Below are 57006 nucleotides of genomic sequence, written 5' to 3' on the forward strand. Positions count from 1 at the left end.
AGCCCGGTCATGGCGATGTTGTCGGGATCCAGTTGCGGATGACGCTTGGCGATCTCATCCAGAAGCACGCGGACCCGGGCCAGTTCGACGCCGACGACGGTGGTGCCGACCATCTGCGCCATCGATTCGGCGTCATTGCGGGGTTCGATCTGGTAGAGATTGCGCGGTGCCAGCACGGCGTACCCGGCCTCGACCAGCCGCTGCCCGACCGCGTGGTACGCGCCCGGCTTGCCCAGCCCGAAGACCCGTTCGGGGGTCGATCCGAGGCCGTGCTGGAAGACGACCAGTTTGGTGGCGCCCTCGGGGACGACGAGGATGCCGTCGGCCTTGAGGTGCTCGTGGACGTCGATCTCCAGCCAAGTGCCGTTCGGCACCTCGGTGGCCACGTCACGGGCCGGGCCGAGCGCCTGGAAGGTGGGCGGGTTGATGAGGCGGCGCCACTCCTCGCGGTTGTCGGCGACTGAGTCGGCGTACGCCTGTGGGCTGCTGGTGTCCCAGTCCCAGGCGTCGCGGACCCGGTCGGCGTGGCCGTCGACCATGATCGAGGCGAAGTAGGTGTGGAGGTCCTTGGCGTAGGCAAGGTTGCGTTCGTCGACGGGGTCGCTCATGGCGCTCATTCCTTCGTTGGCTGCGTCGTTGGGGCTGGATTCAACTTAGCGGTTCTGGTGAGGACTGTCGGGGCGGTAGCGGTAGACCCGGGTCAGGTCGGCGAAGTAGAAGCTCCCATCACCGATCGGGTCGGGAGTGGCGTACGCCCCCTCGGTCAGCACGTTCACCCGGCCGGTGGCGATGGTGATGGTGAAGATCTGCCCGGCGGCGTTCCCGAGCAGGGTGGCGTCGTCGAGCAGGTGCAGTTTCGGGACTCCCCAGGCGCCCGCAGGGCGCGGTTCGCCGAAGAGATCGAGGACCTTGCTGGTCGTCAGCGCGTACGCCTCCGGGGCGTCGGCTTGGCTGGCGGTCACCTCGTGGATCGAGGAGTCGCTGACCAGTGCCCAGACGCGCCCGTCGGGCAGCTCGACGAGTTGGTTGATGCTCTGGGCACCGACGACGGGGGTGATGACGGCGTGGGCGGTGCCGGCCTGAAGGTCGACGACGCACAGCTTGGCGTCCGTGTCGACCGGCTCCGCGCCGAGTTGCACGCTGGAGGTGCCACAGATCAGCGCCGGGCGCGAACCGATGAAGGTGTGAAGGATCGCGGACACCGCATGCTCCGGGACCGGCGTGAGACTGTGGACGACCTCGCCGGCGGCTGGGTTGATCACGCTCACCGCGCCGTTCAGCTTGCCCTTGACGGCCACAGTGCCGATGGCCACGTCGGCACCCGCGCCGGCCACGACCGCGACCCGTTCCTGCCCGAGGTCGGCCAGCCCAGCCACGTGGCGCGGGTTGGTCCCCCACTGCCAGTCGGTCGTCTCGTCCAGCTGCCACAGCCCCGCGTCGAGGTAGGTGCCGAAGTAGAGGTGCTGGCCGGTCCGGTCGTGCAGGGTGCCGACGAACTCGGCCTGCTCGAGGCCGGCGAGCTGGGTGATCGCCAAGCTGTCGGGATCGATCCGGGCCGCCCGCCCCGGCGTCAGGAAGCCCGACACGTAGAGCTGACGGTCGGGCGAAAACCCCATGGCCGCGACCTTGAGGGCACCGCCCCGGGCCTGCGAGTCGAAGCTGCGGAACTCTTCGGTGACCGGATTCCAGTGGCACATCGCACCGGTCAGACCGATGCCGACCAGTGTCGTCCCCGGCCACTGCGGGTCGCCGAGGTCGGCCTGGCCCAGCGCCCGGGCCACCTCCGAGGTGAACGGGCCGGTGGTGGTCCGCTGGGTACGTTCGCCGCTCGCCAGGTCATAGGAGTAGAGGTTGGCGTCGCGGCCCACCAGGTACGCCCGGCCGTCGATCTCGGCCGACGGCGCCAGCGCGCCGACATCGGTCAGGGTTTCGCGCCACTGCCCGGTGGCCGGGTCATAGACGCCATAGGCGTACGCCGGGGAGAAGAACGCAAACACCAGTCCGCCCCGGGCGTACATCTCGTTGACGTACGCCTGCTGCCCCGCGTACGCCGGCGGCAGCGCGATCTCCCGCTTCTCGCGGGTGGCGAGGTCGATCTCGAAGAACCTGGCGTTGGTGCCGGTGCCGACGTAGAGCTTGCCGTCCACCACCGCCATGCTGCGGGCGTACTCCTCCCCTGGTGCGATCGGGCCGAGGTCCTCGAAGCCGCGCTCGGGGTGATAGCTGGCGGCGTGCCCGTTCGGGAAGGTGCCGGTGTAGAGGGTGCCGTCAGGGCCGAAGGCGGCGATCCGGTTGAGGTTGGACTCGCCCGGGACCGGATTGCCGAGCTTCTCGAATCCGCCGGTCGCCGTGTCGTAGCGGAACAGGGCCGCACCCGGGGTGGTGCCGACCACGTACGCCGCGGACTGGTCCGGCGCGACGCCGGTGTAGATGGCGGTGGTCATGCCCGTCAGTTCGTGACTGGAGATCAGAGCGCCGTCACGGGCGTCGACGACGCTGAGGATGGCCGGCTCACCGAAGGTCGGGACGTAGAGGACGGGCGTGCCGTCGGGCAGCAGGCCGGATGAGGTGCCGCGGATGTTGCGCTCGACGATCGGGGCGCCGACGGCGTCGATGGCGGCGCTGGCCACTGCGCGGCGCTGACTCGCGGACACGGTTCCTCCAGCATCGTCGTCGGGTTGCACCGAGTATCACCACCCCAGCAACCCAATGCAACGATCTAATGCGAATAACCATTATTAGGTCACGATCGGGCTACAAACCTGCTGCAATGGCGCTTTTGGGTATTGACCAGGCGGTCATGCGCATGATCTATTGACGCCAATCGCGGCGCAGCAGCCGCGGCCGACATCAGCGTTGATCAAGAAACGGAGTGGGTGGTGGAGATGAGGCGTCGACCGACCCAGGCGGACGTGGCGAAGCTGGCTGGCGTCAGTCAGGCCACGGTCTCGCTGGTGCTCAACGGGCCCTCCAATGCCCGGGCCCGGGTCGGCGAGGAGAGCCGCAGGCGGGTGCTCGATGCGATGCGGGAGACCGGCTATGCCGCCAACCCGATGGCGCAGGGCCTGGCCCGGGGCCGCAATCGGATCGTCGGCGTCTTCACCTACGAGTCGGTCTTTCCCAGCGACGGCTCGAACTTCTACCACCCCTTCCTGGTCGGCATGGAAGCCGCGGCCTTCGACGTCGGCGTGGACCTGTTGCTCTTCACCAGCGCCCCGGTCACCGAGGGACGGCGGCGGCTCACCGATGCCGGCTGGAATCGGCTCGAGGTCGCCGACGGTTGCGTTCTGATCGGCCGCCACGGCAACGATCGGGAGCTGCACGAACTGCGGGAACGCAACTATCCGGTGGTCTATCTGGGTCGCCGCGACGGCGACGAAGACGGCACCGCCCCCTATGTCGGCGCCGACTACGCCACCGCCACCGAAGAGATCACTCGGCAACTGATGGAGCTGGGCCACCGGCGGATCGCCTTCCTGGGCGACCTCAGCACCGCTCCGTCGGCCCGGGACCGGGTCGCCGGCTATCGGCGGGCGCTCGAGTCCGAGGGGCGACACCCGATCCTGCTCGCCGGTGACGCGTTCAGCCCAGACGAGGCCGCCGAGGTGATCGCCGACCACCGCGCCACCGCTGTCCTGGTCGGCACCGACGTCGACCCGGTGCTGCTCCGCGATGCCGCCGACCAACGGCAGCTGGGACTGTCCTACGCGCTGCTCGGCGAACCCGAGGGCCGGCCCTGGCCCGAGGGTTTCTCCGGCTTCCGGATCCCTCGCGGCGAGATGGGAGCCCGAGCGCTGCGCCTGCTCGCAGCAACCATCGACGGCGACGACACCGTCGATCCCGCCCAACTGCTGCCCTGCCAGATCGATCAGGGCCACACCCTCACCGCCCCACATCTGCCATCCACGTCCACGTCCCCTGCCAGGAGTCCCCATGCCTGACCTTCACGCCCCCATCCTCGTCGTCGGCGGTGGCCTCGGTGGCGTCGCCGCCGCGCTCGCCGCCCTCGAAGCGGGCCAGCGCGTCATCCTCACCGAAGAGTTCGCGTGGCTCGGTGGCCAGTCGACCTCCCAGGCCGTCCCCTTCGACGAGCATCCCTGGGTTGAGGACTTCGGCGTCACGGCCCGCTATCGCCGGCTGCGCGACGGGGTACGCCAGTACTACCGCGACCACTATCCGCTCACCGACCGGGCTCGGGCCTGGACCGAACTCAACCCGGGCGCCGGCTGGGTCTCCAAGCTGTGCCACGAGCCCCGCGTCGCGCTCGCCGTCATCGAGGACATGCTGGCCCCGTGGCGTACGAACGGCGCCCTGGTGGTGCTGCAACCGGCCCGGCCCGTCAGCGCTACCACCGACGGAGACCGCGTCACCTCGGTCACCTTCGACCTGCTGGATGACGGCAGCCAGGTCACCGTGACCGCCGACTACGTCATCGAGGCCACCGAGACCGGCGAACTACTGGCGCTGACCGGCACCGAGTACGCCATCGGCTCCGAGGCGAGCTCGGAGTTCGACGAACCGAGTGCGCCAGACGTGGCCCGGCCCGACAACCACCAAGCCGTCAGCATCTGCTTCGCAGTGGACCATGTCGACGGCGACCACACCATCGACAAGCCCGCCATGTATGACCTCTGGGCCAGCCACCAGCCCGAGTTCTGGGGTGCGCCGCTGCTGTCGTGGACGGGGCCCGAGCCGCGTACGCTCAACGTCTCCACCCGTCACTTCGAGCCCAATCCGGGCGACGATGCGCTGGCGGTCCGCGCCGACCAGTCCGTCACCCCCGGCGATGGCAACCTGTGGACCTTCCGCCGGATTCTGGCCCGTGACCTCTTCACTCCGGGTTCGTTCGACTCCGACATCACGCTGGTCAACTGGCCCCAGATCGACTACTTCACCCATCCGATCATCGACGCCGCCGATGGCGAGAAGCGGCTGGAGGAAGCCCGCCAGCTGTCGCTGTCCTTCCTCTACTGGATGCAGACCGAGGCGCCCCGCCCCGACGGCGGCACCGGCTGGCCCGGGCTGCGGATCCGGCCCGATGTCGTCGGCACCGACGACGGGTTGGCGATGGCGCCCTACTGGCGCGAGGCCCGCCGCATCAAGGCCGTCACCACCGTCTCCGAGAAGGACGTCTGGATGCGGCACCCCGATGATCGGGCCCGCAGCTTCGCCGACTCGATCGGCGTGGGCATGTATCGCATTGACCTCCACCCCTCCACGGGAGGCGACAACTACATCGACGTCCCCGCCAGCCCGTTCCAGCTGCCGTTGGGCTTCCTGATCCCGCGCCGGGTCACGAATCTCCTGGCGACCGCCAAGACGGTCGGCACGACGCACATCACCAACGGCTGCTACCGCCTCCATCCGGTCGAGTGGAACACCGGCGAAGCGGCAGGAGCCCTGGCAGCCCACTGTCTGGCGTACGGCCTGACACCTCACCAGGTCCACGAGAGCACGGCGCTCACGGAGGACTTCCAACAAACCCTGATCCAGCAAGGGGTCGAAGTCGCGTGGCCCGACCACGTCCGCGGCTACTGATCAAAGGAGCACAGCCATGTCCACCCACACCTTTTCCCGCATCCCCCGTCGTTCCTTCCTCACCCTGGCCGGCGGCGCCGCCGGCGGCCTGGCCCTGACCGCCTGCGGTGGCGGCTCGGCCAGCGAGATCCCCGCTCCCAGCAGCGATCCCGACACGCTGTCCGGTTCGGTGACCGTCTGGTTCCCGCCGATCGGCGGCGACATCGAACGGCCCTACTGGGATGAGCAGATCAACAAGTTCAACGGCATCTATCCCAACGTGGAGGTCGCCGTCGAGATCATCCCGTGGGACTCCCGCGGCGAGCGGATGAGCACCGCCATCAAAGGCAAGACCACCCCCGACATCACGTACGCCCTGCCCGCCGACATCTACAACTGGGGCGCGGGCGGCATCCTGGTGCCGCTCGACGAGGTCGTCGCCGACAAGGACAAGTACCTGCCCAACGGCCTGGAGACCATGTCCTACGACGGCACCCTCTACGGCGCCCCGACGGTGATGGGCATGACCACCACCCTGCACGTCAAGCCGGTCTGGGATGCCGTCGGCGTCAGCCCCGAGGACTATCCGACCACCTTCGATGAGGTCAAGGAGATCGCCCCGAAGCTCAAGGAGCAGGGTTACTACATCACCCAGTACGAGGCTGCGCCGACGATGACCCTCAACGGGTCCTTCTATCCCCTGCTGTGGAGCGCCGGTGGCACCGTCCTCAATGAGGACGGCACCGCGGCAGCCCTCAACGGCCCCGAGGGCCTGCGCGCGCTCGAGTTCGCGAAGTGGCTGGTGGACGGCGACCACACCCCCAAGGACGCCCTCACCCAGCAGCTGCCGGTGGAGACCAGCCCGATCGCACAGAAGAAGGTCGCGATGCTGTTCTCCCGGTCGACCGCCTCGCTGCTGCTCAACGGCCTCACCCTGGAGGAGCTCGTCGTCGCCGAACCGCTGGCCGACAAGAGGGCCGCCGGCTACGGCAACGTCGGCGCCTGGGTGATCTTCAAGGAATCCCAGAACAAGGATGCCGCCGCGGCTTGGATCAACTTCCAGAACCAGCCCGACAACCTGCGCGAATTCCTGCCGCCGCGCAACCAGCAGTCCCCGCGTACGGACGTCACCGACCTGTACGAGGAGGGCACCCCCGAGGCGGCGCTGGAGCCGATGATGGATCTGGGTGTCACCGAGCCGAAGTCGCCCAAGGCCACCGAGATCATGGGCATCATCAAGCCTGAGGTCCAGGCTGCGCTGCTGGGTCAGAAGGAACCCCAGGCCGCACTGGATGCCGCCGCCGCACAGATCGACGCGGCGCTGGCCAAGCCCTGATCATGGCTGCGACCCCCACCATCGTCACCGAGTCTGCGGGAGCCCCGATCCGGCGCTCCCGCAGGCCCGGGGCGCGCAAGGCGGCACTGCTCGGGATGGCGTTCGTGCTCCCGTTCGTCGTGGTGTTCCTGCTGTTCCGCGCCGGGCCGGCCGCCGGCGGCATCGTGTTGTCGTTCCTGAGCCAGAACTTGGCCGGTGACTTCACCTGGATCGGCACCGCCAACTACGACGCCCTCTTCGCCGACCCGATCTTCTGGAATGCGCTGCGCGTCACGCTGATCTATTCGGTGATCGCGGTGCCGCTGGTGGTGGTCGTGTCGGTGGCGATGGCGACGATGGCGGCAAGATCGGTACGCGGGATCAAGGTCTATCGGGCAGCATTCTTCCTGCCGGTCATCACGTCGCTGGTCACCACCGGTGTGATCTGGACCTGGATCTATTCCACCGATGGACCGCTGAACTGGTTCCTGGGGCTCTTCGGCGCCCCCGCGATCCCGTGGATCTCCAGCAGCGCGTTGGTGCTGCCGTCGCTGGCGGTGGTCGCGGTGTGGAGCCGGTTCGGCTACGACATGTTGATCCTGATGGCCGGCATCCTCGACATCCCCAAGGACTACTACGAGGCCGCCGAGCTGGACGGCGCTGGGCCGTGGCGCCGCTTCGTCAACATCACCCTGCCGGGCCTGAAGCGACCACTGTTCTTCGTACTGGTGTTGGAGATCGTCGCCTCCTTCCAGGTCTTCGACCTGATCTACGTGATGACCGGCGGCGGCCCCGTCAACGCCAGCTATTCGCTGGTCTTCATGATCTACGACCAGGGCTTCAAGTACGGCCACTTCGGGTACGCCTCCGCCGCCGGCGTGGTGCTGTTTGCCATCACCGTGGTCATCACGATCATCCAGCGACTCTTCTTCCGGGAGGACGACTGATGTCCGGGCACAAGCTTCGCGGCGGACTGGCCGCGCACCTGCCGCTGACAACCGTTGCGGTGGTCACCTGCTTCCCGTTCTTCGTGATGCTGGTGCTCTCGATCCAACCTGGCCAGGCCTTCACGCTGCCGCAGTCGCTGCTGCCGGCATCGGTGGATCTGTCGGAGTACGCCCGCCTGCTCGGCCGCGGCGAGATGATCCAGTGGCTGATCAACACCACCATCTATTCGGTGCTCGGCGTCGTGATGGTGCTCGCGCTGGCGTCCCTGGCGGCGTACAGCTTTGCCAAGGTCGACTTCCCCGGCCGCGGGCTGCTGTTCTGGGTGATCATCGCGATGATGATGATCCCCTATCACCTGACCCTGATCCCGAAGTTCCTGCTGGTCAGTGAGATGGGCGGGCTGGACACCCACTGGGGTCTGGTGTTGCCGACGGTGGCCAACGTCCAGGCGCTGTTCCTGATGCGGCAGTTCATCGCCGGCATCCCCAACGAACTGATCGAAGCTGCACGCGTTGATGGCGCCGGCGAGCTGCGGATCTTCTGGTCGATCATCCTGCCGCAGCTCAAGCCAATCCTGGCCACGTTGGCGGTGTTCGTCTTCCTGTGGCACTGGAACGACTTCCTGTGGCCGCTGGTGGCGATGCAGTCCGGCGACATGTACACCCTGACCGTCGGCCTGGCCTCCCTGAATGCCGAGGAGACCTCCCTGGCGACGATCATGGCCGGCTCGGTGATCACGCTGCTGCCGATCCTGGTGATCTTCCTGTTCGCCCAGAAGTACTTCGTGCGGGGCGTCACGATGAGCGGCATCAAGTAGCCACGGGGCACCTTCAGCCGGGGCGCTGGCCGTCCTTCCACTGGCCGGTGGCACGATGAGAGGCACCCTCAGCGTCGGGGCCACGGTCAGCGGCCACCGACCGAACCGGAAGGACTGTCATGGCCACAGAGAAGAACTGGGCAAAGAACGTCACCTACAGCGCCTCCGAGATCGTCCAGCCGGCCAGCCTTGATGAGCTCGCCGAAGTCATCAGCTCCACCCCGAAGCTGCGGATGCTCGGCAGCCGCCACACCTTCAGCCGGCTCGGCGACACCGACGGCATCCTGGTGTCGCTGGAGAAGCTCGCCGACCCCAATGTCGAGTTGGTGCAGACCGGCGGGCACCAGGCTGTACGCGTGGCGGCCGGTACCCGCTACGGCGACTTCGTCGAGCAGCTCGACGGCCAGGGGTTTGCGCTGGCCAACCTCGCCTCCCTGCCGCACATCTCGGTCGGCGGCGCCGTCCAGACCGGCACCCACGGTTCGGGTGACAAGATCGCCAACCTCTCCAGCCAGGTGGTCGCGGTCGAGCTCATCACCGGCGCCGGCGAGCAGCTGCGGCTGACCCGCGAGGACCCCGAGTTTGCCGGAGCGATCGTCTCGTTGGGCGCCTTGGGGGCGGTCACCCATCTGGAGTTGGCGATCGAGCCGAGCTACCAGATGACCCAGACGGTCTATGACGGCGTCCGGTGGGCCGACGTGCTGGAGCGCTTCGACGAGTTCACCTCCTCCGGCGACAGTGTCAGCATCCTGTCGACCTGGGTCGAGGAGGACGAGAACGTCCAGCAGGTCTTCATCAAGCACCGCTCCGAGACCAGCCCCGACCTGAGCGGCTTCGGCGGCAAGGCTGCCACCGAGCAGCGACACACGGTGCTCGGTGACGACCCGGCCCCGGTCACCACCCAGGGCGAGCCCGGCCCCTGGCATGCTCGGCTGCCGCACTTCCGGCTCGACCACACCCCCAGCTCCGGTGAGGAGATCCAGACCGAATATCTGGTGCCGCGCGAGGAGGCCCCGGCGGCACTGGCGGCGTACCGGAAGCTCGGTGAGCAGATCGCGCCCAACATCTTCGTCGCCGAGGTGCGCACGATGGCCGGCGACGACCTGTGGCTGTCACCCGCCGAGGGCCGCGACACCGTCGGCATCCACTGCACCTGGAAGCCCGACGAGGCCAAGGTCCGCGAGCTGTTGCCGAAGATCGAGGCCGCGCTGCCCGACACGGCCCGGCCGCACTGGGGCAAGGTCTTCGAGCTCTCCCCCGACCAGGTCAAGGCGCGCTATTCGCGCTGGGACGACTTCGCCGAACTGGCCGCCAAGCACGACCCGCAGCGCCGCTTCGTCAACGCCTACCTGGAGGCGTACGGGCTCTGACCCCGGACTGGTGATCCGCCATCGCACCGACGCCGCCCAGCCCACGCTGGGCGGCGTCGCTGCTGTTGTCGTCGGCTAGTCTCGGTGGCGTCCCCGCCGATCTGACAGGAGCCGCCATGCCCATCTCCCCTGCCGCCGACGGGCTCGCCCCCGAACCTCGTGACTGGGCCACCATCCCCGGCCCCGTCGAGGACCTGCGGCTGGTGGTCTGCGACATGGACGGCACCCTGCTCGACGACGCCGGGCAGCCGCCGGCGGAGTTGCCGCAGTTGGTGGAGCGGATGCAGCGAGCCGGCGTGGTGTTCGTGCCGGCCAGCGGTCGTCAATACGCCACCTTGGAGCACATGTTCGGCGGCGTGGCAGACTCCTTCATCGCCGAGAACGGGTCGATCGTGGTCCACCACGGCGAGGTGATCGCCACGCGTACGCTGCCCCGCGACGTCGTCACCGCGGCCGTGCGCAAGATCCGCGAGGTCGGCGCCCACACCGACCTGGGCGTGGTCGCCTGCGGGGTGAAGACCGGCTGGACCGAACGCAACGACGCGCCCTTCCTGGCCGGCGCGCGGATGTTCTATCGCAAGCTCGAGGTGGTCGAGGACCTCACGGCCGTCGATGACGAGATCATGAAGTTTGCGATGTACGACTTCGGCGACGCCAGGGCCACTGTGGCGCACTTCGAGGAGTTTGATCGCGGCGGCCAGCAGGTGGTGGTCTCGGGGCCGAACTGGATCGACCTGATGAATCGCGGCGTGGACAAGGGAGTCGGGCTCGCGGCGCTGCAGGCCGACCTGGGCATCACGCCGGCACAGACCGCCGTGTTCGGTGACTATCTCAACGACTTGGCGCTGTATCCGTTGGCGGAGTGGAGCTTTGCGATGGCCAACGGCCATCCCGACGTAGCGGCGGTCGCCAACTTCATCGCGCCGGCCAACACCGACAACGGGGTGGCCCGGGTGTTGGACCGGATCCTGCCCTGAGGCCGGACCCGGCCCAGTTCAGGGGCGAGGTCAGTGGCCGGCGAGGGTCACTGGCTGGCGAGCGCCTCGTCGATGCTGACGTCGCCGTTGTCGAAGCGGATCGTCTTGCCGATGGTGGCCGGCTGCCGCAGCGACTGAGCAATGACGGCCGCCACATCGGCTCGGGTGACCGTGCCGCTGGCCGTGCCGTCGTGGACGTGGATGGCGCCGGTGGGCTCGTCCAGGGTGAGGCCGCTGGGTCCCAGCACCGTCCACTGCAGGCCGCTGGCGCGAAGGTGGTCGTCGGCGGCAGCCTTGGCCTTGGAGTAGGCGTAGAAGCCTTCAGACTCGGGGATGTCATCCACCCCGGAGCCGGCGTAGGACAGCATGACATAGCGCTGTACGCCGGCCGCCTGCGCCGCGTCGATGCTGCGGATGGCGGCGTCCCGGTCGACCGCCCACGTACGCTCGGGCTTGCCACCGCCGGCACCGGCGGACCACACCACGGCGTCGTGGCCGGAAATGAGTTCGGTGAGCTCGTCGGTGCCGAGGTTTTCAATGTCGGCCACGATCGGTTCCGCGCCGGTGGCACGAATGTCGGGCACGTGATCCGGGTTGCGGACCACCGAGTGAACGTCGTCGCCGTTGGCGACGAGCAACGGAGCGAGCAGGAGGGCCACCTTGCCGTGGCCGCCGATGATGATCACCTTGGACATGCCCCCACCGTAGTCCGGCGCCCCAGCCGCGCCGCGCGGGCCCCGACATATCTAGTCGCCAGCTGTGACTCTTCACCGGATCGTCACCCGGTGGTCATCAGTCGCCGGTGGGCGACGCTTAGGGTGTTCCTCACCCACCCGCCTCATCACGAATCGTGTCCATCACAAACAAGGGGAACGCCATGGATCCGCACCAGCCCACCCAGCCGCCGGCCCGATCCACCCCGCAGCACGCCGGGCCGTCGACCCCGCCCCGACCCACGCCGACCCCGTCGCGCCGCGCCGTCCTCGGCGGCGGCGCGGCCACCCTGCTGGCCGCCATCGGGCTCTCGGCCACCGACCTGACCGGCCCCGAGGCGTACGCCAATCCGGCCGGCCCCGGAGCCGCCGAGCAGCCGGTGCGGTTCGCCTTCTTCACCGACCCGCACGCGGATCCCGAGAACGCGGCTCAGCAAGCCCGGCTGCGGGCCACACTGCAGGCCATCGCCGCCGATGATCCGGCGGCGGTGCTGCACGCCGGCGACGTCACTGAATACGGCACCGACGCCGAATACCTCAGCTATCTCGAACTGGTCCCGGCCGACCTGCGGGACCGGATCCACCACGTGCCCGGCAATCACGAGATCCGCTGGGACGTCACCGCGTACGAGAACTACACCGAGCACGTCGACGAGCTCAACGTGGAGGTGACCGCCGGCGGCGTGCAGTTCCTGCTGCTGGATCCGACCGTCGTGCAGCAGGAGGTCGGCTTCTACAGCGAGGCGGATCTGGCTTGGCTGCGGGAGCGGCTGGCGGCCAAGCCGGCGCACCGCCCCACCGTCGTCGTCACCCACTATCCGATGGCGCAGGGGCATTACTACGTCGTCAACCCAGAGGACCTGTTGGCCGAGCTCGAGGGCCACAACGTTCGCGCCGTGCTGGCCGGGCACACCCACCGGCAGCTGCTGGAGCACTTCAACGGCATGGCGCACCTGGAGGGTGCGGCCGTGAAGAACCAGGCCCAGTACTACCGCCTCACCCTCGGCGCCGGCAGGAACGCCGTGCTGACCATCGAGCACGTCGCCATCCCCGACCCCGAGCGCCCCGACCAGCAGACCGTCACCCCGGTCACCGAGGTCGACTTCGGCGGCCAGTCGGGCCGCAACCCGCTTGACCCGCGTACGTTGCGCGCCCGGGTGCACCGCGGCCGCCTCGACCTCACCGTCGGCACCCGGCAGCTGCCGGCCACCGCGACCGCCCGGGCCGGGATCTATCAGCAGGCCCTGTACGCCGGGCGCGCCGACGAGACCTGGACGGCGCTGGAGCGTCGCGGCCAGCGCTTCTTCGGCGAGCTGGACGTGTCCGGGCTGGTGCCGGGCGAGCACCGCGCCAACGTCGAGGTCGTCGACGGGGACCAGCGCTGGCGCGAGGTCGTTGCGTTCACGGTGCCGGGCGATGCCGCCGCATCGGTGTGGGATCGGGACTTCGGCGGCATCCTCACCGGCGCCACCGCCCAGCTCGGCTCCTTGGTCTTCGCCGCGTCCTCGGCGGGCCGGTTGTCCGCCGTCGATCCCAGCCGTGGCCGGGTCGTGTGGGAGGTGAGCACCGGGCCGGTTTTCACCAACCTCGCCGTCGGCGCTGATCTGGTGGTCGCCGGCTCGGCCGACGGCACCGTGACGGCCGCGCGGCCCACCGACGGGTCCGTCGCCTGGCGCACCGACCTGGGTCATCCGGTGATGTCGGACCCGCTGGTGACAACGATCGCCGGGCGCGATGCCGTGGTCGTCATGGCCGGCGACGTGTTGGTCCGGCTCGACGCCACCTCCGGCGAGGTCGTCTGGGAGTCAACGATGCCCGGGGTGAGCGCCGGCCGCGCTGCCGCCGACGACGAACGGATCTATCTCGGCCTGGGCGACGGCAAGGCATGGGCGGTCGACGCCGCGACCGGTGAACTGCAGTGGGAGCGCGAGCTGGCCAACCGGGACGGCTCCTACCGGCGGCTGATCTACGGGCCGTGGACCCACCAGACCACCCTCATCACGGACAGCCTCGTCTTCGTGTCCACCGTGGCCGGTGGCCGCGCGCTGGACCGGGCGACCGGCGAGATCGTGTGGCAGATCGACAAGTCCTTCCTCTACACCCCGGCGCGGATCCTCGACGACGGCGACCTGCTGCTGGTCGACGAGTGGGGCGAGGCGCGCCGGGTGGACGCCGCCACCGGTGAGACCCGGTGGCTGACCGACCGGATGGTCTCGCGCTCGCTGGATGCCGGTCCTGCGGTGGCCGGCTCGACGGCGTACGTGGTGGGGACGATGGGCGATCTGGCGGTGCTGGACCTGACCGACGGCAGCTACGAGCGGGTACGTCAGCTGTCGGTCAGCCCGGTGGTCTCCAGCCCGTCCCTGGTCAACGGCGTCCTCGTGGTCGGTCACCTGGACGGGACGCTGCGCGGCTACCGGGTCTGACCGGGCCGTTGCCGAAGGCCCATGCGGCGGGGGTGAGCAGTCTCACAGCCCGCACCCATGCCGCCACGGGCCTTTTCGGCGTTGAATGGAGTCAGTCCCAGCTTCTCGGTGATCTCGAGCAAGGAGCAGACATGACCCACGACGTGACCCGGCTGACCGAGGTGGGCACCGCCCTGTTGGAGCGCGCCAGTCAGGCCAGCAGCCGCCGCGCCACCACGGCTTTCCGGGCCGCCGACGGCGGCCAGCTGACCCAGGTGGTGGTGGCGCTGCTGGCCGGGGCGGAACTCGCCGACCACGACAATCCCGGCGAGGCGTTCCTGCAGGTGGTCACCGGACGTACCGAACTGGTCGCCGACCAGGACCGCTGGGAGGTCGCCGCCGGCGAGCAGGTCGCGGTCCCGCAGCGCCGGCACCGGCTCACGGCGCTGGAGGATTCGGTGGCGCTGCTGACACTGATCAAGCTGCCCCGCTGACCGCTTGAACCAGTCCCCTCCGGCCGGCTCGGGTGATCCGGTATGCCATCTCCCCGCTCTTGATCTGATACCCCCTGGGGGTATAGAGTCGAGGGCGAGGAGGCAGCCCGACCATGAGCCAGCAGCAGCAGACCCCGCAGGCACCCCGATCCCTGGACACCGAATTGGTCCAGCTCGAGGTCGGCGGGATGACCTGTGCATCGTGCGCGAACCGGATCGAGAAGAAGCTCAACAAGCTCGACGGGGTCAGCGCCAACGTCAACTTCGCCACCGAAAAGGCAAGCGTCACCGCGCCGGTCGGTTTCGACCCGGCGCTGCTGGTGGAGACGATCGAGAAGACCGGCTACACCGCCAAGCTGCCCGAGCCCGCCGCCAAGGACGAACGTTCCGATGATCCGGAGCTGCGCAGCCTGCGCAACCGACTGATCGCCTCGGCGGTGCTGTCGGTGCCGGTGATCGCGATGGCGATGATCCCGCCGCTGCAGTTCGACTACTGGGGTTGGGTGTCGTTGGTGCTGGCGACCCCGGTGGTGCTGTGGGGCGGCTGGCCCTTCCACAAAGCCGCCTGGACCAACCTCAAGCACGGCGCCGCGACGATGGACACGCTGGTCTCGATCGGCACCCTGGCGGCGTACGTGTGGTCGAGCGTGGCGCTGGTCTTCGGTACGGCCGGGATGCCCGGCATGACGCACGAATTCAGCTTCACGATCGAGCGCACCGACGGCCTGTCCAACATCTATCTCGAGGTCGCGGCCGGCGTCATCACCTTCATCCTGTTGGGCCGCTACTTCGAGAAGCGCGCCAAGCGTGATGCGGGGGCGGCGCTGCGGGCACTGCTGGAGATGGGCGCCAAGGAGGTCGCGGTGCTGCGCGACGGCGTCGAGCAGCGGATCCCCACGGACCAGTTGCAGGTGGGCGACGAGTTCGTCGTACGCCCGGGCGAGACGATCGCCACCGACGGCGAGGTGGTGTCGGGGTCCTCGGCGGTGGATGCGTCGATGCTGACCGGCGAGTCGGTGCCGGTCGAGGTCGGCGTCGGCGATTCCGTGACCGGCGCGACCGTCAATGCGGGCGGCCGGCTGGTGGTGCGGGCGACCCGGGTCGGGTCGGACACGCAGCTGGCGCGGATGGCCAAGATGGTCGAGGACGCCCAGTCGGGCAAGGCTGAGGTGCAGCGGCTCGCGGACCGGATCTCGGGCATCTTCGTGCCGATCGTGCTGGTGGTTGCGGCGGTCACGCTGGCGGTGTGGTTGCTGTCGGGGCAGCCGGTCGCGGCCGGTTTCACCGCGGCGGTGGCGGTGTTGATCATCGCCTGCCCTTGTGCGCTGGGATTGGCGACGCCGACGGCGCTGCTGGTCGGCACCGGTCGCGGTGCGCAGCTGGGCGTCCTGATCAAGGGCCCGGAGGTGCTGGAGTCGACCCGCAAGGTCGACACGATCGTGCTCGACAAGACCGGCACCGTCACCACCGGCCAGATGACGCTGCTCGACGCGATCCCCGCCGAGGGCGTCGACGCCGATGAGCTCGTACGCCTGGCCGGCGCCCTGGAGGAAGCGTCCGAGCACCCGATCGCGCAGGCGATCGCCGCCGGCGCGACGTCGCGCGTCGGTGACCTGCCCGAGGTGAGCGACTTCGCCAACCAGGAGGGCCGCGGCGTCACCGGCGTGGTCGAGGGACAGCCGATCGTGGCGGGTCGGGAGACCCTGCTGGCGGAGTACCAGATGACCCTGGACCCGGAGTTGGCTGCCGCGAAGCGGGCCGCCGAGGGCCAGGGGCGTACGGCGGTGGCGGTTGGCTGGGACGGCCGGGCCCGCGGCGTACTGGTCGTGTCGGACCAGGTGAAGCCGACTTCAGCGCAGGCGATCGCCCAGCTGAAGGAACTGGGCCTGACGCCGGTGCTGTTGACCGGCGACAACGCCACGGTGGCCCGCCAGGTGGCGGCCGAGGTGGGCATCGACGAGGTGATCGCCGAGGTGTTGCCGGCCGACAAGGTCGCCGCAGTGGCCGAACTGCAGGAGCAGGGCCGGGTCGTGGCGATGGTCGGCGACGGCGTGAACGATGCGCCGGCGCTGGCGCAGGCCGACCTGGGGTTGGCGATGGGCACCGGCACCGATGTGGCGATCGAGGCGGCCGACATCACCCTGGTGCGCGGGGACCTGCGGGCCGCGGTCGATGCCGTACGCCTGTCGCGCCGGACGCTGAAGACCATCAAGGTCAACCTGTTCTGGGCGTTCGCCTACAACACCGCGGCGATCCCGGTGGCGGCGCTGGGGATGTTGAATCCGATGCTGGCGGGTGCGGCGATGGCGTTGTCGAGCGTGTTCGTGGTGACGAACAGTCTGCGGCTGCGTGGCTTCAAGAGCGCCTCGCCGGACGTCGCCTGACGATTGCTGACATGCGGCCCGTCCCTGAGAGGATGGGCCGCATGTCGCTGTTTTCCACACCCAATCGGCTCTATCGCGTGCTGGCGCTGGCGGAGGTGGTGACCTGGACGCTGCTGATGGCCGGGATGGTGCTGAAGTATGTGCTGCAGGCCACCGATGCGCTGGTGCGGATCGGCGGCGGGCTGCACGGCTTCACGTTCCTGTCCTACTGCGTGACGACCGTGCTCGTAGCGGTGGATCAGCGCTGGAAACTGTCGCACCTAGCGATGGGACTCGGGTCGGCGATCGTGCCCTACCTGACCGTCCCGTTCGAACGCTGGGCGCTCAAGAAGGGTCTGCTGGGCCACGAGTGGCGGCTGCGCAGCGATGAGCCGGCCGGCTTCTTCGAGAGGGTGGCGGCGTACGCCCTGCGCCACCCGATCGCGGCAGGCCTGGTCGCGATCGTGGTCGTTGCGGTCGTGTTTTCGGTGCTGCTGATGCTCGGCCCGCCGACCGAATGGTTCAGCTGAGGCAGGGGGCCGCGACGGCGTGAAGCACCGCCGCCGGCGTGGTAGTGTTGCTACTCGCTTGGGGCTATGGCGCAGTTGGTAGCGCGTCTCGTTCGCAATGAGAAGGTCAGGGGTTCGAATCCCCTTAGCTCCACGTAAAGTTGAACGTTCGAACCTTGCCCCGCATCATCGCGGGGCAAGGTTCTTTCGTTGTGTGGCCTGGGGTTGGTGGCCAGGATCGTCTGGATCGCTTCAGTCGGTTGGAGGGTGGCGTCGTCCTCGTCATCGATGGTGATGCGGTCGAACAGTGCCCGGTTGAGCATCCTCCGCTCTGAGGGTTCGGCCTTTGCGTAGACGTCGCCGATGTCGGTGAGGAGCCCGAGGATCGCGTCGAGCCCGACCTTGGCCTTGTCGTAGGTCGTCTCCAACGTGTCGAGCCGGCTGGTGATCGCTTGCAGGCTCGCGCGGATGCGGTCCTGTTCGGTCTTGAGCAGGTCGAGGGGGATCGCGTCGGCGTAGTGGGCTTGGAGGAGCTTGACCTGTTCGGCTTCGAGCTTGGCCTTCTGCCCGGCGAGGAGCTTCTTCTCATCGCTGGTGGATTCGGCGAGGGTGTCGAACACCTGCCTGAGCACGCCCTGGACCTGCGCGGCCTCGCCGGGACTGAGGGAGATGTCCTGGTAGCCGGCCTCGATGGACTGCTCGACGCGGTGGGTGAGGACGGCGGTGCGCTGGCAGTTGTTGCGCTTGAACCGACGGCCGGTGCAGGTGAAGTAGTCGTAGGCGACGCCCTGGTGGTTGCGGGGCCGCTCGAACATGAGCCGTTTCCCGCAGGCGCAGTAGATCGAGCCTTTGAGGTAGTGGTCGTACTTCTGGGGCTTGTCGCCGACGACGTGGTTCTGTCGCAGGATCGTCTGCACCTGCTCGAACGTCTCCGGCGTCACGAGCGGATCGTGCGTGCCGGGGTAGGTGACGTCGCGGAAGGTGACGATGCCCTGGTAGTAGGGGTTGGTGAGGATCTTGTGCAGCGCGGTCGTGGTGACCGGCTTCGCCGGGAACGACGGCGTCGGCCTCGTGGTGAGGCCGCGGGTCTCCAGCTCCCTGGCGAGCCTCGACAGCGACCAGTCCCCGGTGGCGTAAGCGGTGAACGTGAACCGGATCAGCTCGGCCCGGTCGGGATCGAGCCGCACCTCGCGGACTTCGTGCCCGCCCGCGTCGACGGTGCGGATGTTGAGGTAGCCGATGGGCGCCTTGTGCGGGGTGCCGCCGATCGTGGCTTTCTGCACGAGCCCCTTGGTGACCTCCTGGGCGAGGTTCAGGCTGTAGAACTCGGCGATGGAGGCCATGATGCCGTGCATCAGCATCCCGGATGGGGTCTCGTCGATGTTCTCCATGACGGACACGAGCGTGACCCCGGCCTGGCGGAGGGTGGCGTGGATGATCGCGTCATCGAGCCGGTTCCTCGCGATGCGGTCGACTTTGTTGATGATGCAGTACCTGACGGGGTGCTCGGCGAGGTAGTCCAGCATCTCCTGGAGCGCTTTGCGGCGGGCGGTCTTGCCGGACTCGCCGGGCTCGATGAACTCCGCGACGATGACGGCGTTCAGTTGGTCGGCCTTGCGCTGCGCGGCGTCGCGCTGCGCGGGGATGGAGAGGCCTTCTTCGAGACCGTTGCGGGTGGCCTGGTCCTTGGTGGAGACCCGCAGGTAGGAGATCGCGGGCACCTTCCCATCAGGAAGGGCCGTCGCCTCGTGGGAGGGTTTCGGGCCGGTGGCGAGTGTGCGCAGGGCGCTTAGGTCGAGGCCGGCGGGGAGGTCGATGAGCGTCATGGTCGTGACTGCCTTTCGGGCTCTCACCCAGCCCCCAGCGATGGGGTTGGGTGCGGGCGCCGACTGGCGGTCACGACACAGATGGGGAGGCCTGCCGAACCGCGACGGGCTCGGGCAACAGATGGGTTAGCCGGTAGCGCCCTGGGGTGGACGTACAACAGGGATTCTACCGTTCGCTGGCCAGCAGCGCCCGGAACTGGTCTCCGGCCTGACCGACCGTGCTGCCGGTGCCGGCCTCGCGCAGGGCGACGCGGATGAGGACTTCGGCGATCTTCTCGGTGTCGATCTGCTCCCGCCTCGTGAACGTGACCCGCAACCGCCGGTCCGATGATGGGCGTTGGGTCTTGCGCTGATAGTTCCGCACCATCGCCACTCACCCGCCTTCGGAATCTCTACCCATGTCGGTGTCGAGGTCGGCGTCGTCGAGGCGGGCGAAGAAGGCGTCTTCGGCGGCTTTGCGGCGGGCGACCTGTTCGATCACGAAGGCCACGAAGTCCTCGCGCCGGTTTGTGATGGGGATGTCTTCGACCGGTGGGGCCGGGGGCTCGCCGGGCCAGGCGGTCTGCCGGTCGGGGCGGTCGCGATCCAGGCGGGTGCCGGAGGCGGCGACCCAGTCGCGCAGCCGTTGCCGGGCGGCGGCGAAGTCGCGGTGCCACCCGATCGCGGCCGAGGCGTCCTGTTCCGGATCGTACGCGGCGAGCCAGTGCAGGTGCAGCGCGGAAAGCTCCCACTTCAGCGCCGGATGCCGGTGCCACAACGGCGGGATCACCGATGCGGGCAGCGCGTACTCTCTCCTGACCCACTCGACCCAACGGTTGAGGGCGAGCCATTCCTGCTCCAGGTCGTGCGCGAGCAGCAGGTTCCAGTTCACCGGCCGCGGCGGCCCCGGCACATCATCGTCGGGGCCGACCGGACCGAAGTCCTCGTCCTCCCATTCCTCGGGATCGGGACGGTCGGGCGGGGTGGTGGTGTCCATCGCGTCCGCCTCCGTTCACATGGCCCGTGCGGGCTGCTCGTGGGCGGGCTGTTCCTGCTCGGGCGGCTCGAACCCGCCTTGCCGCTGCGGCTGCTGCCGGTTCGGGGACTCCATCTGCGACAGCCGGCGCGGGATGCCGATCTCGATGTTCATCCGGGCGGCGTCGGGACCGAACCGGTTGGCGATGAACTCCTTGCTCTCCACCCCGGTGTTCGGGTTCGTGCTGGTTTCGAGGCGGCCGTGCGCGATGAACCAGTCCTGCTTGGTCAGCGTCTCCTTCCCGCTGACCGCGGCGCCGCGGAACGCGACGACATCGTGGAAGGTGGTCGGCAGCTTGGTGCGCGACCCGTCGGGCGCGAACTGGTAGTGCTCCTGCCCAGCCTTGAAGTACAGACGCGGCTTGCCGTCGTGCCAGGTCAGCTGCGGCTCGGAGGCGACGAACCCGTAGAAGGCCTGACCGATCTCCGGGTCGACGTCTGGTTTCTGCTCGCTCATCGTGTGCTCCTGCTCTGCTAATGCCGCCCGCTCGTCGTGGGGCTGCTCGTGGCAGGCAGGTGCACCCGACCACCCCAGCACGCCGGCGTCGTCTACTGGCGGTGGGCGTCGTGCAGGAGCTGTTCGACCTCTGCCCGATCCGCCTGGATCTGCTTGCCGTCGGGGCGGGCGGGCCACGCTCGCAGGTCGGTGATGATCGGCGGCGCCGACCGCAGCAGAGTCACCGCGGTGCCGAACGGCAGGCGCCGGATGTGATCGGGCGGGAGGATCGCGACCCGCCGCACGCTGCGTTGGTTGGAGCGGGAGCCGTGGTCGCCGACGGTGGTGGTGTCGGTGAGCTCGTCGCGTTCCCCGATGAGGGTGGAGAGGTCTTGGAGGTCGCGGCTGTTGGAGGCGCCGCCGAGGATGATTTTCACGATGGACGCATCCCAGATCGCGCCGGCCTGGTGCTCGTTCCACTTGTCACGCGCCTGCGCGAGGGACTGGAGCACGGCGAGGGTGGTGATGCCGGTGCCGCCGCCTTCGGCCATCAAGGTCGGAAGGCTGGGAAGAGGTGCCAGGTTCCCGATCTCATCCAGACACAACAGCAGCGGCGGATCGAGTCTCGCGCCGGTGGAGCGGGCGGCCATGCGGCGGGCAGTCTCCACGAGGTCTTCGACCAGCGCGGTGACGAGTGCGGCGCTGTTCCCGGCGCCGGCGCCGGTGGCGAGGAGGAACAGGGTGCCGCGCTCCCTGATGAACGCCTCGGGGTCGAAGGCTTCACCCTCTGCGGGTGTGACCGCATCGAGCACTCGCGGATCGGCCAGCGCCGCGAGAGAGAGGCTGACGCCCTGCCAGATCGAATCCCTTGTGCGCGGGTCGGCGTCGATCATCGACGCGAGCGAGTCCGCCCACCCGGTTGCCGCGTCGGGGTGGTTGGTGAGGATCGCGACCGCATCTGCCGCCGAGGTGGGGTCGAGGGTCCACCGGAACAGCTCAGACGGTGAGCGGCCGTCGAGGGCGGCGGCGTGCAGTAGCGCTTGCAGCGCGGCGCGGGTCTTGCCTTCCCAGAAGTCACCCCCTTCGACCCCGCCCGCGGACAGGCCCGTGGCGGAGGCGAGGCCCGCGGCGCGGATCATCGCTGTTTGTGGCGACTCGCAGCCTCGGATCGGTGACCACCGCATCCCCGCCGGCAGGCCCTCGGCGAGATGCTGCGGGTCGAACACCGCCACCGGGCCGATGCGCTTGCGGGCGCGCAGGCAGGCGGTGACGTTATCCGGCCTGGTGCTGGTGGTGACGACGGCGCCGGGTGCGTCGAGGATCGCGGGGATGATCAGGTGCAGGCCTTTGCCGGAGCGGGGCGGGCCGATCAGCAGGATCGAGTCCTCCACTGACGCCCACACCTCGTGGCGGTGCGCGGTGCCGAGCCGATACCCGACATCACCCGGTCGCGGGCTCTCCAGGCTGGGGCGAAGGGTGCCGGCCCGCCGCATGAGCGCCTTCGCCGACGCCGACTTGGCGACCTCGTGACCGGTGGCTGTGCCGTCCTGCCGGCGCGGATCCTGCGCGGCCTGCCGCATCGTGCGGCGGATCATGCCCCAGGCCCAGAAGCCCGCCGCGGCCAGGGCGGTGAGCATGAGGGCGGCGGTGATCCAATAGACGACCGGGTTCAGGCCATCGGCGCCGAGCTGCCCGCCCGGGTCCGCCGGGTCGAAGAACACCGCCACCCCGCCCGTCGCCCCCGCCGTCGGCTGAGGGCTGCCGGTGAGGAACGCGGCGACGCTGCCCGCGGCGCGGAGCACGAAGGCGACCCCGAGCAGCCCGCCGATCGCGATGACATGCGGCACGGAGGGCGGTGGCGAAGCGGGCGGTGCCGTCGGCGATCGTCAGGAACATCTCGATCTGCTCCTCGGTGAGCTCGCCGGCGAGCACGGCCGGGTCGTAATGCGTCCACCAGTCGACGAGTTCGCCCCAGATCACGACGAACGAGCGGGCCGTCCACACCGTCAGCCCCGCCGGTGCCAGAGCGGCAGGGCTCTTCGTGCGGCGGGGGCGGTTCTTGGCGCGGGCGACCGCCTCCTGCGCGAGCCGGTCCAGTTCCGCGTCCCGGCTCCGGGCGGGATCGTCGATCAGGGAGCGGACCTCCTCGAAGATCGGATGCACCGGCGCGCCCGCCTCGATCCGCGCCAACGCATTCGCTACCGACGTACGGGTGTCGTCGGGGAGGTCGTCGCGGTCGGCGGCCTGCTGGATCGCCTCGATCTTGTCCAATGTCCGGTACGACGCGGCACCGGGGATCATCGTCGCCGCCTGCTGCCGCGCCTCACCCGCCGGTGTCGGTGACCACCCTCGGCAGGCTGGTGGTCGCTGCTGAACCGGGACGCTTCCTGCCGACGCGCCGCGTCCTCAGCGAGGAGGGTCTTGAGTTCGCGGTAGAGGGACGCTGCTTCCAGTGGGTTGAGGTCTTTGTGCAGGAGGTTGTCGTCCTGCTCGGCCAGCAGATGTCCGAGCCGGTCCGAGATCCCTTGCCGCACCCACACGTTCACGGTGCGCCAGCCGAGCTGCTGGATCGCGGCGAGCCGGCGCCTGCCGCACACGAGCACCCCGTCCGGGGTGATCGTCGGGGGCTGGAGCAGGCCGTCGCGGGCGATGGACGCGGCCAGGGCGTCGATGTCGCCCAGGTCGGTGCGATGCCGGTTCCCGATCCTGATCGAGGACACGGCCCGTTCCAGCTCGATACTCATCGCCGGCCCCCATTCCGGGGTGCCGCGAGTGACACGGTGAGCACGAGGTCGTCGTCGTGCAGCAGCACCGGCAGCGTCTCGCCGATCAACAACCTGAGCAGGATGCCCCGCCCTGCCGAGGTCGCGGAGATCCCGGGTGCGGGGTTGCCGAGCAGTGCCCGCAGCAGCGCCGTCCATGAGGAGCCGGGAAGGTCGAGCAGGGCGCGGGAGTGCTTGTCGCGGCGCAGCACCTCGGACGCCGACTGCCGCGACCCGGTACGGGCGAGGGCATGGCAGACATGCTCGACCGCGGCGCGGGCCGTCTGCGCCGGCCACCCGAGGACGGTGACGAACGCGATCGCGTCCTCCACCGCACCAGACGCCGACGTGACCACCCCCGCCGGCTCCACCACCTCCCGCTCGCCCTCGTGCTTCTCGTCGTCGGGGCGGGGGTCGGTGATGTGGAACGCGGGATGGTAGTCACCCAGCGGGTTGTCCCGGTCGGAGAGGCGCTCGGCGTCGTGGAAGACCGAGTAGTGCGGGCGGCGCGCCTGATGCGTCGAGCACAGCAGGCCTTGGGCGCGCTCCTCGGCGATGCAGGTGATCCGCACCGCGTGGGTGACCACGCCCCACGGGTCATCGGCCTCGCGCGCGGAACGGGTGCGCATCACATCGAACGCGGCACCCGCCGCCTCCCACGGATCAAGACCGTGCTTACGCGCCAGAGCGGCGTACTTGTCGGCCGCGTACTGCATCAGCTTCGCGGCGGTCGGATCGGTGCGCCACGCTCCCGGCCCTTCCTCGTGCAGCCGGGTCAGCAGGGCGCGCAGTCCCTCGCCGGTCGTGTAGTCCTCGCCGCCCGGGCCGGCGGCGGTCGTTGTGTGCGGGATCATCTCGGCACCTCCTGCCAGGCAGGTGCACGCCGGCTCCCACGAACTGCGGGGCGGTCAGGGAAAGAACGTCGGATCGTAGACATGACGGCTCACCCCTGGGTCACTTCCTGCCCAGACCCGGCGCCTCGGGCGCGGGCTCCTCGCGGCCGAACGCCGAGACCGGCGGCAGCCGCCTCGCGCCCGCGGCGATCTGCCGACCGACATACTTGGCGCTGACCGCGATGCCGTGCCGGGTCCCACGAGCGAGCTTGGCGTCCAGGTCGATGCCACGCCGCGACAGAGAGCCGCTGCCACGGGAGAGCAGGTCGGAGGCGCGCACCCAGTCCACCCCGCGCGTCGGCCTCTCCACGTCCACGCCCTCCGTGGGGTGCTTCTCGCGGTCGACGTCGGCGGCCTGGATCGCCTCGGGCGCCATCCCCGCCGACGGATCAGGCCGCTCCGGCCCTGCCGCCTCGGATGGTGGCGGCTGCTCGGGCGGCTGCTGGTCGTGCGGGTGCTGTTCGGTGTTCATGACGGTTCCTCCTCGGAATGTTCAGGTGGGGTGCCGGCCTCCTGCGGGCCGGACGACTCAGACACCTCGGCCTCGGGCCGTCGGGGAAACCAGCGGCCCACAGTCGAGGGGTGCACATCGAGTTCGCGGGCGATCTGCTTGTTCGACCAGCCCGCCTCCCGCAGCCGCGCCGCCCGCTCCCGCCGATCAGCACCAACCCCCGTCGGAGCCGACTCGTGGGACTCGGGCGTCGTGGGCGCGGTCGGGCCTACTTCGTCCTCGTGCTGCGGTGAGGGATCGTCGGGCTCCGTCGCCGAGCGCGGGGCCGGGGTATCGGGCGCGGTGCCTGCCGGCAGAGCCGGCAGAGGCTCCTCGGTCTGCGGCGGTGTAGTCGTGGTGCGGGTGGAGCGGATGAGCACGACGGTCAGATGGGTGGACGCGAGCAGCACCAGTGGCGGGACGGCGGCGACGGTCGCGGCGAGCAGGCCCGGCGCGGACGCCTCGGCGGTGACCAGGGCGTGAGCGGCGTTCGCGATCACCGAGACAAGTGCGCCGCCGATGAGCAGCGCCCACGGATACCAGGCCGCCCGGTGCCCATCGAGAGCGACCACGGCAACGGTCGCGACCACGATCAGCCCATCGACCAGCAGCGGCCAGATCCACGCCTGCCCGCCCCCGATCCCGGAACGCACGGCGAGGTCGGCCAGCGCCGTGAACGACAGCCAGAACGCGCCTGCCCCGATGAGCACGGTTCCCGACCATCACAGCCCCCTCGCCGGCGCAAGCCGCTGCTCCTGAGATGCGCCGACGGTGGCGCGCGCAGGCCCGCCGAGGGGCGCTCTGTTCCCACGGACTGAGGGCGGATCGCCGTGGATGCGTTTGTAGCCGGAGGTGACGGTGCGGGTGATCTCCCGCTGCCCGAAGTCGGGCTGCTCGACCGTGAGCATCGCGTCCAGCGCATCCCGGTAGGGCACGCCTTCCTCGGCGAGGACGCAGCTCGCCCAGAACAGCTTCCGGTTCCGGTCGGTGCGCTCTCCGCCCAGCCAGTTCGCGAGCTTCTGCGGATCGGTCCGCCCCTGCCCGCGCACCCGAGGCAGGAATCGGCGCGGCGGTCTGGGCGGTTCGAGAAAACGCCGCAGCCGTCCCGCCTCCAGCGGGTGTGCAGGCTCGGTGCCGAGCCCGGTGATCCGGTAGGGCACCATCTCGCCGTCGATCACCCGCAGCGAGGGTGGGGCGACGATGTAGCCGCCGTCGCCGCGGAAGTCGATCCCCGCATCCCCGGCCTGCCACGACCGCTGCTCCATCTCGTCGGCGGCTGGGTAGTAGAGGTGCAGGCCACCCGTGGGCGAGCGCACCAGAAACTCCCACCCGCTCACGAGCCCGGCGCGGTCTGCGCGGTTCAGGGCGTCGTAGCCGTTCGTGCCGTGCACGTCCACATCCACCACCGACAGGCCCGAGACTCGGCCGGTGGGTATCCCGATGTTCGCGTGTGGCGAACTACGCCACCACGCCTCCACCTGGCGCAGGTTCGTCGTCGCATCCCGGAAGCCCCGGCCGTGGCGGATCAGCGGCACCTTGTCGCGCGGCGCGACCGGGAACACCGGCACCCCAGCGACCGCAAGCTCACGGGCCGCGTGCGGGAGTGGCTGCTCGGTGGCGTTGAGGAAGATCGCCGACAGGTCACGGGCAGCCATCACAGCCCCCGCTCTGGTGTCGCGAGCTCAGGCTGAGGCTCCTCGGGCTCGCGTGTTCGTGACGCGGTGCGGGGGCGCTCGCGCTGCGCCTGCTGCTGGGGTGCGTCTCGGGTGAGGCCGGGCGGGATGCCATTGCTCACCTGCTCCGTGTCGAGCCGGTCGAGCACATCGAGAGCGGTCTTCCGTATCCGCTCCCCGGCGGCCTGCACCACCTCGACCGGGTTCTTCCCATCCACGGCCGCCGCCCAGCCCGCGACGTACGGGATCGTATACTCGCTGGTGTCCATCCCGTGAGCGGCGCCGATCATCAGCGCGACGCTATCGGCCTCGACCTCCCCGATCCCGCGATGCTGCCGGGCCTCCTGCTGATCAGGGCCGTGCATCAGGACATGGGCGAGCTCGTGGGCGAGGGTCTTCACCTGCGCGGCGTCGTCCATGTTCGTGCGCACCGCGACCCAGTTCTCGGTGAAGTTCGTGCGCCCGTTCGCGCCGCCGATCATGCCCTCGTGCGGCACCCACAGCAGCTCGAACCCCTCCGCTCGCACCTGATCGGCCAGGCCGTCACGGAGCCCTGCCGGGGCTTCGCCTTTGAGCAGCTGAGGCTCGGGTCGTGCGGGGATCGGTTCACCGCTGGTCTGGGAGACATCCCAGACGTACGCCGGTCGCACTCCGACCATCCGGGTGCGCACTGTTTCTCCCGGCTTCGGCTTCTCACCTCGGTTCAGCCGCCGCCACGACATTGCGTCGGCGAGGTTCGCGGAGGCGAATCTGCCCGTCACTGGTGCGAGAATCTGATACCCAGCCTGGCCTTTCTCGACCTGTCGGCCGAGTTGCTGCCACTGCTTGTATCCGGCGACCAGGGTGGGGAAAGGTTCAGGCACTCGGCCCTGTTCGAACGCCTCCATATGAGCCGTCCAGATCAGCAGCACATTGTTGAAGCTCCGTGACCTGAACTTCGCGGCGAACCGGAGCGCATCGGCCCAGTCATCCCCGGTGACGAGCCGCTCGACCGCACCGGTGAGCTTGTCGTGGAACTCGTCGAGCTTCGCCTCCCGCGCCTGGCGGGCCTCCTCTTGCCTCGTCGCCATCGTCGGCCTCCTCCCGAGCGGCCAGCCGCACGAGGGGCTGCTGGCCTTGCACCAGCGAGGTGAGCCAGGAGCTTCCGGCGAGTCAGACGGTCAGCGAACAGCGAAGTCGGTAGGTTGGCCGTCAGGAACGCGGAGGCACCTGACGTAGGACATACCGGCTTACCCACGGGCCGCGCCGGGGAGAAGGAGAAGCCGCCCTGACCGGGATTTTCCCGGTCGAACTGTCCCGTTCGCGAAACCGGGAACCTCGGAAGTCAGGGCACGTCGGCGACGACCGGCCGCATGTCTCGGTACCGGTTCGGGGTGACCCCGGTATGCGCGGTGAACGCCTCGATCGCGCGTGATCGGCTGCGCCAGCCGACCCGCTGCCCAGCCGCCGCGACGGTGATGTTCGTCTCCCGTAGGAGTCGCGCCATCTCCTGCACTCGCAGCATCGTCAGATAGGCGGTCGGGGTCTTACCGAACGCAGCGGTGAACACGCGGGCGAGCTGCTTCGGGGAGAGTTGCGCCAGCTCAGCCAGCTCTGTCAATGTCCACGGGGAGGCGACATCACGATGGAGCGCATCGCGCACGAGCATCGCTTCGCGGCGTAACGGTCCCAGCGCTCGCTCATGGGAAGAGACCGGGCGGGAGCGAGCGCGCTGGAATCTGGTCAGCCGCATCGGGGAGACGCGGACATGCGGGGCGATGACGTCCACGACGGCGAACCAGAGCGACTGTAACCGGGGGAAGCGTTCATGGAAATGCCCCTCGGCACTGAGTGCGACCATCTCATCGAGCCACGGCAGCATCAGGCCCGCCCGATCCCGGCCCAGATGCAGCACTTGGGCTGGTTCGGAGTAGACCTTCTTGGCGAAGCCCTGCGCGTCCAGTCGATCGTGCAGGATCGTGGAGTATTGCCAGAAGAACTGATCCAGAGCGAGATCGGTGTCGATGTAGATCGTCGTGACAGTCAGCTGCCCCTCCGGTTCGGTCCCGCAGAGCACGTTGGGTCCGAGGAGGATCGCGTCGCCGAAGCTGACCGGCTGCTCACCGAACTCGGAGAACACGATCGCCGTGCCATCGCGCACGACGACGAGTTGCACGCAGTCATATGAGGCAGGCCCGATGGGGCGATGAACGGTGCGGGTGCGGGCAGACAAGGGCGGGGAGAGTCGTGCGGTCACTCATTGCTGCTGTCTGACTCAGGGATCGACCGCAGCTGGATGCGGATCGTTCGAGAGGCGCCTCACGGCGACTCTTGCTGACTGCCGGCGGATCGGATGGTGAGTGCCCAACGGACAGCCTGGCAGCATCGGCGCACGGTGAGCTCGGCCTCGAAGGATCGGGCTATGGCTGAGGTCATGCGGGTGAGGAGTCGCATCGGTTTCCTTCCTTCAGGTGGACTTGATCAGTCGGGCGATGGCTTGGGATGCCTCATCGATCTTGTGATCGGCTGCGGTCTCACCGTTCCGGATGGCGCCGGTGACGCAGTGCCTGAGATGGTCATCGAGGAGACCGATCGCGACGTTCTCTAGCGCGGAGGTGATCGCACTTACTTGGGTGAGGATGTCGATGCAGTAGGCGTCCTCATCGATCATGCGGTGGATGCCGCGGGCTTGTCCCTCGATGCGCCTGAGGCGAGCGAGGTAGCGGGCCTTGTCGCTGATGTAGCCGCGGTCGGCCGCGCTCTCGGAAGCGTGACCGGAGGGAAGGGACAGGGTGCTCATCATCGGTCTCCTGATGGACGATAGGGACAGTCCGGATCACTCGGAGCGGTTGAGTAGCCGCCGCGCGCTGGCCGCGGGATCGAGGTTCAGGCGCCGGAGCAACTGCGCGTTGAGTGCGACGACGACGGTCGAAGCCGACATCAGGATCGCGCCGATGCTCATCGGCAGCACGAACCCGATGGGCGCGAGAATGCCCGCCGCGAGCGGCACGGAGATCAGGTTGTACCCTGCGGCCCACCACAGGTTTTGCTTCATCTTTCGGTAGCTGGCGCGGGAGAGTTCGAACACCGAGAGCACTGAGCGCGGATCGGAGGAGGCGAGGATGACGCCTGCGGAACCGATGGCGACGTCGGTGCCTGCGCCGATGGCGATGCCGACGTCGGCCTGGGCCAATGCGGGGGCATCGTTCACGCCGTCGCCGACCATCGCGACCTTGCGGCCCTCGTCTTGGAGTTCCTTGACTTTCGCGGCCTTGTCCTCGGGGCGCACGCCCGCGAAGACCCGATCAATGCCGAGATCCTTGGCTACGGTGTCGGCGACGGCCTGCGCGTCGCCGGTGATCATTACGACCTGAGCACCGGCGGAGTGTAGGGCGTCGACGGCGTCGCGGGACTCGGGACGGATCTCATCGGCGAGCCGCAGCGCGCCGATCACGTCGCCGTCGGCGAGGACGTGGAGGATGATCGCGCCCTCCTCCCGCCACTGGTCGGCCACCGGCAGCTCATCTCGGTTCTGCTGGTCGAGCAGGTAGGGGCCCCCGACCTCAATGACGGCGCCATCGACGGTGGCCTTGACTCCCACGGCCGGGGACGAGGAGAAGTCCGAGGCTTTCGGCACCTGGATTTTTTTGGATCTGGCGGCTCCGGTGATGGCGCGGGCCAGCGGGTGTTCGCTGTCGGCTTCGGCCGCCGCAGCCAGGGCGAGCACGTCGTCTTCGTCACGTCCTTCGATGGGATCGATCGCGGTGACGGTGGGTTCTCCCTTGGTGAGGGTGCCGGTTTTATCGAACAGCACGGCGTCGACGGTGCGCATGGACTCGAGTGCGAGCCGGTCCTTGATGAGTACCCCGCCTCGGGCGGCGCGCTCGGTCGCGATCGAGACGACCAGCGGGATCGCGAGGCCCAGGGCGTGTGGGCAGGCGATGACCAGTACGGTGATGGTGCGCACCACCGCGGCGTCGGGCATTCCCAGCAGCGTCCATGCGAGCGCGGTGATCACTGCGGCTCCCAGGGCGAACCAGAACAGCCAGGCCGCCGCGGTGTCGGCGATGCGCTGGGCGCGGGAGGAGGAGGCCTGGGCGTCGGTGACGAGCTTCTGGATTCCGGCCAGGGCAGTGTCATCACCAGTGGCGGTGACCTCGACGCGCAGACCGGAGTCGGTCGCCACGGTGCCGGCGACGACGTTCTCACCGGCCTCGCGGCGCACCGTCTTGGACTCGCCGGTGACCATCGACTCGTCCATGCTGGCGCTGCCGTCGACGATCTTGCCGTCGGCCGGTACGGACGCTCCGGGTCGCACGATGACTACATCGCCGACCCGCAGTTCCGCCGGTGCGACCTTCACAACCTCGTCGCCATCGACCCGCTCCGCCTCGTCGGGCAGGAGTGCTGCGAGGGAATCCAGGGCGGAGGTGGTCTGAGCCAACGAGCGCATCTCGATCCAGTGACCCAGCAGCATGATGACCACCAGCAGCGCCAGTTCCCACCAGAAGTTCAGCTCATGGTGCAGGATGTGCAGGCTCGCGCCCCAGGAAGCGAGGAACGCGACCGTGATCGCCAGGGCGATCAGGAGCATCATGCCGGGCTTGCGGGAGCGGATCTCGCTCAGTCCGCCGGTGAGGAAGGGCCAGCCGCCCCAGAAGTAGATGGCGGTGCCGAGGATCGGCGAGACCCACCAAACCCACTCCGCGTCGGGCAGGTGGTAGCCGAGGAGGTGGGCGAACATGTCGTTGAACCCAACGACCGGGACCGCGAGAACCAGCATGATCCAGAAGAGCCGGCGGAACTGGCCGACGTGATCACCGTGCCCCTCGTGCCCAGAGTGGCCTCCGTGCCCGCCGTGGTCCGTATGCCCGGCATGGTCGTGACCAGTATGAGTCTCGTGGCCGCCATGCTCGGTATGGGTGCCGTGCCCCTGGTGAGCGTTGTGCTCGTGGTGCTGTGCGTGGCTGTGGTGGCCGGCGTGTTCATCGACCTCGGCGCCGTGGTGGGCGTGCTTCTCGCTCATGTTCGGTCCATTCCTTTTCGCTCCAGCCCGGATGCTCCTGCGGGGTCAGGAGGCGGGCTGTATCTCGCTTTCGACGACCCATTTGTGGTTCGTCATCTCCATGCCGTCGGCTTCGTAGTCGACGACGTAGACGGTTTCGTCGGTCGAGGACGCGATCGTCGCCGTCGCGCCGTCCATGCCGTCCATGTGATCGGCGGTGACGGTGACCTCGGTGCCATCGGCCAGGCGCTCGTCGCCGGGGTTCTCGAGTTCTTCCTGGACGACCCACTTGTGGTCGGTCACCGGTTCACCGCCGCCGACCGGGGTGTAGTCGATCGCGTAGGTGTAGGTGTCGTAGGCGCCGACGATGGTGGCGGCGGCACCGTTCATGCCGTCCATGTGGTCGGCGGTCAGCGTGACCTTGGTGCCCACGGGGTACTCGGGGTCGGCGGCTTCGGTCATGCCCTCGGGCACCGGGCCGCCGTCGGCGGGATGCTCCATCCCGTCGTGGCCGCCATGGCCGCCGTGGGCGTCCTCGCTCTGAGACGCCGAGGGCTCCGCGGGTTCGTCTGCCGCGGAGCAGCCCGCCAGTGCGAGGCTGCCGCCGAGGAGGCCTGCGGCGATGAGGGTGGTCATGCGCGTGTTCAACGGAGAACTCCTTGCTCATGGGATGCGGGTGGTTCCGTGCCTTCCACCGGGTGCGGGAGGCACGGAACCCGGGTTGTTCTGGTGGTCTCTCAGGCGGCGTTGGCGTACCGGTCGGGGTCGGCGTCGAACAGCGGGCCGCAGGCGGCGCAGCAGAACCAGTACCGCTGGCCGTTGTGGTCGCGGTAGAGACCGGCGGCCTCGGCGTCGGCCTTCACGACCGGGGTGCCGGCCATGACCGGGCACTCGGCCATCTCCGCCTCCGGGGTCTTGGCGACCGCCTCAGCGCTCGGTGCGTGCCCGCCGCAGCAGCCCCCTCCCGAGGTGGCGGAGGTGTCGGTGAGGTTGAGGTTCTCGTGTGCAGTCATCGGATAGGTCCTTTCGTGGTTGGGTGATGACAATTGATGGTTCAGGCGGCGACCGGCTCGCGAGCCGCCGCCGCTCCGGCCGGTGCCGGAGTGGAGGCGTCGTCCGCGCGGGCCTTGAAGGTGCGCAGCCGGAGGCTGTTGGAGACGACGAACACGGACGAGAGCGCCATCGCGGCACCGGCGAGCATCGGGTTCAAGAGCCCGAACGCGGCCAGCGGGATCGCGGCGGTGTTGTAGGCGAAGGCCCAGAACAGGTTCGTCTTGATCGTGCGCAGGGTGCGCCGGGCGAGACGGATCGCGTCGGCTGCTGCGCGCAGGTCACCGCGGACCAGGGTGATGTCGGCGGCCTCGATCGCGACGTCGGTGCCGGTGCCCATCGCCAGTCCCAGGTCGGCCTGGGCGAGGGCGGGGGCGTCGTTGACGCCGTCGCCCACCATCGCCACGACCTTGCCCTCGGCTTGGAGGCGGGTGACGACGTCGACCTTGTCCTTGGGCAGGACTTCGGCGATCACCTGCTCGATGCCGACCTCGGCGGCGACCTGCTCGGCGACGGTCTGGTTGTCGCCGGTGAGTAGCACCGGGGTCAGTCCGAGTTCCTTGAACTGGGCGATCGCCTGCGCGCTGGTCGGTTTGATCTGGTCGGAGACCACGAGCACGCCCCTGGCCTGGCCGTCCCAGCCGACCGCGATCGCGGTCTTGCCCTCGGCTTCTGCGGCGCGCTTGGCTGCCGCGAGGTCGGCGTCGAGGTGCTGGGACCATTCGGCCAGCAGGGTCTCGCGGCCGGCGAGCACGGCGTGCCCGTCGATGACGCCCTGGACGCCCTTGCCTTCGATGTTCTCGAACGATTCCGGGGTCGGCAGGTCGCCGACCTCGGCGGTCGCGCCGGCGGCGATGGCCTGGGCGATCGGGTGCTCGGAGGCGTCTTCCAGGCCACCAGCCAGCCGCAGCAGCTCAGCCCGGTCCTGCCCATCGGCGACGATGACGTCGGTGAGGGTCATCTTCCCGGTGGTGACGGTGCCGGTCTTGTCCAGCACGATGGTGTCGACCTTGCGGGTGGATTCGAGGGTTTCGGGGCCCTTGATGAGCACACCCATCTGCGCACCGCGTCCGGTGCCGACCAGCAGCGCGGTCGGCGTGGCCAGCCCCAACGCGCACGGGCAGGCGATGATGAGCACCGCGACTGCGGCGGTGAACCCGGCGCTGAGGGGGAACCCGGCGCCGATCCACGCGCCCAGGGTGGCGACGGCGATCGCGATCGCGATGGGCACGAACACCCCGGAGACCCGGTCGGCGAGCCGCTGGATCTCGGCCTTGCCGGACTGGGCGTCCTCGACGAGCTTGGCCATCTGCGCCAGCTGGGTGTCCGACCCGACCCGGGTGGCCTTGACGACCAGGCGACCGCCGGCGTTGACCGTCGCTCCGGTCACCGGGTCGCCGGTGCCGACCTCGACGGGCACGGACTCGCCGGTGAGCATGGAGGCATCGATCGCCGAGCTGCCGGAGGTGATGAGGCCGTCGGTGGCGATCTTCTCGCCCGGCCGGACCACGAACTCGTCCCCGACCGCCAGCTCATCGATCGGTATGCGCTTCTCCTTGCCGTCGCGCAGGACCGAGACTTCCTTGGCGCCGAGCTCCAGCAGGGCACGCAGCGCGGCTCCGGCGCGGCGCTTGGACCGCTTCTCGAAGTAGCGGCCGAGCAGGATGAAGGTGATCACCCCGGCGGCGACCTCGAGGTAGATGTTGCTGAGCCCATCGGATCGGGAGATCGTCAGCTCGAACGGGTGCACCATGCCGGGCTGTCCCGCGGTGCCGAAGAACAGCGCGACGATCGACCACAGCAACGCCGCGGTGGTGCCCACCGAGATCAGCGTGTCCATCGTCGCCGTCCCGTGCTTGAGGTTCATCCATGCGGCCCGGTGGAAGGGCCAGCCCGCCCACACCACCACCGGCGCGGCGAGCACGAGTGAGGCAAAACCCCAGTAGTCGAACTGCAGGGCGGGGATCATCGCCATCGCGATCACCGGTACCGCCAGGACGGCCGAGCCGATGAGGCGCTGCCGCAGGCTGCGCAGCTCGGCATCCTCACGCGACTCGCCCTCGCCGTTACTACCGGACTCGGGAGCTGTTCCCTTCGGGGTGGGCAGATCGGCGCTGTAGCCGGTCTTCTCCACCTCGGCGATGAGCAGCTGCGGGTCATAGTCCGCAGGGGCGGTGACGCTGGCCTTCTCGGTCGCATAGTTCACGGACGCGGTGACACCGTCGAGCTTGTTGAGCTTCTTCTCGATCCGGTTCGCGCAGGAGGCGCAGGTCATCCCGCCGATCTGCAGCTCGACACTGTTCGTGCTGATGATCGGATCACTCGCCGTGGTCATGGTCTCCTCCTTCCTCATGCCCGCCGCCGTGCTCGCCCTCGGCCCCACCGGTGGTATCGATCACCAGCGGCGCGGTGTGCACCTGCCCGTCGACCTGGAAGTCGAGGTAGAGCAGGTACCGGCCGGGCGTGGGGGCGGTGGCCTCGAAAACGATCTGAGGCCCGGACGTCTCACCGGCCTTCGGTGCATCCCCGTGGGGATGGACGTGCAGATACGCCAGATCGCCGTCGCGCAGCGCGACCAAGTGCCCGAACGCCCCCAGGTACGGCTCCAGCGCGGTGACCGGCTCCCCGTCACGGGACACGGTCAGGGTCAGCGTCGAGGCCGACCCGGCGACCAGATCGCCCTCGACCGTGACGTCGAACCCCTCGACCGTGGTCTCGGTGACTGGTTCGGCCGCGGCGGGGTCGTAGTCGCCGGGCACCTGCACCGCAGTTGACAGGGTGATGCCCTCGCCGTGCTCGGCGGGTACGAAGTCGGCGAACACCCGGTAGGTGCCGGCCGCCTCCCACTGCCACGGGATCGACCAGGCGCCATCGGCGCCTCGTTCGGGGTGGACGTGACGGAAATGCGTGCCGTCGGCGCGGACGACGATCAGGTGCAGCTCTTTCTCGTGCTCCAGCTCGTAGTCGGTGACCGGCTTGCCGTCCGGGCCGGTGACCGTCAGCGACAGCTCACCGTCTGTGCCGAGGGCGTCCGGGGCGGTGACGGCGGTGAGCTGGTAGCCGTCCTGCGCGATGCCCAGGCCGAGCGACCCGGCCCCGGCGTCGTGGCCCTCGTGCCCGGTGCCGTCCATGTCTTCTCCTCCTTCTTCGTGTCCTTGGTGGGTGGTGCTCTCGGTGTCTTCTGCCCAGGCCTGCACCGTGCTCTCCGGGACGACCGCGTTCGCCGTGAACGCGGCCACGGCGAACACGGCCACCAGCACCAGCCCGTACAGGCCCAGCCGTGCAGGTGCTTTCATGTCAGCTCCTGACGGCGGTGTAGCCGGCCTCGTCGACCGCCGCGATCACCGCGGCGTCATCGACCGGCTGCTCGCTGGTCACGGCCAGCCGCCCGGTCTGAGCGCTGACCTCGATGCCGGTCACCCCGGCGATCTCGGACACCTCGGCGCGGATCGCGCTCTCGCAGTGCCCGCAGCTCATCCCGGTCACCTGGTACTCGGTCGTGGTTGCCATCTCTAACTCCTTCACTCGTGTACGACTTGCATTCAGGCTAATACCCCCCAGGGGTATAAGTCAAGGTGCGGCCTGCTCCTCGGCGGCCTGCTGTGCTTCACCAGTCGGGCGGACGTGGCGCAGCCTCGTGGCGGCGATGATCGCCGCGAGACCGGCGATGACCGCCGAGACGATGGCCGCAGTATTGAGCCCGCCGGTGAACGCGGTCTGCGCGGCGGCCACCACCTGCTCTCCGAGCGCACCGTGCAGCTGGGCCGCTACGGCCATGGCGCCGTCGACGCTGTCCGATGCCGCCGCGGCGGCATCGGCGGGCAGGCCGCCGGGCAGCAGATCGCCGATCTGGCTGCGGTAGGCGGCGATCCCGACGCTGCCGATCACCGCGACACCGAGCGAGATGCCCAGGTCGTTAGCGGTGGTGGCGAGGCCGGAGGCCCCGCCGGCCTTCTCCGGCGGCACGGAGCCGACGACGAGGTCGGTGGTCAGCGCCATCGAGGGGGCCACGCCGGGGTAGGTGATGACGAAGCTCGCGATCACCAGCGCCAGACCCGCGCCGGCGTCGAGCTGGGTGAACAGGATGTAGCCGACGACCTGGGTGAGCAGGCCGACCGCGATCACGTTGCCGGGCCGGAACCTGCGCGCGAGCACCGGGGAGAGCGTCGAGACGACGATCAGCACCGCCGCGGCCGGCAGGATCGACAGGCCCGCCTGCAACGGCGAGAGCTCCTGGACCTGCTGGAGGTACTGGGTGAACAGCGAGTACACCCCGCCGAGCGCTGCGGCCGAGAGCAGGAACACTGCCAGTGCCCCGGACACGGTGCGGTTGGCGAACAGTCGAACATCCAGCAGCGGCTGCTTGGCGCGCAGCTGCCGGATCACGAACCACAGGCCGATCAGCGCGCCCGCGACCAGCAGCCCGATCGAGGGGCCGGCCGGCTCCTGGGCGGCGAAGCGCTTGATGCCGTAGATGATCGCCAGCAGACCCGCGACCAGCAGCAGTGCGCTGAACAGGTCGATCCGCGCCGACGGGTCACGATGCTCGGGCACGAGGATGGGGGCGGCGATCGCGACGAGCGCCATGATCGGCACCGCGACCAGGAACGTCGCCTGCCAGCCGAAGGCCTCCAGCAGCAAGCCGGACAGCAGCGGGCCCAGCGCCACACCAGCGGAGATGCCGCCGGCCCACACGCCGATCGCGACACCGCGCTGCTTCGCATCGGCGAAAAGCACGAAGATCAGCCCGATCGTCGCCGGCACCATCATCGCCGCAGCCAGCCCGAGGACGGCCCGCCAGACGATCATCAGTTCCGGGATCGTCGTCAGCGCCGCGGCGATCGAGACAGCGGCGAACAGGATCGCGCCGATCACCATGAGCAGGCGCTTGCCGATCCGATCGCCGAGCACGCCCATCGCGACGAGGAACCCGGCCATCACGAAGCCGTAGATGTCGAGAATCCACAGCAGCTGCGTGCTCGACGGATTCAGGTCCGCGGCCAGATTCGGGGCGGCGAGAAACAGGATCGTGAGCATCATGAACAGCAGCGTCGAGGGGATCACCAGAACGGCAAGCCCCCACCACTGCTTGGCGCCGGCACGCGGCGCGGCGGTGTCGCTCATCGCGCACCCCCAGGGATGTGTGTCGTGGACATGGTAGTCATCTCCTCTCTGTCGGCCCCGCCTCGCCCTCCGAGCCGGAACTCGATCATCGGTGTACGAGTTGTAACAGCTACACTATCTCATACATTCCAGTACGACTTGTGAGGTGGATCATGACGGTGAAGAAGACGACGCCCCGCGGCACGACGACCGGTGCGTCAGGCGGCGGTGGCCGGGCGGCCAATCAGCGGGCGGATGCGCAGCGCAACCGGGCAAGGATTCTGGCCGCGACGGCGACGGCGATCCGCAAGAACCCCGACGCTTCGGTCGGCGACATCGCCGCCGAGGCCGGGATGGGCAGAGTAACCGTCTACGGGCACTTCCCGACCCGCGCGGAGCTGATCGAGGCCGCCCTCGTTGACAGCCTCGAACGCGGCGAAGACGTGCTCAGCGGGGTGCCCCTGGATGGTGATCCGGGCGAGGCGTTCCGGCGACTGGTGGCCTCCAGCTGGGTGCTGGTCGACCAGTCGCGGGCGCTGCTGGCGGCCGCGCTGAAAGAACTGCCTGCGGCACGCATCCGCGAGCTGCACGAGAAGGCCGAGGGGCGGATGCGGGCTCTGCTGCTGCGCGGCCAGCGCGAGGGTGTCTTCCGGGTCGATCTGCCGGTGTCCTGGCTGCTGACTACTACGCACGTGGTGATGAACGGTGCCGCCGAAGAAGTGCGTGCCGGGCGCCTCGACGCCGACGACGCGCCGTGGTTCATCGAGGCGATCCTGCTGCCCGCCTTCGCCGCCACCACCAGCACCACCACCATTGGGGAAGGAGCCTGATGAGGATGCCCAGCATCGCGATCATCGGGGCCGGCGCCGCTGGCACCGCAGCCGCAAGAACCCTGCACGCTTCCGGTGTCGACGTCGACCTCTACGCCCGGAACGGTGAGGTGCCGTTCAACCGGACGTTGGTCAACAAGGGCATCGCGATCGGGCTGCTCGAACCGGCCCAGGCGGCCCTGCCCGACACCGGGGCCGCCCTCCGGTCGGAGACGGTGCGCGGCCTCGACCCCAGGGCTCGGCGCTTGCGGCTGGACTCCGGCGATACACACGCCTACGACGCGCTCCTCATCGCCACCGGCAGCCGGCCCCGCACTCTCGACGAGGAGGTGATCGGCCGCGACCAGGCCATCAGCGGCGGCAGACTGACCACCCTGCACTCGGCCGCCGACGCCGTCCGCGTCCGCGATCTACTCGCGACCACTCAGCCTGCCCGGGTGCTCATGCTCGGTGGCGGCCTCGTCGCCTCCGAGACCGCCTCGCTGCTCACCGACGCCGGCCACGACGTCGCCCTCATCACCCGCGCCGCGATCCCAGGAGCGAACGCCATCGGCGAACACGTCGCCCGGCGGCTACGCGACCTGCACCGCCCCCAGCACGCCGCCTACCTGGAACGCACCGTGCACTCGATCCGCACCCACGCCGACCGCATCAGCATCACCCTCAACGACGGCAGCCAGGTCGAAGGCGACCTCGCGATCGTCGCGCACGGCACTCTGCCCGCCGCCCCCGCACCATGGACCGGGCCCGACGGCATCCCCGTAGATTCCCGCCTGCGCTCCATGCACGCCCCGCGGCAACGGATCTACGCCGCCGGCGGCGTCGCCGTGCATCACTATCCCGGCCACGGCTCCTACCGGATCGATCACTGGGACGACTCCGCCGCCCAGGGTATCCACGCCGCGAACACGCTGCTGCACGACCTCGGTATCGCCGGCGACCCCGGCCAGTACCTGCCGAGCTCGACGTTCTCCGCACGCATCCACGGCCACACCCTCACCGGTGTTGGACACCCCGCCCTGGGCACACGCACCCGCGTCGTCTCCGAGGAACCACTGATCACAGCCCACTACCTCGACGAGGTGCTGGTCGCGCTCACCGGAGTGAATGCCGCCGGCCCTATGCGTGAGCTGATGCCCGGCCTGCACCACCCTGAAACCGCGGCTGATCCGGTGACGCGACAGCACGTATGAGCCCCTCGCGTCAAACGGAGTTCAGACGGTGCGCACGCAGGCGCACTGGCACGCCGCGAGGGTGCCTTCGGCGGCTTCGGTCTCCTCGCGCACCGCCCGATCACTGATCACCGGCTCTGCGGCGGCGACACCGGTCGGGGCGGCCTCGCTGTCCTTCTGCTCGCGCGGCCAGAGCAGGTGCGCCGCGATCGCCCCCGCGATTGCCAGGGCGGCGAGGACGGACCAGGCGAGCGTGAACCCGGACGCGGTGCCGATCCAGCCCGCGATCGGGTAGGTGACGAGCCAGGCGAGGTGCGAGAGGGAGAACTGTGCGGCGAATCCCGCGGGGAGGTCCTGCTTCGCCACCGAGCCGCGGATGACGCGCCCGGTCGGGGTGACGATCATCGCCATGCCGCCGCCGATGATCACCCAGATCGGTGCGGTGACCATCCAGGATGCGACTTGGGTGGCGGTCATCGCGACGGCGGCGAGCACTCCGGCCAAAAGCACCAGGGCGCCGGTCATCATCACAATCCGCTCGGCGATCCGGTCGAGCACGCGTGGCAGGAACAGCGCGACCAGCAGCGTGCCGCCGCCCGAGGCGGCCAGCATCCACGCGACGTCGGCCTGCGAGCCGCCCAGGTGGTCGCGGACGTAGTTGACCGTGTTGACGACGACGATCGATCCCGCTGCCGCGACGACCAGGTTCAAGGCCACCACACCGCGCAGCCGGGGCGTGGCGAAGAAGACCCTGACTCCCGATGTGACCCGCGCCCAGGCGCCGACGTGCCCGCTCGGGGTGGCATTGGGAATGTGGGTCGAGAGCACCAGCACGGCGGAGAGCGCGAACCCGATCGAGGTGCCGATGAACAGCCAGTTGAACGCCATGAACGTCAACGCGACGGCCGCCAGGACCGGGCTGAGCAGGCTCTCCATCGTGTACGCGACCTGCGACGCGGACAGTGCTCGGGTGTAGTCGGACTCCTTGGTGACGATATCGGGGATCACGGCCTGGAATGTCGGCGTGAAGGCCGCCGACGCCGCTTGCAGGACGCCGATGAGCACGTAGATGTGCCAGACCTCCGTGACGAACGGGAGCACCAGCACCACCCCGGCGCGCACCACATCGAGCAGTGTCAGGAACATCCGCCTCGGAAGCCGGTCAGCATACGCCGCTGCCAGCGGCGCGATCAGAACGTACATGACCATTTTGATCGTCAGAGCGGTGGCAAGCACCGACCCTGCGCTCGGGCCGGCCAGGTCGTAGGCGAGGAGGCCCAGCGCCACTGTCGCCAGCCCAGTGCCGAACAGCGCGATGATCTGCGCACCGAACAGGTGGCGGAAGTCGCGGATCGCGAACAGGCGCATCAATCTTCTCCTCAAACCCTCTCAAGAACACGTAACCCCTCCAACCTTATACCCCCCTGGGGTATTTCCGACGGTGCTCCACGAGGAACGGAGTGCGCCCACGGTGTGCGCCGTACGGGGCGATCCGGCGCAGCGCTCAGGCGGCCGTCGGCGGGATCAGTAAACTGGGGTGCATGGCGTCCACCGCAGCAACGCGTACCCGGAGAGGTCATCTCGGCCTTCTCCGAGGCGTGTTGCTCGGCGGCCTGTTGGTCGCCGCGGTCATCACCGGTCTGCTCGCCATGCACACGCTGAACCTGCACGGCACACCCGCCGCCCACGCGGCCACCGCCGCGGTCTCCGTCACCGATTCTGGTGAGGCGCGCCAGGGCGCGGCGCATCACGACACAGCGAGCGCTCACGCGACCAGCGGCACAACGCACGATCCCGGCGGTTCCTGCACCGACTGCGGGAGCGATGGACACCTGGGCATGGCGATGGCGTGCGTGCTCGCACTGCTGCTCGCCCTGCTCGTCCTCGTGCTGCCGCGGATTCTGCCGGGATGGCCGCGCACCGCACCTCGATCTCTCCCGATCGCCCGCTTCTTCGACAGGGGGCTGTCGAGGGCTCCTTCATTACAGGTTCTCTGCATCAGTCGCACGTGACAGAGCGGTGAACCCGGCGCAGCAGCGCCGACGGTTCCCCCTGCACTCACGCGGTGCCCCTGAGGTCCCGCGCCACTGACACGACTGCTGACACTGGAGAACACTCATGAAGTTTCGTACCGCGGCGACCGCCGCACTCGCACTGACCGCTGCACTCGCCCTGGCCGGCTGCTCCGCCGGAGACGACGATGCGATGTCGGGCATGGATCACGGCTCGTCCGAGCACACGCCGGACGCCACCGGCGGGGACGTCAATGACGCGGACAAGATGTTCGCCTCGATGATGGTCGTCCACCACGAGCAGGCCATCGAGATGAGCGACATCGTCCTCGCCAAGGACGGCGTCGACCCGCGGGTCGTCGAATTGGCCGAGACGATCAAGACCGCCCAGGGGCCCGAGATCAAACAGCTTCAGGGCTGGCTGGAGGACTGGGGCGTCGACCCCGACGATCACCAGATGGGTGGGATGGACCACGGCGACGGGATGATGAGCGAGGACGACCTGGCCGCACTCGAAGCCGCCGACGGCGCCGAGGCGTCACGCCTGTTCCTGGAACAGATGATCCTCCACCACGAGGGAGCGGTCGAAATGGCCCAGACACAGGTCGATGACGGTAGCAACCCCGATGCCGTCGAGCTCGCGCAGACCATCATCGACGCGCAGACCACTGAGATCCAGGAGATGCAGGACCTCCTGGCCACCCTCTGATCGACTACTCGGGTCGGTGCCGGGGCGAGAGCGCCCGGCACCGACCCACTCAAACCCTTGAAGGATCACGCCATGAATCACCCCACCATGCGGCGGCGCCGAAATCTGATCGTCACTGCCACCGCAACGCTTGCCGCGGCCCTCGTTCTCACTGGATGCGCCACAACGTCGCCCGAACCCGAATCCATCTCCATCGGCAGTCAAGCCGTCGACACTGAATTCCTGACAGACCACAACCTGGACGGACTCGACGCCACGCAGGTCATCGGGCGGCTCGACACTATGCCCGTAGCCGACCGTCCCGCCGATCTGATCGCATCCGTGCAACCCGACGCCCTCGTCCTCACCGACGATCAAGACCGCGAGACACGACTGCCGATGCCCGATGATGAGGTGTACATCTCGGTCGCCCCCTATCGGGAGCAAACGCACGATTGCTACTTCCACAGCCTGACCACCTGCCTCGGCGAACTCGCCAACACCGAGGTCCAGGTCACGCTCACCAGCAAGGGCGGCGACGTGCTCGTCGACGAGGTACAGCAGACCTACGACAATGGGTTCGTCGGCGTCTGGGTGCCCCGCGGCATCGAGGCAACCCTCACGATCGAGCACGAAGGTCAGACGGGAACCGCGATCATCTCCACGATGAACGAAGACGACCCGACTTGCATCACTACCCTGCAACTCACCTGACCTCGGGCATCAGCTGCTCGTGCCCCGGGAAATCGTTCTGTTCTAGATCGGCACAACTCCGAGGACGTGGCGTGTGGCCGATCACCAGCGCTGCGGCTGTCACGCAAGGTGAGGAATTCCGCGCTCATCATGGCTCGGTCGCCGCCCGTAGTGCGTCAAGCTCGACGACTGCTTGGAGGGGCAGGACGCCATTGCCGAGGGCAGTGTTCTGTTGGTTCGCGGTCAGGCCGTGTTCGGGGTCGGTGACCCACCCCGTCGGGAGGCCCATGAGCCATTCCACGAACTCGGGCGCCGGGCGTGGTCCTTTCTCCTCGTTCAGGATCGCGGGGTCAGGGGCGGTTCGTTCGGTGATGTGCTCCCATCGGGCGATGGCGTGGGCGTATCGCCCCCAGCGGTGAAGATGTCCTCGATCAGGGCGAACAGGGGCTCCGACTCGTTCCAGCTGGCGGGCGAGCCATGCGGCCCGTGCAGGGCCAGGTCGATCACTTGATGGCTTAGGGCGATCGTGCCCCGCCGTGCCCGTACCTGGTCCAGGGTCTCGCCGCCGCGCGAGGAGTCCGAGGCCAAAGGCGTCCGGAACAGCGCTTTCGCGGTAGGCGGTGATGAAGACCCGGAACCGGTGATGCGGTGCGCCGGCCAGTGACGCCGGTAAGCCGATCCATCGTGCACTTCTCCGGAGGTCGGCCAGATCCCCGAGTACGGCTCCGTGCGCCCGAAGAGGTCGCGTTGGCTCGTCTCCCAGCAGCCACGGGTCGGGTTCCAGGTTGCGAACGGCGGTTGCATGCTCGTTGGTTGCATCGTCGGGGTTGCGTGCATCGGGGGTTGCGCCTTCCAGAGCGCGGATTGCGGGTGCGGAGAGTAGGCCGCGGACGTTCTCGATGACGACGAGCTCGGGTTGCAGTGCGTCGATCGCGGCCGCCATGTGCGACCAGAGCCCGGAGCGGGTGCCGGGTGCGAGGCCGGCGCCCTTGCCGACGGTCGAGACGTCTTGGCAGGGGGAACCCACCGATCAGTATGTCGACCGGTGGCACCGCCGCCCAGTCGACGGATGTGATGTCGCCGAGGTTCGGGATGCCTGGCCAGTGGTGGGCGAAGACGCGGATGGAGGGGGTGTTGATCTCGGAGAACCAGATCGTCTCCCCGCCGGTGGCGTACTCGACGGCAAGGTCCAGGCCGCCGTAGCCGGAGAACAGCGACCCGACCCGGACAGGGCGGCCGCGATGGGAATGGTCGTCGCGCATGAGAGCTCCGCAGGCTTTGTGAACCCCGGACCTCGACGCGACCGAGCGTGCGCCGACTCTCCGGGCTGAACACCTGCCAGGTGCACCGGCCGCCCGATGCATCCCGAGCACCGCAGCCTCAGAAGCGTCCCCGACCCGGACCCTCAACCACCGTCATCGCCCGCTCGTCCCCGCCGCTGCCGCCTGATCAGCAGCGCCTCCTCCCGCCGCTTCATGAGCCGCCACACGTCTTTCATGCGAGGCCCCCGTTGTCAACCTAAGTTGCGACGGGAGGTTGAGACGCTTCGCCGTTGTGAGATGCCGTCGGCTCACCTGGCCGGTATGACGGTCTCGATGCGAGTGATGTCGGCCGGCGACGGCTACGAGTACCTGCTGCGCACCGTCGCCGCCGGTGACGGCGACCGCTCCCTCTCAACGCCGTTGACGAGGTATTACACGGAGGAGGGAACTCCTCCCGGTTTCTGGATGGGGTCGGGCCTGCCGTACCTCGGCACAGGTGAACTGGCCGAGGGCGGGCAAGTGTCTGAAGCGCAGCTCCAGCTGCTGGTCGGGATGGGCCGCGACCCGATCACGGGTGAGCCGCTGGGTGAGGCGTATCGGCAGTACGCGAGCGTGCAGGAGCGCGTCGATCAGCGGGTCGCTGACCTTGACTCGGAGCTGGGGCCGGTGTCTCGTGCGGAGCAGGTCGCGGCGATCGAGGCGGAGGAGGCCGAGCGCGGCACCCGCCGGGCGGTTGCGGGGTATGACTTGACGTTCTCGGTGCCGAAGTCGCTGTCGGCGTGGTGGGGTGTTGCGGACGGAGGTACGCAATCGCTGATTGCGGATGCGCATCATCAGGCGGTTGCGGAGGTGGTTGCGTTCCTCGAACGCGAGGTTGCGACCACTCGCGTAGGTGCCGCCGGCCCGGACGGGGCGGTCGCGCATGTCGATGTCGCCGGCGTCTTCGCAACCGCGTTCGACCACTACGACTCGCGCAGTGGTGATCCGCAGTTGCACACGCACGTCGTGGTGAGCAACAAGGTACTCACCGTGCAGGACCAGAAGTGGCGGACCCTCGCCGGTCGCCCGGTGCATGCCTCGGTCGTCGCGCTGTCAGAGCTGTATAACGCCACGTTGGCGGATCGGATCACGGGCATGTTCGGGATCGAGTGGGAGGCCAGGGAGCGGGGCCGGGATCGCAACCCCGCGTGGGAGCTCGCCCCGGTGCCCGACGAGCTCGTCTCGGAGTTCTCGTCGCGGTCTCGGCAGATCGAGGAGGAGAAGACCCGCCTGATCGACGCCTACCGGGCCAAGCATGGCCGTGAGCCGTCGGCGAAGACGATCCTGAAGCTTCGCGCCCAGGCGACGCTCGCGACCCGTCCGGAGAAGCGGGTGCAGTCGCTCGCTACTCTCACCGCCAACTGGCGCCACCGCGCCGGCGAGGTCTTGGGCGAAGACGCGACCTCTTGGGCGCGCACCCTCACCGCGGCCGGGGAGCAGGCGGCGCTGTTGCGGGCCGACGACGTGCCCCTGGACACCATCACCGACCTCGGCCAGTCCGTCGTCGCGGCGGTGGGTGAGAAGCGGTCGACGTGGCGGCGCTGGAACCTCCACTCCGAGGCGAGCCGGCAGCTTATGGGGGTGCGGTTCGCGTCGGCGGAGGATCGGGAGGCGATCACCGGGATGGTGACCGACGCGGCCGAGCAGGCGTCGCTGCGGTTGACGCCGCCGGAGCTGGCGTCGAGCCCGGTCGTGTTCCGCCGCCCCGACGGGTCGAGCCGCTTCCGCCACCCCGGCGCGGTCCTGTACTCGACCGAAGAGCTGCTGGCCGCGGAAGACCGCCTCCTCGACCGCTCCCACGCGACGACCGGGCCGACCGTGGAACTGGCCACCGTCGAGAAGATCACCAGCAGACCCGACGCGGAAGGGCGCCGGCTCGGCCCCGATCCGGCTGACGCTCTCCAGCGGATCGCCGTGTCGGGCCGGGTCGTGGACGTGCTCGTCGGGCCGGCAGGTGCGGGGAAGACGACGGCGATGAGCGCGTTGAAGCGGGCCTGGGAGCAGCAGCACGGCGCGGGCAGCGTGGTCGGGCTCGCGCCGTCGGAGAACGCGGCGCAGGTGCTCGGCGAGGAGCTGGGGATCGAGACGGAGAACACGGCCCGCTGGTGGCAGATGCACCTCCTCCACGGGACCACGTTCGACAAGGACCAGCTCGTGATCCTCGACGAGGCATCCCTGGCCGGCACCGGCTCCCTTGATCGCATCACCGGCCTCGCCGAACAAGCCGGAGCGAAAGTGCTGCTCGTGGGTGACTGGTCGCAGCTCCAGGCCGTGGATGCGGGCGGGGCGTTCGGGATGCTCGTCCACGACCGCGACGACGCCTCCGAACTGGTCGACGTGCACCGGTTCACGCAGGAGTGGGAGAAGGCCAACTCGCTGGTCCTGCGGCACGGCCGTACCCCGGCGATCGACACGCTCATCGAGCACGACCGGGTGCGCGGCGGGGAGCAGGACGCGATGGTCGATGCCGCCTACACCGCCTGGCGACACGATGTGCAGGCGGGGCGGGCGTCGATCCTCGTCGCCGAAACCCGCGACACCGTCACCCAGCTGAACGAGCGTGCCCGCGCCGACCTCATCCTCGACGGCACGATCACCCCCGGCCGAGAGGTCACCCTGCACGACGGCACCCAGGCGTCCAAGGGTGACCGGGTCATCACACGGGAGAACGACCGGCGCCTGCGGTCGAAGAACGGCAAGAACTGGGTGCGCAACGGCGACCGCTAAACCATCACCGCCATCGCCGGGGACGGGTCGATCACCGTCCGCCCCGCCGGGCGACGCTTTGGCGGATCGCTCGTGCTGCCCGCCGCGTATGTGGCCGAGCAGGTCGAGCTGGGGTATGCGATCATCGGGCACCGCGCCCAGGGCGTCACGGTCGATACCGCGCACACGGTCGTGACGGCGACGACGACGCGGGAGAACTTCTACGTCGCGATGACCCGCGGCCGGCACGGGAACTACGCCTACGTCGCCACCGACACCACCGACGACGCCCATGTCGCCCCGCACCCCTCCGACAACCCCGACGCCACCGCCCGCAGCGTTCTGTACGGGGTGCTCCAGCACGTCGGCGCCGAGCTGTCCGCGCACGAGACCATCACCGCCGAGCAAGAGCGCTGGGGGTCCATCGCTCAGTTGGCGGCGGAGTACGAGACCATCGCCCAAGCCGGCCAGCACGACCGCTGGGCCACCCTCCTCGAAACCTCCGGCCTCACCGAGGGGCAGGTCGACATGGTGCTCGGCTCCGACGCCTACGGTGCCCTATCCGCCGAGCTGCGCCGGGCCGAGGCCAACCATCACGACCTCGACGCCCTGTTCCCACGCCTGGTGGCGGCGCGGGACTTCGCCGATGCCGACGACATCGCCTCGGTCCTGCATCACCGCCTCGCCCGCGCCACCGCCCGCCCCGCCGGGTCCGGACGCACCCGCCGATCGCCACGGCTGATCGCCGGGCTTATCCCGTACGCCTCCGGCGTCACCGACCCCGAGATGCACCACGCCCTCACCGAACGCGAAGAGCTGATCGAACGCCGCGCATCCGCGGTCCTCGACCGCGACCTGAACGAGGGAGAACCATGGACGGCCGCGCTCGGGACCAAGCCCGCGGACGCACGGACGGCGCAGCGATGGCGGCAGGCCGGCCGTGTCGTCGCCGCGTACCGCGACCGGTACCAGATCACCGACGACACCCCGCTCGGCCCCGATGCGGCATCGGATGCACAGAAGCTCGACGCCGCCCGCGCCGACGCTGCCCTTCGCCGGGCGCAGCAGCTTGCCGCCCAGACGAACGCGGCTCACCGGAAGGAACCAGAGCACATCGTCGAGACGCGGCAGGGCCGCACGCTCTGAGCCGCAACCTGCGATTAGAGGGAGCGGCTGGGCCGTTCCTGCTCGACGGAATCGAGGGCGCTCATGCCCGTGGTTCGCGCCGGGGCCTGACGTCGGTCGCTGGTGAGGGCGGCGAGGTCGTGGTGGCCGGTCACGAGGGCGGCGGTGCCCTCGCTCAGCAGCAGATGCGTGCCGGTGCTCGCCGCGGACGTGACCGGGCCGGGCACCGCCCCAACCCCACGACCGAGGTCGTGCGCTTCGCGGGCGACGTGCAGGGTTCCGGAGCGTGCCCCGGCTTCTACGATCACCGTCGCCGAGGACAGTGCCGCCAGGAGCCGGCCGCGGGCGAGGAACCGGTGCCGGGTCGGCGCCGACCCGGGCGGCATCTCACCCATCAGCAATCCCACATCGCCAACCTGTTCGAGCATGTCGCGATGCGCCGCCGGGTAGAGACGGTCCAAGCCGCCGGGCATCACCGCGATCGTCTGCCCGCCGCTACTCAGCGCAGCGCGGTGGGCGGCGTCGTCGATGCCGTAGGCGCCGCCGGAGACCACGATCTGCTCCGCGTGCGACGCATCGTGCGCGAGCTCTCCGGCGACGTGATCGCCGTAACTGGTCGAGGCCCGTGAACCGGTGATCGTCACCCGGGTTTCCTGCCGGACCGCGAGGAACGAGGTCGCCCCCTTCGTCCACAGCACGTATGGGGCACGATCGCCCAGTGCGTCCACTGAGACCGGCCAGTGCGCATCGCCAGGGATCAGCGGCGCATACGACCCGTCCAGCGCCCCCGCCAGATCATCGCCGAGGCCGCCCCGTGAAAGCGAAGTGCTGCGCGGTGTGGTGCAGGATCGCTGCTTCCTCAGCCCGGACGCCGGGCATCGGCCCGCCCGCGTCGAGGAGCCGGAGGGTCTCGACGGCGCCTTCGCGGCGCAGCAGGCGGCCGACGGTGCGGTCGGCGGGCTCGATCATCATCGAGAGCATCACGCGGGCCGTCCGCTCATCGGAGGCGTAGTTAGCCAGAGCAACCATGACCGGGTCCTTCCACTCACCAGGCACTACCAGCGCAGGTGCACCCGGCATCGCGACGAGACCTTCCCCTTCGCCAGGCCCCGGCGTAAACTAGGAGGTGAAGCGCAGGCATTCCATCTGTAGGGTCCTTCGGGATCGCCCCTTCCAGGGGCCACCACCAACACGCCGCTTCTCGATCATTCGAACCGTGTTGAATGGAGACCCACCGATGTTCCTCAGCGACCGCGTCCGACGCCGCTGGCGCCAGAGCGAGAACACCGCCCAGAACCTGGAACCGGCCCGCCGGCTCTTCCCGACGAACCGCATCCGCGATGCCGTCTACACCCGCCGCGGACTCAAATGGGGCGTTCCCGCGATGCTGCTCGCCGCCCCCCTACATCGCAGCCGTCAAGCTCCTGACCGACCACATCGAGCAGGGCGGCCCCGGCTGGCTCCACCTGGTCGTCTTGCTGTGCGCATGGAACGCGCTCAAGATGCTCTGGCTCGGCCCGATGAGCCTCATCGCCCTCGCCCGCGTCCGCTACCGAGAGCACGTCCAGCGTCGCGCTGCTCGCCGTGAAGCCGAGTCGCGTACTACGCCGGATGAGGTTCTGGTCATGGCCGGAGGTGCGTCATGAAGGCCGTCACCTACCGGTACAGCGCGGCAGAGAACCCGACCTGGCTGGATCAGCAAGAAGCCGACTGCCGCCGCTACGCCGACGAGCACGGCATGACCGTCACCGAGGTCTTCACCGACGTCGGGCGCAGTCGCCACGGTCTGCAAGGCGTGCTCGATGCCGTCGAGCGGGAGGACGAGACCGGGCTCATCGTCACCGACCTCGCTCGGCTCGGCTCCAAGTACGCCGATCACGTCGCCGTCGTCCAGCAGCTCCACGACGCCGGAGTCGACATCCACGTCACCAAAGACCGCACGACAAGCTCCGTCGAGGAGGACCTGATCGCCGTCAGGCAGGCACAACTCGATGCTCAGGCCCGGCGGCCGTTCCTCTCCGGTGGCAACGGCTCCACGGACTGACCCGCTACGGCCGCCGAGGGCTCCCTGCGTGTCGGCCCCGAATGCGAGGGCAAACATGAGATCCTGAACGGAAAACTTGGGCCGTCGGATGCTTGTGCGCGCTTCGCGCACCCGCCCCGACGGCGGACGAGCTCGCGGCAGGTCTCACAGAACCGCCTTCGCAGCTGAACGTGAGGAGGCGTGATGTCCACGATCGAGGACCTTCGCGGTCGCCTCTGGTCCGATGAGCCGTCGAAAGTGGACTTCCTCGCGGCGCGGGCCATCGCGGAAACAGTCTCCGACGCCGTGCTCGATGACGCGCTCGATCCGCTGGCGATCGGACTGTCCGGCCCGTGGGGCAGCGGCAAGACCACCGTCCTTGAACTCATCAAGGCCGATCTTGACTCCCGCAGCGACCCCGAGAACGCCAAGATCATCACCGTCCGCACCGACCCCTGGCGTTACGACCCTGCCGTGGGCGCGAAGGAAAGCCTGATCGGTGAGGTCCTCGACGCCATCGCGGCCGAACTCACCGAACGCCTCAAGGACGTCGAGGAGTCCAAGGGCGAGAAGATCAAGAAGCTCCTGAAGAGGCTCTCTGATCGGGTCGACTGGGCCAAGGCGGTCAAGCTCGCCGCCAAGTCGTCGCTCACCCTGCAGATCCCCGGTGTCAGCGACGTGCTGGATCTCATCCGCGAACCGGCGTCCGAGGGGACTGACGCGGGCGACCAGCCGCGGGGCCTGGCCGGTTTCAAGGCCGAGTTCGCTGAGCTGTTGGGGGCCGAGGAGATGGCTCACGTACGCCGGGTTGCGGTGCTAGTCGACGACCTCGACCGGTGCCTGGTGGATACCGTCGTGGAGACCCTGGAAGCGATCCGTCTCTTCCTGAGCGTTGAGGGCATGGCGTTCGTCATCGCGGCAGACGAGGACCGGGTCGCCGATGCGATCCGCACCCGCCTGCCAGATTCGAGCATGCCCACGGAACGTCCAGAGGACGAAGACGCTCTCCCGGCGGAACCCCCGTCCAAGCTCTATCTGCACAAGATCGTCCAGACCACCGTCCCACTGCCAGCCCTGGGTGCCTTCGACACCGAGTCTTATGTGCTCTTGCTGCAGCTGCAGAATCGCGTTGACCAGCGTCTCACCGATGAGCAACTGGAAAAGGTCATCACCGAATGCCACCGGCTCCGCATGGCCGGTGCTCTCGACGACCTCCAGGCGCCTGACGGTCTCGACGTCCAGCGAGAGCTGTCCTTCGCGCGTCGGCTCACCACGATCCTCTACGAGAAACTCCGGGGCAACCCGCGGCGCATCAAGCGATTCCTCAACGACCTGAACATCCGTCGATCCATCGCTGCGCGGCGGGGCATCGAGCTCGACTTCGACGTCGTCGCCAAGCTCATGGTTCTCGAAGTCCTCCTGCCAGATCAGTTCCAGTCCGTGCTGTCATGGTTGCGAACCGGTGAGCTTCGAGATCGACTGGAGTCGCTGGAAGCGCAAGCCAACCGGCCGAAAGAACCTCCCGTCCCCGCCCCGCCAACTGAACTCGCCGACCACGCACCGGATGAACCCGCCGAGATGGCTGCGGACGTGACCGGAGCGGAACCGGACGACACCGCGGAAGATGCGCGACCATCCGAAGCGGAAGACGCGCCGACCCAAGCGGCGTCAGCAGCCGCGGTCGCCCCGCACTTCGCCGAGGACATGATTCGGTGGGCCAAGCTCCCACCGGATCTTCATGACCTCGACCTGAGCCCGTACCTGCACCTGGCGGCATCCTTCCGCGGCGACCTCCTGGTCAGCGCCGAGCTTCCCCAACATCTCCGCGATCTGGCCGCGCAGCTGGCCTCGACCCGCACGGTGGACAGGCGGCAACTCACCGACGAGAGTCTGCGAGCGCTCACGACCGACGATGTCGATCAGCTGCTGCGGCACCTGGGGCTGCGTGCACGAGACCGTATCCAGGAGCAGCGCGGCGCGGTCGCCGGGATCGTCAGACTCGCCACCGCACATGTCGCCGTGCAACCGGCCGCGCTTGACGCGTTCCGTCGGCTCCCGGCCTCCGATCTGCAGCCCGGTACCGCCGTCATCCTCGCCGGGGTCGAGATCCCCGGGATGAAGGACGTCATCAACGCGTTGGCCGCGCAGCTCCCAGACGGCAACATCAAGAAGGCGCTCACCACGCCGCCACCGAAGGGCGGTAAGCGCTGATGGGAACTAAAGGCTCCTACTCCGGCAGCGCCGCCGGTGGTGATCTGCGCGACGGACTCGACGACTGGCTGGCCAGCCTCCCTGGGGCTGACGGCCAGGCCCCGCCGCCCCCAGGTAACCAGCCCTCGCTTCTCTCCCCGCTGAAGCCCTCCCCGAGCTCACCGGCCGGCAGGATGTTGCCCACGGCCGCGCTCTTCCGTTCCTCCCGCGGCGGAGGGGGAAGGGGTGGGGGCGGCCGCCAGGGCGGCGAGAGTCTCACGCGATCGACGGCAGCCTCCGCGCGTTCCGCCGGCCGTGGAGCCGCAGCGGCATACGCGTACCGCAGCGGCGATGCCCAGACTCTGCGCGATCTCGGCCTGGACTACGACGCACTGCGGGCGAACCCGAACATCTTCGACGTCGCCCACCAGATCGCACAGAAAGTCTGTGAGGACCTCCCCGCGGGAACGATCGAGACTGCGGAGCAGATGGAGGTCGTCGGCAGGCTCGCCGAATGGCTCGTCGAGAGCGACAGCACGGGGACGGACGTGTCACTCGGGCAGATCGCCGAGGAAGCGGTCGCCCTGATCCTGGCCGAGGCATACCTCGTGGAGACTGCATCCAGTCTGAACACCAAGGACATGTCAGGGGCCGAACGCGCGGCGTTCGAGGACGGGATCCGTCAGGCCGCGGAGGAGCTGGCCGCGCACGCGGACCTCTCGCCCAGCGGGCCCAGCCCCGAGGAGTTCACGCGCGCGATCGAAGACGGACTCGAATATCTCAGAACCATCCACGAGGCAGATTGAGATGGCGCAGTTCGACCTTCGTTTCCAAGTCCCATCGGCGCTCACTCCCGAGTCCGCCGATCGCACGTTCTACTGGCCCACCGCTGGGGCCGGCACCTTCAACACCTCCCTGGGGCCCCGGCTGGGCAAGCTCGGCCCGTTGCGACGTGAGAACATCGAACTGTTCCGCCTCGCTGCGATGGTCTACGCCGCAGACCGTTCCGTCCCACGCCGGGCCGGCCGCGTCAACTGGACCCAACGCCACATCGCTCTGAGCGTCCCCGTCCACGACACGGCACCCTGGAACGCCATCACGAACCAGCTGCAGCAGCTCCTCGACTTCTTGTCGGGTGACCGGTGGACGCTCACCTTCCGTGCAGCACGCATCCCTCGTGAGGACATCGCGCCCAACGGGTATCCCGACGTGCAGCGGGTGGTGCTCATGAGCGGCGGCGCCGACTCCGCCACCGGTGCATTCCTGGCGCGTACCCGGCCCGAACCGCATCTGCTTGTCTCTCACGTCGGGGCGACATCGATCTCACCCATCCAGCAGGACGTCGCCGAACACATCCGAGACTTCTGCCCCAATGGCAGCACGCAGCAGCACGCGCAGATCCGCTTCACCCGACGCCAGACACAACCCGGAGGCCACCGGTTCAAGAATGAGAACACCACGCGAACCCGATCGTTCCTGTTCCTTGCGCTCGGCCTCGCCCTCGCTTCGGTCAACGAGGTGGAGCTCTGGATCCCTGAGAACGGGTTCGCGTCACTGAACCCACCCCTTGGCCCTGACCAGCTCGGCAGCCTCTCCACCCGCACCACCCACCCGTGGTTCCTCACCGAACTGTCCCGACTCGTCTCCGCCGCTGGCGCATGGGGAACCCTGTCCAATCCATTCGCGGCGCAGACGAAGGGCGAGATGTTCCGGTGGCTGGCGGACCAGGTCGGCGATGGCCCGGCCTCGGACCTTCTCAGCGCCACCAACTCGTGCGCGTTCACCAACCGACGATGGCTCGGCGTGACAGCGACCGATCATTGCGGAACGTGCTTCGGATGCCTGGTGCGCCGGGCATCGTTCGCGGCAGCGAAGCTCACCGACCGAAGCACCTACGTGATCGACGCCCCTCCCAGCGAGGCCGCGAGATCCCAACTCGAAAAGGCGTCGATCCTTCCCAGCATCCGCGGATTCGTGGCCCGCGGAATCCGGGTCAGCGACATCGCAGCAATGCGCCTGCCCGACGGGTACTCCGCAACCGACGCCCGTGACCTCTGCGTCCGCGGCGCACGCGAGCTGGAAACACTGACATGACCAACTTCCCGGCCGTTGACCTCCACGCCCACATCGACCCGACGATCACCCCTCGCGACCTGCTGAACCTCCGAGCCGTGATCTTCGCGGCAAGCCGAAGCCTCGCCGAGTCGCGTCTCGCCCTCGATCGCCAGCACCACGACCTGCTCGCGATCTGGGGCGTCGGCGTTCACCCAGGAGTGAAGACCGCACTCGACGGCTACGATCCCGAGGAGTTCGAGCGTCTCATCGCCCGCACCCCCTACGTCGGCGAAATCGGACTCGACGCAAAAGTCCCATCCCGCCTCGCCAAACAGCACGAGGTGTTGGCCTCGCTGCTCACGCAACTCCAAGCGAAGCCCCGACTCACGTCGATCCACAGCTACCGGGCAACCAACGAAGTCCTAGAACATCTCGAACACACCCCGATCACCGGCGCGATCCTGCACTGGTGGCTCGGCGACCGAGCCACCACAAGGCGCGCAGTTGAACTCGGAGCCTACTTCTCGATCAACACCGCCACCCTGCGCCGAAGCGACGCGATCGACCTCATCCCCACGGACCGTCTCCTCCTAGAAACAGACCACCCCGATGGGAACCGCAGCGGAGCCCGCCCGCATCAACCTGGCAACGTCCGCGACGTCGAAGCAGCTCTCGCCAAGCAGCGCGGAGTCACCACCGCTCAGATCCGAGCCCACGCCTGGCGCAACCTCGCCACGCTTGTGAACACCACTGGGACGAAGCCTCTGCTGCCACCCCGAGTCGCAGCAATCCTCGGGGCTATCGAGTAACACCCCACAGGGGCGCCGAGACTCACCGCACTCGCCCATGCGTGTCCCGAAGCTTCACACCCGCAGCGAGGAGCGCGACACGCACGGAACTGGGGTTGAATCCAAGGCGCGCGCCCACTCTCGCCAACGACTCACCCTGTTCGTAACGGCGGCACATCTCAAGCGCCAGCGCAGGAGAGGGCTTCTCTCGACGGAGCCGGACCCCTCGCTCGCGCAAATGGCTTGAGAGGCGTTGACGACTCACCCCCAGATCCGATGCGATGGTCCGCAAGATCTCCCCACCCCGATACCTCCGCTCGGCCTCAAGCAGCATCGTTTCCGTCAAGCGCGTCACCCGACGCGGCAGCTGCTCCAAAGACTCCTGGCGAACCAACGAGTCCCGACGCCGAATCGCGTGGTGCGACGACACGGCCCGCGTCAGCGCCGGGGCAAGGTTCGAACACTGTCGCGCTACCTCCACCAGGTTTTGAGGGACCAACCCCCGACATGCGATGCGTGTCGGGGGTGTTCTGCTTGGTGCGGTGTGGGCGCTCCCCCGGCTCAGCACGTTCAGTTGTCAGTCCAGACGGATAGCAGGACCGCCAGCGAGAACGGACGCCGCAAGGGCGTCAGCCACAGCCGGCAGGAGCGACATGGCAGAACAGAGCGGACAGGTGCCCGTGTGGACACTGGCCACTGAAGCGGTGGCCGTCCCCGAGGCCGCGAGCGACGGGGACATGACGCCCGAGCGGCTTGCTGACATGCGCACCGCACTCGCCAGCTTCGCGCAGACACCTATCACGACACTGGAGATGCACCCCATCACCCGGCGCCAGGAGCGCTCTGGCGGCATCGCGCTGCACGCAGCCAGCCCACTCGCTCAGCAGCTGTCTCAGTTGGTGGCGCAAACGGCTCGCTCGACGCCATCCAAGGCTGGCGCGGCTCCTGCCATCGAAGCCGCCGGCGAGGTGCTGTACCGCATGGTTGTACCCGCTAAGGTCGCTGAGCAGGTCGGGCAAGGACTCGTGAAGTCGATGACGTCCAAAGCCGTGCCAGGAGGTGTCCACAGCGCCATGATGGGCGCCAAGGGCATCGTCGCCCAGGCCACGTTCATGCCTGTGGCGCGAGCGCTGGCGGGCACGGCCGGCGCTGGGGTTGCTGGCGCGGGCACCGCTGGGGCGGGCACGGCCGGCGCGGGCATCGTGGCCTCCACTCCGACACCGCATTGAGCTGCGCGATCCGCTCGGGGGTGAAGTTCGATAGGGGGCCTGGTCGGTGAAGACCAACGAATACGGCCACTCGCCCAGCTGGTCGCGCACCGGCTCCCCGAAGCTCACCTCGACCATCTCGGTGAGCTCGGCCATCGCCGCCGCCAGATCAGGCACGGCGAAGCACACGTGATAGAAACCCGGCCCCTCGACCGGCGCCGAGGCCTGCTCCATCAGCGGGCCGCGAGGACGGCCCGGGCCACGCCGGCCGCCGACTGCGGATTCTGGCCCGTCACCAACCGCCCGTCGGCGACCACGTTCTCGGTGAAGTCCGGCCCCGCCACATGCGTGGCGCCGCGTTCGGTCAGCGCATCAGCCAACAGGAAGGGCACCGCCTCGGTCAGCCCGACAGCGGCCTCCTCGCTGTTGGTGAAGCCCGCCACCCGCTTGCCGGCCACCAGCAGCGTACCGTCGGCCAACGTCAGATTCACCAACGCCGACGGCCCGTGACACACCGCCGCGACCACGCCGCCCGACTCGTACACCGCCCGACCGA

General features: G+C 68.9%; 52 protein-coding genes, 1 tRNA gene and 3 pseudogenes (2 of these 56 only partly in view). 26 read left to right on the plus strand and 30 right to left on the minus strand.

Annotation, left to right across the window (positions count from 1 at the left end; all coding sequences use genetic code 11):
• Both CGZ91_RS02425 and CGZ91_RS02430 read right to left on the minus strand, forming a co-directional pair.
• Positions 1-608: the 5' portion of a dienelactone hydrolase family protein gene (locus CGZ91_RS02425; protein WP_094452352.1), read on the minus strand. The gene continues 433 nt to the left of window position 1, outside the view; 608 of the gene's 1041 nt are visible here — the first part of the coding sequence; its start codon is at positions 606-608; its stop codon lies off the left edge, out of view.
• A 45-nt stretch (positions 609-653) separates the two neighbouring features.
• Positions 654-2654: a ligand-binding sensor domain-containing protein gene (locus tag CGZ91_RS02430; protein WP_144276749.1), complete on the minus strand. Its 2001-nt coding sequence runs from the start codon at positions 2652-2654 to the stop codon at positions 654-656.
• Positions 2655-2885: 231 nt separating this feature from the next.
• Between CGZ91_RS02430 and CGZ91_RS02435 the strand changes: the two genes are divergently transcribed.
• From CGZ91_RS02435 to CGZ91_RS02465, 7 genes are all read left to right on the plus strand, one after another.
• On the plus strand, positions 2886-3941 hold the full coding sequence (locus CGZ91_RS02435) for a LacI family DNA-binding transcriptional regulator (RefSeq protein WP_094452965.1): 1056 nt from the start codon (positions 2886-2888) through the stop codon (positions 3939-3941).
• Positions 3934-5538: an FAD-dependent oxidoreductase gene (locus CGZ91_RS02440; protein ID WP_094452354.1), complete on the plus strand. Its 1605-nt coding sequence runs from the start codon at positions 3934-3936 to the stop codon at positions 5536-5538. Before CGZ91_RS02435 ends, CGZ91_RS02440 begins: the two co-directional genes overlap by 8 nt.
• Before the next feature lie 16 nt (positions 5539-5554).
• On the plus strand, positions 5555-6853 hold the full coding sequence (locus tag CGZ91_RS02445; protein WP_094452355.1) for an ABC transporter substrate-binding protein: 1299 nt from the start codon (positions 5555-5557) through the stop codon (positions 6851-6853).
• Between the two features lie 2 nt (positions 6854-6855).
• Positions 6856-7779 carry a carbohydrate ABC transporter permease gene (locus CGZ91_RS02450; RefSeq protein WP_094452356.1) on the plus strand — a complete coding sequence of 308 codons (924 nt, stop codon included), beginning with the start codon at positions 6856-6858 and terminating at the stop codon, positions 7777-7779.
• Positions 7779-8597, plus strand: coding sequence for a carbohydrate ABC transporter permease (locus CGZ91_RS02455; RefSeq protein WP_094452357.1), 819 nt, complete (start codon positions 7779-7781; stop codon positions 8595-8597). Before CGZ91_RS02450 ends, CGZ91_RS02455 begins: the two co-directional genes overlap by 1 nt.
• Positions 8598-8716: 119 nt before the next feature.
• Positions 8717-9967 (plus strand): D-arabinono-1,4-lactone oxidase, encoded by a 1251-nt coding sequence (locus tag CGZ91_RS02460; protein ID WP_094452358.1) that lies wholly within the window; start codon positions 8717-8719, stop codon positions 9965-9967.
• Positions 9968-10083: 116 nt separating this feature from the next.
• The gene (locus CGZ91_RS02465) at positions 10084-10944 is read left to right on the plus strand and encodes an HAD family hydrolase (protein ID WP_094452359.1); all 861 of its coding nucleotides are present in this window, start codon (positions 10084-10086) and stop codon (positions 10942-10944) included.
• Between the two features lie 47 nt (positions 10945-10991).
• On the opposite strand, the gene CGZ91_RS02470 is transcribed toward CGZ91_RS02465, so the two are convergent.
• Complete coding sequence (locus tag CGZ91_RS02470) at positions 10992-11639, minus strand: SDR family oxidoreductase (protein WP_094452360.1); 648 nt, start codon at positions 11637-11639, stop codon at positions 10992-10994.
• Between the two features lie 182 nt (positions 11640-11821).
• Here CGZ91_RS02470 and CGZ91_RS02475 point away from each other — a divergent pair, with 182 nt between their 5' ends.
• The 5 genes from CGZ91_RS02475 (at position 11822) to CGZ91_RS02495 (ending at position 17582) form a co-directional block, all read left to right on the plus strand.
• A complete protein-coding gene (locus CGZ91_RS02475; protein WP_094452361.1) occupies positions 11822-14083 on the plus strand; it encodes an outer membrane protein assembly factor BamB family protein in 2262 nt (753 codons plus the stop codon).
• Positions 14084-14214: 131 nt separating this feature from the next.
• A complete protein-coding gene (locus CGZ91_RS02480) occupies positions 14215-14556 on the plus strand; it encodes a cupin domain-containing protein (protein WP_094452362.1) in 342 nt (113 codons plus the stop codon).
• Positions 14557-14669: 113 nt separating this feature from the next.
• Positions 14670-16940, plus strand: coding sequence for a heavy metal translocating P-type ATPase (locus tag CGZ91_RS02485; RefSeq protein WP_179229183.1), 2271 nt, complete (start codon positions 14670-14672; stop codon positions 16938-16940).
• 41 nt (positions 16941-16981) lie between these two features.
• Positions 16982-17449, plus strand: a complete 468-nt coding sequence (locus tag CGZ91_RS02490; protein ID WP_094452363.1) for a DUF3817 domain-containing protein — start codon at positions 16982-16984, stop codon at positions 17447-17449.
• Positions 17450-17509: 60 nt separating this feature from the next.
• Positions 17510-17582: transfer RNA gene (locus tag CGZ91_RS02495), tRNA-Ala, on the plus strand.
• 799 nt (positions 17583-18381) lie between these two features.
• Here CGZ91_RS02495 and CGZ91_RS14880 read toward each other — a convergent pair.
• The 20 genes and pseudogenes from CGZ91_RS14880 to CGZ91_RS02595 form a co-directional block, all read right to left on the minus strand.
• Positions 18382-19254, minus strand: a pseudogene (locus tag CGZ91_RS14880) (recombinase family protein); the annotation flags it as partial.
• Positions 19255-19420: 166 nt separating this feature from the next.
• Positions 19421-19627: a hypothetical protein gene (locus CGZ91_RS02505; RefSeq protein WP_217494899.1), complete on the minus strand. Its 207-nt coding sequence runs from the start codon at positions 19625-19627 to the stop codon at positions 19421-19423.
• Positions 19628-20230: a hypothetical protein gene (locus tag CGZ91_RS02510; protein WP_094452364.1), complete on the minus strand. Its 603-nt coding sequence runs from the start codon at positions 20228-20230 to the stop codon at positions 19628-19630.
• A 15-nt stretch (positions 20231-20245) separates the two neighbouring features.
• Complete coding sequence (locus CGZ91_RS02515; RefSeq protein ID WP_094452365.1) at positions 20246-20725, minus strand: single-stranded DNA-binding protein; 480 nt, start codon at positions 20723-20725, stop codon at positions 20246-20248.
• Between the two features lie 92 nt (positions 20726-20817).
• Positions 20818-22551: a type IV secretory system conjugative DNA transfer family protein gene (locus tag CGZ91_RS02520; protein WP_094452366.1), complete on the minus strand. Its 1734-nt coding sequence runs from the start codon at positions 22549-22551 to the stop codon at positions 20818-20820.
• A 450-nt stretch (positions 22552-23001) separates the two neighbouring features.
• The gene (locus CGZ91_RS14460) at positions 23002-23448 is read right to left on the minus strand and encodes a ParB N-terminal domain-containing protein (RefSeq protein WP_229116369.1); all 447 of its coding nucleotides are present in this window, start codon (positions 23446-23448) and stop codon (positions 23002-23004) included.
• Positions 23445-24320, minus strand: coding sequence for a hypothetical protein (locus tag CGZ91_RS02530; protein WP_094452367.1), 876 nt, complete (start codon positions 24318-24320; stop codon positions 23445-23447). Before CGZ91_RS02530 ends, CGZ91_RS14460 begins: the two co-directional genes overlap by 4 nt.
• Before the next feature lie 100 nt (positions 24321-24420).
• The gene (locus CGZ91_RS02535; RefSeq protein WP_094452368.1) at positions 24421-24831 is read right to left on the minus strand and encodes a hypothetical protein; all 411 of its coding nucleotides are present in this window, start codon (positions 24829-24831) and stop codon (positions 24421-24423) included.
• Positions 24828-25559 carry a DUF2637 domain-containing protein gene (locus CGZ91_RS02540; protein ID WP_094452369.1) on the minus strand — a complete coding sequence of 244 codons (732 nt, stop codon included), beginning with the start codon at positions 25557-25559 and terminating at the stop codon, positions 24828-24830. The genes CGZ91_RS02535 and CGZ91_RS02540 overlap by 4 nt, the downstream gene beginning before the upstream one ends.
• A gap of 12 nt (positions 25560-25571) precedes the next feature.
• Positions 25572-26504, minus strand: a complete 933-nt coding sequence (locus tag CGZ91_RS02545; RefSeq protein ID WP_081374425.1) for a bifunctional DNA primase/polymerase — start codon at positions 26502-26504, stop codon at positions 25572-25574.
• The gene (locus CGZ91_RS02550; RefSeq protein WP_073117039.1) at positions 26504-27592 is read right to left on the minus strand and encodes an ArdC-like ssDNA-binding domain-containing protein; all 1089 of its coding nucleotides are present in this window, start codon (positions 27590-27592) and stop codon (positions 26504-26506) included. Before CGZ91_RS02550 ends, CGZ91_RS02545 begins: the two co-directional genes overlap by 1 nt.
• 254 nt (positions 27593-27846) lie before the next feature.
• A complete protein-coding gene (locus CGZ91_RS02555) occupies positions 27847-28758 on the minus strand; it encodes a helix-turn-helix transcriptional regulator (RefSeq protein ID WP_144276750.1) in 912 nt (303 codons plus the stop codon).
• Between the two features lie 210 nt (positions 28759-28968).
• Entirely contained in the window at positions 28969-29301 is a 333-nt protein-coding gene (locus CGZ91_RS02560) for a metal-sensitive transcriptional regulator (protein WP_040364591.1), read from the minus strand.
• A 36-nt stretch (positions 29302-29337) separates the two neighbouring features.
• Positions 29338-31527, minus strand: a complete 2190-nt coding sequence (locus CGZ91_RS02565; protein WP_094452370.1) for a heavy metal translocating P-type ATPase — start codon at positions 31525-31527, stop codon at positions 29338-29340.
• A gap of 45 nt (positions 31528-31572) precedes the next feature.
• A complete protein-coding gene (locus tag CGZ91_RS02570) occupies positions 31573-32154 on the minus strand; it encodes a YdhK family protein (protein ID WP_179229184.1) in 582 nt (193 codons plus the stop codon).
• An 89-nt stretch (positions 32155-32243) separates the two neighbouring features.
• Positions 32244-32519, minus strand: coding sequence for a YHS domain-containing protein (locus CGZ91_RS02575; RefSeq protein ID WP_094452372.1), 276 nt, complete (start codon positions 32517-32519; stop codon positions 32244-32246).
• A 41-nt stretch (positions 32520-32560) separates the two neighbouring features.
• On the minus strand, positions 32561-34891 hold the full coding sequence (locus tag CGZ91_RS02580) for a heavy metal translocating P-type ATPase (protein ID WP_094452373.1): 2331 nt from the start codon (positions 34889-34891) through the stop codon (positions 32561-32563).
• Complete coding sequence (locus CGZ91_RS02585; protein WP_094452374.1) at positions 34875-35852, minus strand: heavy metal-binding domain-containing protein; 978 nt, start codon at positions 35850-35852, stop codon at positions 34875-34877. Before CGZ91_RS02585 ends, CGZ91_RS02580 begins: the two co-directional genes overlap by 17 nt.
• A 1-nt stretch (position 35853) precedes the next feature.
• Positions 35854-36066, minus strand: a complete 213-nt coding sequence (locus CGZ91_RS02590) for a heavy-metal-associated domain-containing protein (RefSeq protein ID WP_019157648.1) — start codon at positions 36064-36066, stop codon at positions 35854-35856.
• Positions 36067-36126: 60 nt separating this feature from the next.
• Entirely contained in the window at positions 36127-37680 is a 1554-nt protein-coding gene (locus CGZ91_RS02595) for an MFS transporter (protein ID WP_094452375.1), read from the minus strand.
• A 152-nt stretch (positions 37681-37832) separates the two neighbouring features.
• Between CGZ91_RS02595 and CGZ91_RS02600 the strand changes: the two genes are divergently transcribed.
• Together CGZ91_RS02600 and CGZ91_RS02605 are read left to right on the plus strand one after the other, a co-directional pair.
• Positions 37833-38489: a TetR/AcrR family transcriptional regulator gene (locus CGZ91_RS02600; RefSeq protein WP_087624725.1), complete on the plus strand. Its 657-nt coding sequence runs from the start codon at positions 37833-37835 to the stop codon at positions 38487-38489.
• Positions 38489-39682 (plus strand): FAD-dependent oxidoreductase, encoded by a 1194-nt coding sequence (locus CGZ91_RS02605; RefSeq protein ID WP_094452376.1) that lies wholly within the window; start codon positions 38489-38491, stop codon positions 39680-39682. Before CGZ91_RS02600 ends, CGZ91_RS02605 begins: the two co-directional genes overlap by 1 nt.
• A 21-nt stretch (positions 39683-39703) precedes the next feature.
• On the opposite strand, the gene CGZ91_RS02610 is transcribed toward CGZ91_RS02605, so the two are convergent.
• Positions 39704-41029: an MFS transporter gene (locus CGZ91_RS02610; protein WP_019157644.1), complete on the minus strand. Its 1326-nt coding sequence runs from the start codon at positions 41027-41029 to the stop codon at positions 39704-39706.
• A 173-nt stretch (positions 41030-41202) separates the two neighbouring features.
• Between CGZ91_RS02610 and CGZ91_RS02615 the strand changes: the two genes are divergently transcribed.
• From CGZ91_RS02615 to CGZ91_RS02625, 3 genes are all read left to right on the plus strand, one after another.
• Positions 41203-41673 (plus strand): DUF6153 family protein, encoded by a 471-nt coding sequence (locus tag CGZ91_RS02615; RefSeq protein WP_051013283.1) that lies wholly within the window; start codon positions 41203-41205, stop codon positions 41671-41673.
• A 106-nt stretch (positions 41674-41779) separates the two neighbouring features.
• On the plus strand, positions 41780-42382 hold the full coding sequence (locus tag CGZ91_RS02620; RefSeq protein ID WP_019157642.1) for a DUF305 domain-containing protein: 603 nt from the start codon (positions 41780-41782) through the stop codon (positions 42380-42382).
• 72 nt (positions 42383-42454) lie between these two features.
• On the plus strand, positions 42455-43075 hold the full coding sequence (locus tag CGZ91_RS02625; protein WP_094452377.1) for a CueP family metal-binding protein: 621 nt from the start codon (positions 42455-42457) through the stop codon (positions 43073-43075).
• 127 nt (positions 43076-43202) lie between these two features.
• On the opposite strand, the gene CGZ91_RS14465 is transcribed toward CGZ91_RS02625, so the two are convergent.
• From CGZ91_RS14465 to CGZ91_RS14890, 3 genes and pseudogenes are all read right to left on the minus strand, one after another.
• Positions 43203-43343, minus strand: coding sequence for a hypothetical protein (locus CGZ91_RS14465; RefSeq protein ID WP_229116370.1), 141 nt, complete (start codon positions 43341-43343; stop codon positions 43203-43205).
• Between the two features lie 633 nt (positions 43344-43976).
• Positions 43977-44081: pseudogene (locus CGZ91_RS14885) on the minus strand (hypothetical protein); the annotation flags it as partial.
• A gap of 49 nt (positions 44082-44130) precedes the next feature.
• Positions 44131-44418 (minus strand): annotated as a pseudogene (locus CGZ91_RS14890) (hypothetical protein); the annotation flags it as partial.
• 219 nt (positions 44419-44637) lie between these two features.
• Between CGZ91_RS14890 and mobF the strand changes: the two are divergent.
• Positions 44638-47082 (plus strand): MobF family relaxase, encoded by a 2445-nt coding sequence (mobF, locus tag CGZ91_RS02635; RefSeq protein WP_229116371.1) that lies wholly within the window; start codon positions 44638-44640, stop codon positions 47080-47082.
• A 72-nt stretch (positions 47083-47154) separates the two neighbouring features.
• Complete coding sequence (locus CGZ91_RS14470) at positions 47155-48207, plus strand: hypothetical protein (protein WP_229116372.1); 1053 nt, start codon at positions 47155-47157, stop codon at positions 48205-48207.
• A 14-nt stretch (positions 48208-48221) separates the two neighbouring features.
• Here the strand turns inward: CGZ91_RS14470 and CGZ91_RS02640 are convergent, their stop codons facing one another.
• Together CGZ91_RS02640 and CGZ91_RS02645 are read right to left on the minus strand one after the other, a co-directional pair.
• Complete coding sequence (locus CGZ91_RS02640; RefSeq protein ID WP_094452378.1) at positions 48222-49049, minus strand: DNA-processing protein DprA; 828 nt, start codon at positions 49047-49049, stop codon at positions 48222-48224.
• The gene (locus CGZ91_RS02645) at positions 48982-49215 is read right to left on the minus strand and encodes a hypothetical protein (RefSeq protein ID WP_094452379.1); all 234 of its coding nucleotides are present in this window, start codon (positions 49213-49215) and stop codon (positions 48982-48984) included. Before CGZ91_RS02645 ends, CGZ91_RS02640 begins: the two co-directional genes overlap by 68 nt.
• A gap of 613 nt (positions 49216-49828) precedes the next feature.
• On the opposite strand from CGZ91_RS02645, the gene CGZ91_RS02655 reads away from it, so the two are divergent.
• From CGZ91_RS02655 to CGZ91_RS14745, 7 genes are all read left to right on the plus strand, one after another.
• A complete protein-coding gene (locus tag CGZ91_RS02655; protein WP_094452380.1) occupies positions 49829-50230 on the plus strand; it encodes a recombinase family protein in 402 nt (133 codons plus the stop codon).
• Positions 50231-50413: 183 nt separating this feature from the next.
• Positions 50414-52420 (plus strand): KAP family P-loop NTPase fold protein, encoded by a 2007-nt coding sequence (locus CGZ91_RS02660; protein ID WP_094452381.1) that lies wholly within the window; start codon positions 50414-50416, stop codon positions 52418-52420.
• A 173-nt stretch (positions 52421-52593) separates the two neighbouring features.
• On the plus strand, positions 52594-53205 hold the full coding sequence (locus CGZ91_RS02665) for a hypothetical protein (protein ID WP_094452382.1): 612 nt from the start codon (positions 52594-52596) through the stop codon (positions 53203-53205).
• Positions 53206-53527: 322 nt separating this feature from the next.
• Positions 53528-54493, plus strand: a complete 966-nt coding sequence (locus CGZ91_RS02670; protein WP_179229185.1) for a hypothetical protein — start codon at positions 53528-53530, stop codon at positions 54491-54493.
• Positions 54490-55263, plus strand: a complete 774-nt coding sequence (locus CGZ91_RS02675; protein WP_094452384.1) for a TatD family hydrolase — start codon at positions 54490-54492, stop codon at positions 55261-55263. The genes CGZ91_RS02670 and CGZ91_RS02675 overlap by 4 nt, the downstream gene beginning before the upstream one ends.
• A gap of 632 nt (positions 55264-55895) precedes the next feature.
• A complete protein-coding gene (locus tag CGZ91_RS14185) occupies positions 55896-56471 on the plus strand; it encodes a hypothetical protein (RefSeq protein ID WP_094452386.1) in 576 nt (191 codons plus the stop codon).
• 46 nt (positions 56472-56517) lie between these two features.
• Positions 56518-56643, plus strand: coding sequence for a hypothetical protein (locus CGZ91_RS14745; protein ID WP_267490223.1), 126 nt, complete (start codon positions 56518-56520; stop codon positions 56641-56643).
• 40 nt (positions 56644-56683) lie between these two features.
• On the opposite strand, the gene CGZ91_RS02690 is transcribed toward CGZ91_RS14745, so the two are convergent.
• A protein-coding gene (locus CGZ91_RS02690; RefSeq protein WP_094452387.1) for a type 1 glutamine amidotransferase domain-containing protein crosses the window boundary here: on the minus strand, positions 56684-57006 show its 3' end. The gene runs 349 nt beyond the window's last position; the window shows 323 of its 672 coding nt (coding positions 350-672); its start codon lies beyond the right edge, outside the window — the gene reads right to left on this strand; its stop codon occupies positions 56684-56686.

This window comes from Parenemella sanctibonifatiensis (assembly GCF_002250565.1).
Lineage (GTDB): Bacteria > Actinomycetota > Actinomycetes > Propionibacteriales > Propionibacteriaceae > Parenemella > Parenemella sanctibonifatiensis.

Coding starts and splice junctions, on each gene's coding strand:
- CGZ91_RS02435 (WP_094452965.1), top strand. CDS start 2,886: ATGAGGCGTCGACCGACCCAGGCGGACGTGGCGAAGCTGGCTGGCGTC.
- CGZ91_RS02440 (WP_094452354.1), top strand. CDS start 3,934: ATGCCTGACCTTCACGCCCCCATCCTCGTCGTCGGCGGTGGCCTCGGT.
- CGZ91_RS02445 (WP_094452355.1), top strand. CDS start 5,555: ATGTCCACCCACACCTTTTCCCGCATCCCCCGTCGTTCCTTCCTCACC.
- CGZ91_RS02450 (WP_094452356.1), top strand. CDS start 6,856: ATGGCTGCGACCCCCACCATCGTCACCGAGTCTGCGGGAGCCCCGATC.
- CGZ91_RS02455 (WP_094452357.1), top strand. CDS start 7,779: ATGTCCGGGCACAAGCTTCGCGGCGGACTGGCCGCGCACCTGCCGCTG.
- CGZ91_RS02460 (WP_094452358.1), top strand. CDS start 8,717: ATGGCCACAGAGAAGAACTGGGCAAAGAACGTCACCTACAGCGCCTCC.
- CGZ91_RS02465 (WP_094452359.1), top strand. CDS start 10,084: ATGCCCATCTCCCCTGCCGCCGACGGGCTCGCCCCCGAACCTCGTGAC.
- CGZ91_RS02470 (WP_094452360.1), bottom strand. CDS start 11,639: ATGTCCAAGGTGATCATCATCGGCGGCCACGGCAAGGTGGCCCTCCTG.
- CGZ91_RS02475 (WP_094452361.1), top strand. CDS start 11,822: ATGGATCCGCACCAGCCCACCCAGCCGCCGGCCCGATCCACCCCGCAG.
- CGZ91_RS02480 (WP_094452362.1), top strand. CDS start 14,215: ATGACCCACGACGTGACCCGGCTGACCGAGGTGGGCACCGCCCTGTTG.
- CGZ91_RS02485 (WP_179229183.1), top strand. CDS start 14,670: ATGAGCCAGCAGCAGCAGACCCCGCAGGCACCCCGATCCCTGGACACC.
- CGZ91_RS02490 (WP_094452363.1), top strand. CDS start 16,982: ATGTCGCTGTTTTCCACACCCAATCGGCTCTATCGCGTGCTGGCGCTG.
- CGZ91_RS02510 (WP_094452364.1), bottom strand. CDS start 20,230: ATGGACACCACCACCCCGCCCGACCGTCCCGATCCCGAGGAATGGGAG.
- CGZ91_RS02515 (WP_094452365.1), bottom strand. CDS start 20,725: ATGAGCGAGCAGAAACCAGACGTCGACCCGGAGATCGGTCAGGCCTTC.
- CGZ91_RS14460 (WP_229116369.1), bottom strand. CDS start 23,448: ATGAGTATCGAGCTGGAACGGGCCGTGTCCTCGATCAGGATCGGGAAC.
- CGZ91_RS02530 (WP_094452367.1), bottom strand. CDS start 24,320: ATGATCCCGCACACAACGACCGCCGCCGGCCCGGGCGGCGAGGACTAC.
- CGZ91_RS02535 (WP_094452368.1), bottom strand. CDS start 24,831: ATGAACACCGAACAGCACCCGCACGACCAGCAGCCGCCCGAGCAGCCG.
- CGZ91_RS02545 (WP_081374425.1), bottom strand. CDS start 26,504: ATGGCTGCCCGTGACCTGTCGGCGATCTTCCTCAACGCCACCGAGCAG.
- CGZ91_RS02550 (WP_073117039.1), bottom strand. CDS start 27,592: ATGGCGACGAGGCAAGAGGAGGCCCGCCAGGCGCGGGAGGCGAAGCTC.
- CGZ91_RS02560 (WP_040364591.1), bottom strand. CDS start 29,301: ATGAGCACCCTGTCCCTTCCCTCCGGTCACGCTTCCGAGAGCGCGGCC.
- CGZ91_RS02565 (WP_094452370.1), bottom strand. CDS start 31,527: ATGAGCGAGAAGCACGCCCACCACGGCGCCGAGGTCGATGAACACGCC.
- CGZ91_RS02575 (WP_094452372.1), bottom strand. CDS start 32,519: ATGACTGCACACGAGAACCTCAACCTCACCGACACCTCCGCCACCTCG.
- CGZ91_RS02580 (WP_094452373.1), bottom strand. CDS start 34,891: ATGACCACGGCGAGTGATCCGATCATCAGCACGAACAGTGTCGAGCTG.
- CGZ91_RS02585 (WP_094452374.1), bottom strand. CDS start 35,852: ATGAAAGCACCTGCACGGCTGGGCCTGTACGGGCTGGTGCTGGTGGCC.
- CGZ91_RS02590 (WP_019157648.1), bottom strand. CDS start 36,066: ATGGCAACCACGACCGAGTACCAGGTGACCGGGATGAGCTGCGGGCAC.
- CGZ91_RS02595 (WP_094452375.1), bottom strand. CDS start 37,680: ATGAGCGACACCGCCGCGCCGCGTGCCGGCGCCAAGCAGTGGTGGGGG.
- CGZ91_RS02600 (WP_087624725.1), top strand. CDS start 37,833: ATGACGGTGAAGAAGACGACGCCCCGCGGCACGACGACCGGTGCGTCA.
- CGZ91_RS02605 (WP_094452376.1), top strand. CDS start 38,489: ATGAGGATGCCCAGCATCGCGATCATCGGGGCCGGCGCCGCTGGCACC.
- CGZ91_RS02610 (WP_019157644.1), bottom strand. CDS start 41,029: ATGCGCCTGTTCGCGATCCGCGACTTCCGCCACCTGTTCGGTGCGCAG.
- CGZ91_RS02615 (WP_051013283.1), top strand. CDS start 41,203: ATGGCGTCCACCGCAGCAACGCGTACCCGGAGAGGTCATCTCGGCCTT.
- CGZ91_RS02620 (WP_019157642.1), top strand. CDS start 41,780: ATGAAGTTTCGTACCGCGGCGACCGCCGCACTCGCACTGACCGCTGCA.
- CGZ91_RS02625 (WP_094452377.1), top strand. CDS start 42,455: ATGAATCACCCCACCATGCGGCGGCGCCGAAATCTGATCGTCACTGCC.
- CGZ91_RS14465 (WP_229116370.1), bottom strand. CDS start 43,343: ATGGGCCTCCCGACGGGGTGGGTCACCGACCCCGAACACGGCCTGACC.
- mobF (WP_229116371.1), top strand. CDS start 44,638: ATGACGGTCTCGATGCGAGTGATGTCGGCCGGCGACGGCTACGAGTAC.
- CGZ91_RS02645 (WP_094452379.1), bottom strand. CDS start 49,215: ATGGTTGCTCTGGCTAACTACGCCTCCGATGAGCGGACGGCCCGCGTG.
- CGZ91_RS02655 (WP_094452380.1), top strand. CDS start 49,829: ATGAAGGCCGTCACCTACCGGTACAGCGCGGCAGAGAACCCGACCTGG.
- CGZ91_RS02660 (WP_094452381.1), top strand. CDS start 50,414: ATGTCCACGATCGAGGACCTTCGCGGTCGCCTCTGGTCCGATGAGCCG.
- CGZ91_RS02665 (WP_094452382.1), top strand. CDS start 52,594: ATGTTGCCCACGGCCGCGCTCTTCCGTTCCTCCCGCGGCGGAGGGGGA.
- CGZ91_RS02675 (WP_094452384.1), top strand. CDS start 54,490: ATGACCAACTTCCCGGCCGTTGACCTCCACGCCCACATCGACCCGACG.
- CGZ91_RS14185 (WP_094452386.1), top strand. CDS start 55,896: ATGGCAGAACAGAGCGGACAGGTGCCCGTGTGGACACTGGCCACTGAA.